This is a genomic window from Symplocastrum torsivum (genome assembly GCF_059505465.1).
In genome coordinates this window covers 26,657-84,327 of the sequence record NZ_JCACKQ010000126.1, presented here as the reverse complement: position 1 = coordinate 84,327, position 57,671 = coordinate 26,657, and the positions used below count along the sequence as shown (strand labels likewise).

Here is a 57,671-nt window from a genome sequence, read left to right as displayed (position 1 = left end):
CTAATGAAGGCTCAGAACTATGGTCGCATCGTCAATGTTTCGACCGAGATGGCATCTTTATCGTCCATACCTAGTGACTTTTATCCACTAGCACCCTCTTACCGCCTCTCCAAGCTAGGTCTAAACGGATTGACAGCGATTCTGGCAAAGGAACTCCAGGGTAGCAATATTCTTGTGAATGCCTATTCTCCAGGATGGTTGAAAACCGACATGGGGGGCGAGAATGCACCATTCACAGCAGAAGAAGGAGCGGAAACAGCCGTTTATCTGGCGACGCTTCCGGATGGTGGTTCTCAAGGACAATTTTTCGCAGAACTGCGGAAATTGGGTGAACCAATACACCTGCCTTGGTAAGCCGCTTGTTGCACTGACAGTTTGGATACATTATGTATCCAGTCTTGAAAGACGCTGTAATCGGTAACCTCGAAAGGGAAAGCTAATATTTAGGGCAATTAGCGCAATTGCTTACCTTTGCTAAAGAGATCGCAAACCTACTCATGACCTCGAAGCACTGTCCCACAAAATACTATGCCATCACAGTTAGAGACTCAGGGGGCAATCCCTCTGTAGATGCCCCCAAAAACTGAGTTATCTGTTTCTCCCTACTTCTCCTACGTTCTTCGCTGACAGCTAATCTCTAAACGTGAGTGCGGTCAGTTAAAATTTCATAGCCGTCAGCCGTTACCAACACCGTATGCTCAAACTGAGCTGACAAAGCATTATCAACAGTCACTGCTGTCCAGCGATCGGATAGTATGCGCGTGAACTTGGAACCTGCATTTACAATTGGCTCGATCGCTAAAGTCATCCCAGCACGAAGCTTGACATTTGCCATCTCGCGAGTACGGAAGTTGAAGACATGAGGTTCTTCGTGCAGGTTTCGTCCAACACCGTGACCTGTAAAGTCTTCAACGACACTAAAACCATTGGCTTTTACATGGTCTTCAATCGCACCAGCAAGATCGAGCAAGTAAGCTCCTTCTTTAACTTGTTCAATCCCTTTATAAAGTGCTTCTTCTGCCACACGGATTAACTTAGCTGCATCAGGTGTCACCTGACCAACCGCGATCGTAATGCAAGAGTCACCGTGAAATCCTTGGTAGTACGCCCCCGTATCAACTTTTACGACATCCCCAGCTCGAATTACTTTCTTGGCGCTAGGAATACCATGTACAACTTCGTTGTTGACGCTGGAACAGATAGAAGATGGGAAGCCATGGTAACCCTTAAAGCTAGGCGTTGCATCCATCTCACGAATGCGCTTTTCGGCATGGGCATCCAAGTCAGCCGTCGTCATCCCCGGCTCAACCATCTCAGAAATTTCTTTGAGTACCGTTGCGACAATCTTTGCCGCTTGCCGCATGATTTCGATTTCACGCTCAGACTTGATTTCAACACCGCGACGTTTTTTCTTAGTACGGGGCGGTTCCGTTGGTTTGAAAAGCAGATTAGTCAAAATGTTCATGCGAATCAATAAATGGCTAAGATATTGGCATCCAAACAGTTAAGTGTTAAAAAGCCCGACTACATTTAATGGGGTCACGACAGCATAGAAATGTTAGACCAGCTTATTTCACTAAACTGTTTGAGAAGGAGCCGATGCCGAATCAGTAGATCAGGTGATTTTACACTTTACATTAGCTTAACATTGCTTGATTTCGAGGGGTAGAGAACAGTAAAGCTTAGGCTCTAAGTGATCCCAGCTTTGATCGTTTTCACCACAGTCTTTGACAAAATTTACCAAACAGGTCGTAAAGCCACCCAGGAGTTGTAAGCAAACAATCCCCATCGGATAACGATTTCTGGCAAGATTAGTACATATCGAGGAGATCATATGGAACTAGCAGTCTCCCTAACCGCTTCTCGCAGCCGCTCCACATCACGCATCGGTGGAACACCAAAGAGCCGCTTGTACTCCCGGTTAAAGTGCGAAGCATCGTCATACCCCACCCGGTAGGCAACACTGGTTGCATCCAGATTTTGCCCCAACATCAGACGGCGAGCCTCCTGGAGCCGCAGTTGCTTCTGGAACTGCAACGGACTCATGGCAGTGACCGATTTGAAGTGATGGTGAAAGCCCGAAACGCTCATGCCAAGCTCTCGCGCAATGCTTTCAATCCTGATCGGCTGGTTAAAGTCTTTGCGAAGTCGATCGACGGCTTTGGCGATGTGGTGGGTGTAGCCACCCAGAACAGCAATCTGACGCAGCCGAGCACCTTGCTCTCCCAGGAGGAGGCGATAAATGATTTCCCGCTTAATCAGGGGTGCGAGAACATGTGCTTCCGCAGGGGAATTTATTAACCTGACGAGCCGCACGACAGCATCTAACAGATCTACATCCAACGGACTCACATCGATCGCTTTTACACTAGCCCCTCGTTGTGCTGAGGGATAGCCTGCCTCAACCATGGCTGAGCCAACTAGGGTAGGGTCAAGATCGAAACGAAGACCCAGGTATGGTTTTTCCTGGGTTGCTTCTAGAATTCGGCTGGCAATCGGCAGTTCGACCGTCCCCAGCAAATAATGCATTGGGTCGTACTGATAGCGATCGCTGCCTAGAAGAACTTCTTTGCTGCCTTGAGCAATTACACAAAAGGCAGGAATAGAGACACTATGAAAGCATTCCGAAGGGGAAGAGGAACGGTAAAAGTGCAATCCTTTCAGCGGCTCTTTCGCTCCATCAGTACGAATCGCTTGGGCAATTCGCTGGGTTAGTTCTTCTCGGTTGGCTTGCGCTCGGTCTGCCTCGCGCTTTGTCTGAAGGTCATTCATCAAGGCTCTACCGGATTTTTCACTCGTTCTTGCAGCGTTCATTTCTTATGCCCGTTCAGATAGATTTCTGGACACATCAAGGTCTAGAAGGGGTTTGGCAGCTAAGCCTGTATAAGAATCTAGCGTGACTTGAATTGAATCTGGTGCAAGGCGTGCAGGATTGTACAACCATCCTAGACAATCATTCTATTGCTTGCCTTTCAGGATTCCTAGAATGAGGTTAAAGCAATGAAACGTGATTCCGGCTTCTTGTAAGCGTCTGGATTTCTCTTCAAGAGAACACTCAAGTTTATTTCGTTAAGCGCTTCTTGCGATTGCACGAGAAGCATCATCAAATCCACGGCAGGCATTGGTCGCTGTGGGAAAGCTTTGCATGGGCGTTGCACAACTATGGAGGAACAGAAATGAAACGGCTAACGATACCTGTCATGGCATTTTCCTTATTGGCTTTGGGGTTCCCGCAGGCAGGGCATACACAAGTCTCATCTGGCGATCGCCCACAGACCGTGAAAATCACGCGGAATGGTTCGCAGCCTTCCACCGAAGGCTCAGCCGAATATTTCACGGGTTCTGTACGCATCAATCCTCTTTTTCCGGTACACGAACCGTCACGCGCATCTGGCGCAAGTGTCACCTTCGAGCCTGGTGCCCGAACCGCATGGCATACCCATCCCCTGGGGCAGACCTTGATTGTGACGGCTGGGTCTGGTTGGGTTCAGCAATGGGGTGAACCAATTCAGGAAATCAGACCTGGTGATGTCGTCTGGATTCCACCCGGTGTGAAACACTGGCACGGAGCTACAGCCACTACAGCCATTACTCATACTGCCATTCACGAGGCGCTCAACGGCAGCCCTGTGGACTGGATGGAACAGGTCAGCGACGAGCAATATGGAGGACGATTTTGATGCTTTCGAGGTGGCTTCCCACTAGAGGAAAAAACGGTCAGAAGCGAATGCTGGTTTTGGTTCTCGCTTTAGCAATGTCCCTGTGTTCCTCAGCCTGCCGTGCCGACAACAGTATCACCAGCAATACTCAATCAGAGATACCAACTGAACTACCAACCAAGCAGGCAAACAGGATGAAGATTAACATCAAGGTCGGAAACGAAGTCGTGACAGCCACGTTGATTGATAGCAAAACCACTCAGGATTTTATTTCCCTGCTGCCATTAACGCTGACGCTGGAAGACCACGCGAACACCGAAAAAGTTAGTGATTTGCCAAGACGATTATCAACAGAGGATGCACCTCCGGGCAGTGATCCTGCGGTTGGAGATATTGCCTATTACGCTCCCTGGGGGAATTTGGCGATGTATTACAACGATTTTGGCTACTCAAACGGACTCATTATCCTCGGAAAAATTGACGGTGACATCGAGGCATTGAATGTGCCTGGTTCTGTAGAAGTGACGATCGAGTTGCGATCGCAGTAAAGCGGATACAGCAAGGAAGCGGCTTGCGACGATGGAAGCGAAGTAAACCCGTTAGGTCAACCCACACTTACAAAGAAAGCCATGAAACACCGTGTTCTAATACCAACTCTCTTGATGAGTGCGATCTGTACAACAGCAGCATTTGCGATCGACCAAACACGCGCCTCGCGTCAAATCTCCCAAGCACCCGTACAGCAGTCCGCTGTGGTCGAGGGGGCAGACAACTTCTACAAGAGCGACCAGGTAACGATGCAGAGAGTGACGTTCAGAAACCAATACAACATGCAGGTTGTTGGGAATCTCTTCATTCCCAAAGCCTTGAATCAGAACGCCAAGCATCCAGCAATTATTGTCGGGCACCCAATGGGCGCAGTCAAAGAACAGAGTTCAAATCTGTATGCCCAAAAGCTGGCTGAGCAGGGATTCGTCACCTTGTCCCTTGATTTATCCTTCTGGGGCGAGAGTGAAGGGCAGCCTCGCAACGTTGTTGCACCGGATATTTATGCTGAAGATTTTAGTGCTGCGGTCGATTTTCTGGGCACCCAGTCCCTCGTTGATAGAGATCGAATTGGCGTTCTGGGGATTTGCGGCAGCGGCAGCTTCGTCATCAGCGCCGCCAAAATTGACCCGCGCATGAAGGCGATCGCGACGGTCAGCATGTATGACATGGGCGCGGCTTACCGTAACGGGCTGAGGCATTCTACGACCCTCGAACAGAGGAAACAAGCCATCGCAGAGGCGGCTGAGCAGCGCTACGTGGAGTTCACAGGCGGCGAGACCAAATACACGGGTGGCACGGTGCATGAGCTTAACGATAACACCCACCCCATTCAGCGCGAGTTTTACGACTTCTACCGCACTCCCAGAGGCGAATACACCCCCGAAGGTTCGTCGCTGAAGCTTACGACGCACCCGACACTGACCAGCATCGTCAAGTCCGGAAACTTCTACCCGTTCAACGACATTGAGACTATTTCGCCTCGTCCCATGCTGTTCATCACGGGTGACAATGCACATTCTAGGGAGTTCAGCGAAGATGCCTACAAGCGCGCAGCCGAGCCAAAGGAACTCTACACCATTCCGAACGCGGGACATGTCGATTTGTACGACCGGGTGAACCTTATCCCGTGGGACAAGCTTGCGTCCTTTTTCAATCAGCATCTCAGTCGGTAAGCGAGCAATTAGCAGGAGAAAATATGTCAACACAATCGAATGAAAACTTTGCCGGCAAAGTCGCTTTCGTCACCGGAGCAGCAAGCGGCATCGGTCGAGCTACGGCGCTGGCGTTTGCCCGTGAGGGTACCAGCGTGGTGGTTGCTGATGTTTCAGAACCGACCAATCAAGAAACGGCACGCATGATCGAGGAACTGGGCGGGCGGGCGTTTGCCGTCAGGTGCGACGTGACGCGAACCGAGGACGTGAAGGCGGCTCTGGAAAAGACCATTGAGGCTTTCGGACGGCTGGACTTTGCCTTCAACAACGCGGGCATCGAGCCGAGGAAGGCGGCTCCGACCGCAGAGTACGAGGAGGAGGAGTGGAACCGGATTATCGACATCAACCTCCGTGGCGTTTTCCTGTGCATGAAGCACGAGATCCCGCTGATTCTCAAGCAGGGACGCGGCGCGATCGTCAACACGTCATCGGGTGCGGGAATCATCGGTATCAAGGGTAGCCCCGCGTACACCGCCGCGAAACACGGTGTGATCGGACTGACCAAGACAGCGGCGCTCGACTATGCGTCGCAGAACATCCGCGTCAATGCCGTCTGTCCCGGCTACATCGACACCCCGATGATGGGTCGCTTCACTGGCGGTACGGACGAAGGGCGCGCGAAGGTGATCGCGGAGGAACCGGTCGGACGGATGGGCACGCCCGAAGAGATCGCTGCAGCCGTCGTCTGGTTGTGCTCGGATGCGGCTGCCTTCATCGTTGGGCACGCCATGGTCATCGACAGCGGTCAAACGGTGCAGTGATCTTCGTCGCCAACACGATCAAACCCTAAACGCACGACAAAGCATTGTCGCCATCGTCACTTTCACCGCCAACGGCGATGACTTACGCTACTCAGGAGGTACTCGACGGCAAGCCCGTGAACTGGATGGAAAAAGTCAGCGATGAGCAGTACCAGACACCAAACGTAAACAACTAGGGACATGTATTTATGTACAACGCCAAAGCTTACTCCGCAGCTAGTGCAACATCACCATTGGCATCCGACATGATTGCGCGGCGCGATCCAACCGAACACGACGTTCAGATCGAAATCCTCTTTTGCGGCATCTGCCACTCCGATCTCCATTCAGTGCGTAACGAGTGGAGCGATTTCATGTCCACAACCTACCCGATCGTGCCCGGTCATGAAATCGTCGGTCGTGTGACTCAAGTCGGTTCAGCAGTGACTCAGTTCAAGTCCGGCGATCTAGTGGGAGTTGGCTGCATGGTCGAGTCGGACGGGGTCTGTCCCCTTTGCAAAGCGGGTCTTGAGCAGTTTTGCCAAAGTGTAATCTTCACCTACAACTCCCCAGACAAATACCTGGGAGGGGTCACTTATGGTGGCTACTCCGATAGCATCGTCGTCGATCAACGCTTCGTGCTGCGCGTTCCCCCGAACCTCAATCTGGCCGGAGTTGCGCCGCTCCTTTGTGCTGGGATCACAACCTACTCGCCTCTGCGCCACTGGGGCGTCACCGAGGGTAAGAAAGTAGGCGTGATCGGTCTTGGCGGATTGGGTCACATGGGCGTGAAGCTTGCTCATGCGATGGGAGCGCACGTCGTCGTCTTTACCACGTCGCCTGACAAGACGGAAGACGCCCTGCGCCTGGGTGCCGACGAAGTCGTTGTCTCCCGCAATGCTGACGAGATGCAGAAGCACGCTGGTAGCTTCGATTTCATCCTCGATACCGTCTCTGCTAAACACGACATTAACGCCTATCTCAACCTGCTGGGCCTGGATGGCAACATCACCCTGGTCGGTGCACCCGAAAAGCCCCTGGATGTCGCAGCATTCAGCCTGATCATGGCGCGCCGCAGTCTCTCCGGCTCAAGCATCGGTGGCATACCTGAAACCCAAGAGATGCTCGACTTTTGCGGTGAACATAACATCACCGCCGATGTTGAAGTCATCCCCATCCAAAAAGTCAACGAAGCTTACGAAAGACTGCTCAAGTCCGATGTGAAATATCGCTTTGTAATTGATATGGCATCTCTGAAATCTGAATAACTGAGGCACCCCCTAGAAGAAGTAACCATGCACAAGCATGACCTTGGCAACAGCAACCGCTACTCGCTCTTGAGGTATGTCAAGCTAAAGCTTACTAAATCAGCCCTTCAACCCGTTTTAAAGGGTTTTAGCTCTAAGCCCAAATTTTAGTTTAGGGCTTAAGTTCGTGACATTCTTTTGAAAACCCCCCTTACTCCTACTTTCTCATTTAATCGCTCTACCTGGCTGCCGATACAGCAGGACCAGCCGTGACCACAATCAGATTATCGGGACGAAGCAATTCCTTCGCCGTCTGATTGACCTGTTCTAAGGTAACGGCTTCAATTCGATTGGCAAACTCGCGTAGTTCTTCCGGTGCCAAACCGTAGACTTGATTCCTCAAAATTGTCTCGGCTAACTCATCAGGGTTAGCCAGGGCAACCGGATACTGGCTAGTGATTGAGCGCTTAGCTGTGTTGACTTCATCACTCGTGAGACCCTTTTGTTGGATTTCTTTGAGTAGAGAGATGGTACTAGCGATCGCTTTTTGGGCATCTTCCGGCGCGGTTTGCATTTGAATTAAAAATGGGCCTGGATTCATTCCTGCCTGGAAGTAGCTATAGATACCGTAAGTCAAGCCTTGGCGATCGCGTATTTCGGTTCCCAAGCGACTCGATAAGGTATCACCACCCAGAATCTGATTGAGTACCAACGCCGCATAGTAACGTGGGTCTTTTCGGTCAATCCCTCGATAACCTAGATAAGTCACTGATTGGACTTTACCAGGAAGCACTGGGTTTAGTTGAACAATTTTTTGTGGCAGTTCTACCTTTGGATAGTTCGCGACAGGAGGTTTACCACCGACTTTCCAACCAGAAAGCTGAGTTTCCAAAAGCGATCGCACACTTGCCGGGTTAAAATCTCCCACCAAAGCCAGCACAGTTGTATCAGGACGGTAATGTGTCTGATAAAAGCGCACCACATCGTCACGAGTAATACTTTTTAAGCTGTCCGCCGTTGGAAAAGCATGGTAGGGATGATTCTCTGGATAAATGGCTTGCTGGAAAGTCCGTCGTCCCAGTTGTGCTGGCGTATCCAACTCAACAGCGAGACTCGTTAACGTTTGTTGGCGAGTCAGTTCCAGCTTGTCTGTCGGAAACGTAGCATTTTGCACTACATCAGCAAACGTCTCAATCAAGATAGGTAAGTCTGGCGCTAAGCTATACCCTCCAATATCCACACCCTCTCGGTATGCAGCAAAGCCTAGACTTGCACCTCGCTCCTCCAACGCTTTCGCAATTGCTAAAGCCTCTCGTGTTTTCGTCCCATTCATCAGATTGCTTGCTGCCAGACTCGCCAACCCAGCTTTAGCCATTGAATCAAACTCTGTACCCCCTCGGATACTGCCACTCAGCGTTACGGTTGGCGTACTAGGGTCAGGAAAAAGCAAGACTTGCAGACCATTCGCTAAACGCAACACCTCTGGTAGCGATTGAGTAGTCGGCGTTGCCGATGAATTGATGGCTGGCAGGTACTGTTCTACAACCGCAGGGTCTACTGGTGGTCCTGCATTGAAGTTCTCAGTGGTTTGAATTGCCCCTACACTCTGCGTATCTGATTGACCATCCAACTGAGTTGGCTCAAAAAAGCCTACCGTTCGGTTCTCACTCTTGAGGTAAGTTTGTGCAACGCGCTGCACATCCTCACTAGTGACGTTCTGAACACCTGCTAAATAGCGGTCTGTAAAGCGATAATCTCCACCTGTTGATTGGTCAGAACCAAGTTGCAGTGCTTGGCTTGTAATATCCCGGTTCCCCAGGATCACATCAGCGGTGAGTTGGCGTTTTGCCCGACTTACTTCTTCTTCTGCAACGCCTGTATCCTGTAACGTTGCAATCTCTGAAGCGAAAACTTGCTCAATTTTGCCGAGTTCTTGACCAGGCGCAGCAATTGCTGCTAGTTCATACCAGCCTGATTCAATCAAGTTAGCGGCATAGCCAGAAAAATCACTCGCTAAACCAGTTTCCACAACAGCTTGATAAAGCCGGGAATTTCGCCCCTCAGTCAGGATGTAGTCCATCACGTCTATTGCTGGCACATCGGGATGGTTAATTGCAGGTAACGGATAGATTTCCTCTAGAAGTGCAGCACTACCCGCTTCCCACAGAACGATTCGGTTGTTGTTGGTTGTTGGTTGTTGGTTGTTGGTTGTTGGTTGATTGTTACTAATCTCTGGTGAGGAGTTAGTGATTTTTGGTACTTTGCCGAAGGTTTCCTTGACTTTTGAGAGGGTTGGTTCAGTTTCAAAATCTCCCACAATCACCAACGTAGCATTGTCGGGGCTATAGAATCTCTGGTAGTAATCCCGCACCTGCTCAACGGTAAACTTCTCCACATCTGCCTTGGTTCCACCTACAGGCAAACCATACGCTTGGTTGGGAAAGGCAGCCCGCATTACGGCGCGGCTGAGTCGGTAACTAGGGCTGTTTTCGTATCCTTGCAACTCAGAAATTACGACTTGCTTTTCACTTTCGAGTTGCTGTGCCTCAATGTTGGAGTTTTGCATCCGGTCTGCTTCTAAAGCCAGCAGTGCTGAGAGTTTTTCCCGCTCAACTGTTCCGAAGTAAGCTGTATTGTCGTAACTGGTAAAGGCGTTGGAGTCGCTGCCTAAGGCACTAAAAAGGCGACCAAATTGAATCGGACGGTCTTTGGTGCCTTTGAAGAGCATATGTTCGAGTTGGTGAGCAATTCCATTCACGCCTTGTGCTTCGTTACGTGACCCAATTCGATACCAAACCTGCACACTGACTACTGGTGCTGTATGTACTTCCTTGGTTAAGACAACTAGACCATTGTCTAGTACTGTTTTTCGTACATTTTCTGTCAGTGCTAGGGGTGCGGCTTCATTGCTTGTGGCTGGAGGTGGGGACTGAGAAACGTCTGTCTGAGTAGAAGAAGCTTTCGTAGCAAATAACACAGCACTCAAGCAGAGGCTGAAAAGCAAAACTAGAAAGCCGCGACGACGCCAAGTTGAGCCGTAATACATAAATTTAGTTAAACAACATCGTCAATAGAATTGAGGATTTATCAAGGTTGAGTGTTAAGTTTTCACCTTGATTGATATGTAGTTAATTTTTCCGGTTCGAGTTATTTGAGTTACAAGCTCAAAATTAAAAATTTTAAACTATTGCGGGCTAAGAACGCGGATAAATTCTAAGGGTAGACCATCGGTGTCGGCAATGAAAGCGACTTCGTAAACCTGGGAACCAATCATCTGTTGGGTCGGTTCTAGAAGAATTTTTAAGGGTTGGAATTCGTCGGGGTTACGGCGTGTTGCTTCGGTAAAGCGTTCTTGTAGACTGGTTAACCACATTGGGAGGTTAGTTGTCGCACTTGTAAGGTCAAATGATAAATGGTAGTACCCAACGTAATGCTCATCTCCAAAGGCATCCGGTGCAAGTTTTGGTTCAGGAATTTGGATAAGTTCAATTCTGCCGCCGAGTCCTTCCATCCAACAGGCAAGGGTAATCCCGGCGGTAAAGCGTTCTGAAATTGTAAATCCTAACTGTTCGTAGAACGCGATCGCTCGATGAATATTCGCAGTACGAATCGAAGCGTGGTGCATTAGCGTTAGTTGTTCGTTGTCTGTTGTCCGTTATTAGTAGCAACATCAAAGACTACCAACCTAGGACAATGCGTTACCTTACTTACTCAAACAGTCGGAAATAAGGATAGCGCACCGGGACACCTGGTTCTTTTTCCAAATCGAAATTAATTACTTCCCAGCAAGGGTCTTGTTCCGGTTCCGGGCTAAATTCCACGGGTAACCCATAAAGTCGAGGTCGTGCTGGTTCTGATTGCCCGCGCCAAGGCGTACTTCGCTCCAAATAAGCACTCACTAACTCTCGATAACGACTGGCAATAATCACCCGCGTTGCTCGATAGCCCTGAGTATAGAGCCGATCTAGCGCTTCATGAATTTCAAAGCGAATTCCGTCAGGATGCGTGTGCTGTCGATACCACTCATCTTTCCACTGACGCCAATGACGCCCAGATTGTAAATGAATCAGTTCACCCGTCTTTGGATCTGCCTCGAAGGCACCATGACGCGGACAGAGATAAGTATCAGTCAACGTCAATGCCGGAATTGACTGACGACAGTGAGGACACTGAATCTCCGGACCAAATACCGGGTACTGCAAGCCAGAATTGATCATCAAGTGCTATTGGCGTCTCTACCGTGTGTGCTAGTACCTTTGGTTTTTATTATAGATTGCCACCGATGACACCCATCTCTTTTTTAGGCATTGGGACACAAGGCTACATAAAAACTTGAAAGCTTAGGAATTAAGCTTTCCTTAAGGTACTGCTAAAGTTAAACATACTGGACACTGGAGTTCAAGCCATACGCTAAGTTCAAGTCGTTACAGTTGGGCAGTGAAGTATTAACTCTAATCGTGAATCATTTCAACTCGCAATTCTCGTCAACTACGTCCTACTGGTCTCCTCCTGACCTTTCTCAGGCTGCCTTTGTCGCCCCAAATGCAGTAGTCATTGGTCAGGTATTACTAGCGGATGGGGCTAGTATTTGGTACGGTGCCGTTGTGCGAGCAGATGTTGAGCGTATCGAGATTGGCAAGTGTACAAACATTCAGGATGGTGCAATTTTGCATGGAGACCCTGGCAAGCCAACGATTCTAGAAGACTATGTTACGGTTGGTCATCGTGCGGTCGTTCATTCAGCTTATATTGAACGCGGAAGTCTCATTGGTATTGGTGCTGTGGTGCTAGATGGTGTCCGAGTTGGTTCAGGCAGTATTGTTGGTGCTGGTGCTGTGGTAAGTAAAGACGTTCCACCTTTATCACTGGTAGTTGGCGTTCCGGCTAAGCAATTACGCGATGTCTCACCTACCGAGGCAGCTGAACTGATTGAACATGCAAAGCGATATGAGAAGCTTGCACTAGTACACGCTGGAAGAAGTACTGACTTGGGGTTTACTTTTACTACACCCCACTAACTGAAGTACCAAACACAAACAAATCCTGTAGCCATCTGAACCAATTTGCCTAAAAATAGAAAAATGAGAAACGTTCAAAAAACTTCAAGCGTTAAGTGAGGATAAAAACATGGAATTTGATTGGCGTATAGTAGCCGTTTTGTCTCCTGTCATCTTGGCAGCTAGCTGGGCATTATTCAATATCGGTGCTGCTGCGCTTAAACAAGTCCAAGGATTTCTCAATCGGTAAGTCCTAGACGGCACTAGGTACAAATGACAAAAAGCCAGCTAACCAATGACCAAAAAAGTTAGCTGGCTTTAGTTATTCGTGTTCTACCCGAAACACATTAGCGTAGAGACTCGCAATGATTTGCTTTCCGGTAACTGTCAACTCTAAGTAGCGTAACGCTGGCTGGATGTAGCCAGAGACAACATTCCAGTAGAAGTTTGGATAGTTCTTACGCAAATCACCACCAGAAGAGTAACCAAACGTCTTGTTCACGCCAGTTTCTTCAAACTCATAGAACAAGGCAGGCAGTTTTTGCAAGTAGCGTGGGTCAGCCAGTTGACCAATTAAGTCAGCCGCCCTTACCAAACCTGGGTAGTTAGCCGTCTCCAAGTACTCTTTATCTGCTGGTACTGGAAAACGAGTCAGCTCAATATTGCGCTTAACCGCTTCTGTATCAATCAGTGTGTGAGTACCAAAGCGCTCATCGATGAAAAGTTTAGCTCGGTCTACATGAAAAGCAGTCAAGCTGGCATCTGTTGAACCAAACGGCAGCGAGATCATCATGTCGTCTAGCCCAGTTGCATACAACTGATCCTCTTCACTGTCACTACGGCAGATTCCCTTGACATAGCCAATGTCGTGGCACAGCCAAGAAATGATTAGGTTTAACCAGTCTTCGCAGGAGACGCTTCCTTCGCGGAAGTACTTACCCCGCAGAACTTCCTGTCCTACTAAAGTTACTAAGATAGTGTGTTCTACGTCGTGATAGAGAGCGTCGCTGTTGGCAATAACTTCCAAAGCCATATTTCCTGCCCAACCAAGGATATCAACATATTCTGATCTGAAGCTGCCGAAAGTTTGGCGATATCCAGCTTGCAGGCGCTCAACACAGTTATTAATTATCACCTCTGTAAGATTAAACATCTTGCTAACCTCTGAAAATTTAAACTAAGTAGGTGAATTAAATTAATGAAGACATCTGTCTAAACTCCTCGTTATTCAAGTCGTTCACCCCAACGAAAACCAACTTAAATTAACTATCATTAGTGTGTGTCAAAAAAACAATAAAGGTAACCAGAAAAACTCATGGTTTTTACATATACTATTTAAGCTGTTTTGTCTACGAAGGCTTGATGAATTATCTAAAGACAAACAAACTCATAAAACCTCAGTAAAGTTCATGAATTTAATGAGTACCTACTTGTTTTACTAGGCGAGAATTACAATAAGAGCAATGTTGCTATTTCCTATCCCAGAGCCTAAAGGTTATTAAGAGATGATTGAGCGTAGCTTAGCGCTTGAAAAGATACAGCTTATGATTAACTCCAGGTGTCTTACTTCTTGCCTCCGTCCACAGCTAAAGAGTTATCTCTTCATTGTTACTGTCATCACTTATTTGACAGGAAGGAACATAATATGTTGTTGATGTAAAATATTTCCTTAGAAGATTTTCATCACTATTTTGTCGATTATGTTTATAGATAAGTTATGTCATTTTTTAGAGATTTGAAACAAACTATGAATGTTGAAGAAGCATTAGAGTTTGCAGACAAATTAATTTATTCTCAAACGGCAAAGCATCTAAATGACCTTGAGCGAGCAATATTTTTAGGGTCATGGCAAGGTCATACTTACGAAAAAATGTACCCACTTAATCCTGAGTATGTAGAAAAAGATGTTGGTTATAAGTTATGGAAAAAGCTCTCAATGGTCTTGGGAGAAAAAGTCACTAAAAAAAATTTCCGAGGGGCATTAGAGCGAGCTTTGAAGCAACAGCAGTCTCAGTTAGGAGAATCACCACCTCAATTAGCTGACTCACCAGAAGAAAGATTCGAGGTTGCGACAAAGAGAGTTTTCATCTCACACCGATCGCATGAGCCAGAACTTAGTCTCGCCGCACACTTATGTAATGCCATCAACGCTTCGGGAAACCAAGCTTATATCGCTAGTGTCGGAGCAATGTCTTCAGAACGTTCTCAACTGGGGAAAGATTGGCTATCTCAGAGTGATTCAGCATTTGAAGAGTGCGACTACTTCTTACTACTACTATCTCCACAAGCTGCCGTGAGTGAAATGGTGCTTGAGGAGTTACGGCGAGCTAAGGAGTTGCGTGATTCTCGCCGAACAAATAAACCTGTTGTGCTGCCCATCCGAGTAAATTGTCCTCTTAATGCCCCATTGAACCACGACCTACGCAGCTACCTCCAAGGGATTAAGCAGCGTGAGTGGACATCAGCGGCTGACACACCAACAATTGTGCAAGATGTTTTAAACCTTTTGTTGAGGAATCGAGAGGACATTGGCAGTAATGAAGAACTTATAACTTCGACAAATACCGATGAACCAGGTAACAGTGAAATCTTCTCCCCCACTTCCTACTCTCCACTTCCTACTCCCTTACCTGTTGCAGAACCGGAGCTGCCGAGTGGTCAAGTGCGTCTAGCATCTGCGTTTTATGTGGAGCGAGTTCCGTTTGAAGCTCAGTGCTACAAAGAGATTTCACAACCTGGCGCACTAATCCGGATTAAAGCACCGAGGCAGATGGGCAAAACGTCCTTGATGGCGAGGATTCTCTATCAGGCAAAAGAGCTAGGCTATCGCACTGTTCCTCTAAGCTTTCAACACGCTGATGCTGCCGTTTTCACAAATCTCAATGAACTCTTGCAGTGGTTCTGCGCCAGGATTACTCGGAAGCTGCGGTTACGCTACCAAGTTGATGAGTATTGGACTGATACTTATGGCAGCAAAGATAACTGCACGATTTACTTTGAAGATTGTCTATTGTCGGAAAGCGAGCAGCCATTGGTGTTGGGCTTAGATGAAGTCGATCGCGTTTTCCAGTATCCCAAAATTGCTGATGATTTTTTTGGTCTATTGCGAGCTTGGTACGAAAACGCTGGCTATGGTGACCAAGACAGTGGCTTATGGGAAAAATTTCGATTGGTGGTGGTACATTCAACAGAGGTTTATATTCCACTCAATGTTAATCAGTCGCCCTTCAATGTAGGGTTGCCAATTGAGTTGCCGGAATTTACTAGTGAGCAAGTACAGGATTTAACCCAGCGGCATGGTTTGGCGTGGAATACCGCTCAGATTGAGCAACTTATGTCCATTGTTGGTGGACATCCCTATCTCGTGCGAGTCGCTCTTTATCACATGGCGACTGGGCAGATTACGCTTGAACAGTTGTTGCAAGTTGCCCCTACAGAAGCGGGACTCTATGGAGATCATCTGCGTAGGCACTTATGGACTCTTCAACAGCATCCAAAGTTAGCCGCTGCCTTTGCGAAGGTAGTCACTACCAGCGAACCTGTGGAATTAGAGTCAGTACAAGCTTTTAAGTTACACAGTATGGGTTTGGTTCAGTTGCAGGGCAACTATGTCACGCCTCGTTTTGACTTATATCGTCAGTATTTTCGCGATCGCTCTTTGGAGGGCGAAAGCGAGGGCATAACTACAACCTCATACGAATGTCACTCTCACAACAGCGAAAAGTAATCATTTGTAGAAAAACCCAGCTTGGGGGGCTGGGGGTGTTAGGTCTTTAATACACAAGGTAATCAAACGCGATCGCTCTTACTCAACTCACTGCTACTACCGCGTTTTCAAATCCAATCGCTGCCTACCCAGTTTCGCCTCCAATTCTCCCTTGATGCGATTGAGAATTGAAGTTTCATCCAGAGAAGAGAGAATACGACTCACAATAGTTTTTGGACTATCTGGCCCCCAAGATGCCCCATTTGCCAAATAAAACTTGGTAACTTGTCCTATGGCATAAGTAGAGACACCTGCAACACCTGCCTGAGTTACTGCTACAGACAGATAAGGCGCTAATGATACCCCCCCCGTTGCTGGTACCGAAAGACCCAACAAACCTTTAAGGGAACCCAATCCAAGCGTTGCCAAAAGTTCACTTGCGCCAATCCCACCCATACTAAGCGCGATTTTTTGCAGTAACCCGATCGCACCCTGCTGGGTCATAGAAATGCCGTAGAGTTTGGATAAGGTGAGAATCATCACCACATCAATTACAGTAGCGGTGAGAATGTCAAGGACGGTAACAGGATTTAGTGCGATCGCAACGGCTTTCGTCATTACCGCCTTCCAGATAATTTGATTTGCACTCTCCTCCCGAATCGTCATTTTCCGTTTGACGAGTTGCTCATTCAGATCACCTGCATACAGCATCGTGTTCAGGGCAACCAACGACTTTCCTTCTCGATGCAAAATATCTAAGATTTTCAGCTTCAAATCCTGAATCTGTGGTGTGCCTGGACGACGCTTTACCCCAACAGTACCATCAGCACGCCGAGTCGCAACCGCCACTAATGGCGAAGCTGCCACCATGACAATCTCCTCTGGTGAAAGCAACTGACGCACCCGCTCATCTCGAATTTTGCAGTAGATTGCCTGTCGATCTGCATCGGGATACTGGTCAATTTTGTTGAACACCAACAACATCGGTTTGCCACTTTCCCGCAGTTTAGAAAGCGCCTCGTACTCCACCTTGGTCATATCACCTGCGATGATAAACAGCAGCAAGTCTGCCTGTTTTGCTACTGCGATCGCTAACGCTTCACGAGTTTCACCGTCTACTTCATCAATTCCTGGCGTATCAATGAGCTGAATTTGGGAATCGCCAATACTCGGTAGTGCGACTCGCAGGATCTCCTGATTTGTGTCTCCCACCGTTTCTTGCGTCAACTGCCAGTTAGCGTTATGACTATCACGGGTGACACCATGCAGCGCCCCCGTTTCAAACACAGGTTGTCCCAATAAGGCATTAAGTACCGATGATTTCCCACGTCCCACCATGCCAAAAGCCGCAATCTGGATACAAGAATGTTCCAGTTTGTCCAGTAGGTTGGTTAAATCATTAATTTGGGACTCTAAACCCGCTTGCTCTTTGGGTGTCAAGTCGAGATTCGTCACCAAGTCCCGTAGTGCGTCTTGTGCCTGCTTGTAGTTCAGTTCCGCCTGAATCTCTTCAACACTCAAGATCGCTCTATCCAACTCCTGATCTGAAGCAAGAGAATCCAGGAAGTCAGGTTCTGGTAATGAATCTGTCAAAATCGTACCTCCTGCCATTGGCTATTTTGAAAGCTTGCTTTGCCGTCAATACTGTATGACTACTATTCTCATGCTAGTCACTGTTGGGCTAAGCGGCTTGTATCAAGAGTGTGGAATCCACCATCCCAAGCGCCAGCATTTGTGATACTTCAGATCTTGCACCTTATCACCCACAGACTGGAAGTCTGGGGCTACACAAACATAGACGCTTTCTTCGGCTTCCCGCAGGGTAGCCTGCCTGGAACAGGCTTCAAAACCCTTAATTTTGCGTTAGTCCGCCTACGCGGACTTTGTTTATATAGCCATAGCCGCGATTGAAATCGCCAGGGCTTGGTGCAAGATCTGAGATGCCATACTCTCTCTCAGGCACTGATAATAGTATTGAGACATAACAGATACACCATTGCTTAAGCGAAGAAGACACTATAAATTGCTTTTTTATTGTTTTCTGGGTCTGAGCCTAGTCATTTTAGGTTCAGGCGCTTTTCTCTACTATCAGTTCTTACAAGCTGCTGGAGAGAGGCATTCAACCAACTATAAAATTTATAGTCAAGCACTTTTTAATCAGCCTAGTTATTATCCTCTAAATCAACCGATTTCATCTCGTCACTATCAACCAGTAGGAACCTGGACGGGACGCTTGATTTTACCAACAAAAGAGCAACGCCAAACGGTTAATGGTGTTCTCTTTGAAGTTCATCATGCGGATACTGCTCATCAGAATTTAGTAGGAACGATAGTGAACTTGAGGTGGAGCAATGATGCAGAGGTGCAAGATTATGTGCAGGCAGTCACCCAAGATGTTCGCTTCAACCAACAAACGCAAGACAGTAAAAACCAAGGAAACTTGCATCCCGATCGCTTAAATAATTGGCTGCAAGTTGACCCCTTGGAATCACTGGCTGGAGCAAGACCTGATGATAATGTGATGGTAATGCTGAAAGCGCCAACTGTTGTACAGGAAACAGGCAGTGAGCGCCCAACATTGCTCCTGAAAAACGAACCGATCCAAATTACAGGTCGTTATTACGGCTTAGTGACGATTACTGAGCCGCAGATTAAGAGTTCTGATACATTTTTAGTGCGTCACTTTAACCCAAATTCAAAGCAATTTGATGGTTCCGAAGAGATGATTCGGATTCCGCAAGTTCCAGCAGATCGGCGTGGAGTATTCCGCTCTAAAAACCAAGGTTTAGAAAAATCACCTTTTAACTCAAGTGGCTGGTATATTTATGGCGCTAAAGATGCCGATGGCATTTTTGTGACACAAGCGATCGCACCTCGCTCCCTATTACAACTCCAGCCCGATGAAATACGCTTGGGAAGAAAAGCGGCAGTTAACTACATTAACAAAAAATACTGGCGAGGCACCCAGGCACAAAAGGGCAAAGCGAAAACCCTTCTCCTCGACCCAACTACGAAACAAAGCAAGCAAGCGCTATCTCAATGGCGAGAAGGAGACCAAGCAATTGTCCTGCATACCTTTGGGGGCATAGGTGGGAAAAAAGCAGAATCGGCTCCCCTTGGTGTAGTCACAGGTCATTTTGCCTATGGACTAGCCAGTGTCGTGCGGGAACCCTTGACCCAAGAATTACGCTTTGACATTGAATATCAACAAGTTTACGCCCATAACCCGGATGGTATTGTTTCTGGGACAATCTCATGGTCAGGTTACATGGGCGATTTGCAACGGGGTTGGTTGGGCAATCGCCCGGTTTCGGATATTCTAATCAAACTGGATGCGGTGACTGAAGATTACAACTTTGACGGCATCATAGTGTCACCTCTAAAAGAATTTACTCGCCAGATGGATATCATGATGGCGCGTTACCGGATTGGAGATGGTACAGGTGTTGCCATCGTGAAACCAGCTACCTCTTGTGTCCAGGATGCTAACCAGGCACTATATGCAACTATTAAGCGAATTGAGGCGGCAATCCAAACTAATCCTGATATTCAAGATTGGCTCCAGCGTTATCCCGATCACTCTCAAACTCGACGTTTTGGGAAGTTGGTGAAGTTAGGGCGATCGCTAGAGCGTCAACTGGTGCCACTGGGGATTGTGCGCTCTGATTGGCGCAAAAATGCTCAACTGCTTGCAGGAACTCAATCAAAAACAAGCTCTGCAAGTAATTTCTTGGCGGCATTGACGACTTGGCGAACGGTACTACCACGACGAGCACACGATGAAATTGCCACAACTTTTCTCAAGAATGGAGCGTCTATGTGGTTAATCCGCACAAATCAGGTAGGTGGATTCGACTCAGATATTGAGCCACTTGCCCCTACTGCATTATTCGGTCATCGTGTTCATTGAGCTTTTATCGTGTTGGTGTCTCCTCTCATTGGGTACAACAGCTAGACGAGAGTGAGTAACATTTGCTATCGAAAAGTCCGCTGCTAATCCTCACAAGGTCAGACTTAAACTTCATCAGGATTGATGCCCAATTGCCGTAGCTTCTGGCCCAGTCGATCGGCGCGTTCTGCACCTGTGGAAATGACTTGTCCATCGCGATCGCACCAGCGCAACCACAGCCTAGTCACTGCCTCTTCAAACTGCCCTTCCCACAGCGTTAGCCCCAAGCCAACGGTTTCCAACCAAACAGACTGCCCCACTTCGACAATCCCCTCGACTGGTGTGAGTTCCACATACCGTCCTGATGTTAGTGTCCAGACTCGTAGCAGCGCCCTATTCATCTCACGCTCACCCTGAATCTGCCGCAGTGGATCGAACACCACATAGTAAGGGACACCAATCTGAGCATAAATGTCTTTCTTGCAAACTTCCTTGCCCTTTTGTTGCGATTTCTGGCTCAGGGTTAACTCATCGCCTTCCTGATTCGACACGATCTCAATGCAGACATCGGGGACTTTGCCAAACTCCCAAACGAAATAGGAGCGATTTCGCCTCTGAGATAAATCCTCGGCACGTTGCACCCCTAAACTGAGCAGAACATCAGGAACAATTGGATCGTCCTTCAACTTGTAGAACAATCCCACATTTGCAGCCGCTAAAAAAGGGGACGGCAGTGCTTTAGAACTATAAACAGGTTCCACCAGTAACCGTTGCTGTTCAGATTGAAAATTATCCATAGGGGTATCGTCCTCGATGACAAGGTGGCTAATGTCAAGCTTGGTGACGATTTCTTCCGAATAGTCTTCTGTATTGAGCAGTTGTTGAGTCATGAGCAGCAATCAGAACCCGACAATTTATTATCGTCTAATTAGCTAGAACCGATGACGGCACAAGAGCGGGAACTGGGGCGATCACTTAAGTCAATTTCGAGCTTGTTTTTGAAAATTATCGATTAAGCAAAACACCAAGTTGAATGTTCAACAGCTTATTAAAGGTAATCCTTCAATTCCAACTTCGAGACGCACGACTTGGGCAGGCGCAATACCTGTTGGTAAGGGTAGGGACATCCCGCCATTGGTGACAACATAAATGCCTGTACGATCGCCTTCCACTCGACCAAACGCCAATGCTGTGCTGCCCGTCATTCCTTGTTCGGCTTGGGCGATCGCACTCACCTTACCATCTGGTGTAATCTTCACCACGCTGTTGTAGATGTGAGTTGTGCCGTAGAGATTGCCAACGCGATCAAAGGCAAAATCATCAATATTGACTTGACTAACAAATATCTCCGGTTCCCCAGGCTGACGGTTAGCCTGAATGGGAATGCGGACAAGCTGCTGTTTTTGTGTATTTGAGGCATAAAGCACATCATCAAAACGCTTCAGACCATTTACCGCAGGAAACTCCTGATCCGGGGAGGTTCGCGCCAGGAGAGGATGTTCTAACCAAATACGAATAGTTTTTTGCCTTGCGTTTAGTTCCCAAATCGCGCCCCTGTAAGAGTCAGCAATTAAGTAGTAATCTCCAGTTAGATGAGTCAATCCATTCAAAAACATCGCCTCTGGGACGGATAGGAGCGTATCTACTACACCTTGAGGAGAAATTTTGAAAATGGTGGAGGTTCCCTGTTCATCCCAGCCTGTTAGTAGTAAATTGCCATCTGGGGTAAAGGCAAGTCCTGTTGCTTTGCCGCTAACCTCGACGTGGATAACTGGTATTTTGTCTGCACCAATACGAATCACCTTGCCCTCAAAGTGATTTGTAATAAACAGTGTGTTGTCAGAGGCGATCGCAATACTTTCCAAAAACGTGTTCATCGGGAAGGCAGCAATCTGCTGACTCGGAACCAAATCGACAGGCGTATTTTCAAAAATTGGAGGCAGTCCGGCTGGAGTCGGCATGAATTTAGCCCTTACCATATATGATGACAACATCTGTAGAATAAGCTTCTAAGCGGCTCCACATCTAGGCAAGCACTAGCGTTGTTGATAAAAATTTTGTGGGATGGGCATCTTGCCCATCCCAACTATGTAACTTAAATGTGGAATAGCTTACCTGTCTGTTTTACCAAGGTTTCAAGTTCGTCTAGCTCAGACATCGAACTTGCAGAACTTGTGAAACTCTCGCTAGCTTGACTGAACTTCTGGGTACCTAGCTGACTCTCATCTCACAAGCTGTGTCAATGCCTTATCTCATGCGATCGCGTTTGGTCTTGGAACCAGAACACACCCTTTTACGTCTACAGCGAAAAAACTAATCCTTAAAACTAGCATTTATTTGCTAAAAATACATCTTATCTTTACAACATTTTGAGCAAATTCTCCTGATCCAAGGCACTAGCACAAGAAGATTGGTTAGTAAAAGAACTGAGAACTCTGATTGAGTCGTGCAGAAATAATTTACCTGTTTAAGGGGACGCGGCAACATGGAGAGTTCTTTTTTACCTTTCCTATCGTTAACTGTCTGCTGAAATCGGTAACGTATTGTCTTGCGATTCCTCTCACGTCCTCAGGCGCTATGAAGTTGCAGGAAAAGGATGAGTAAACAATTATTGAGTGTGGTCATGACCTTACCTATGGTGATTGTCGGGGTAGGTCTACATTTCGCCAATATTCCGCTCAACAATTTAGTAAATCTTCAATTTACTAGACAAAGTGCGAGAATTTCTCAGGTTACACTCGATAGTCAGGCATCTTCACCAATTCTCCAGGCAGCCAGGGATGAACAAAATAAGGAGTGTCAGCTACTAGGCATCTGTGACGATAGTAGTAGCTAGGATGTGATTACTGATGGGGCATCTTTTTTTCTGCATAAGCTTTTTGAGCGGGTTGCTATTTTCTCTTGAGGGTAAAACAGCGAGAGAAGACTGTAACATCTGCCATCAAAAAGTCACATGCAATTAACCGAAATAAAGAAGGAAGATGACTTCTTATGGGACTCGATCTACCAAGATTTTATAAAGCCTGTAATCCTAGTAAGCCTCTCACCGTTGGTGAGCAGGAAGATCGGCAGTACTATATTGATTTTTCTTCGGTTAGAGGAAGTAAAATCATTGAATCATTGAAGCGGACAATCACGCTCATTTCACCGGATGAGCCGACTTGTCAGCTATTTACAGGACATATAGGCTGTGGGAAATCTACCGAGTTGCTCAGGCTAAAAACCGAGTTAGAGCAACAGGGATTCCATGTCGTTTATTTCGAGTCTTCTCAAGACTTAGACATGGCTGACGTTGATATTACCGATATCTTACTCAGCGTTGCGGGTCAAGTTAGTGAAAGTCTCGAAGCGATAAAAATCAAGCTCAAACCGGGCTACTTTGCCAATCTTTTTACCGAGATTGCTGATTTTTTGCAAACGCCAATCGATTTGGAAGCGCAAGCAGAACTATCGGTGGGGATTGGTAAAATTACCGCCAAAACAAAAGAAAGTCCAAAGCTTCGCCGTCGGTTGCGGGAATACCTGGAGCCTCGCACGGGTGGGATTTTGGAATCGATTAATGAAGAACTACTTGAACGTGCAACTACTGAATTAAAGCGGCGGGGTAAAGCAGGATTAGTCGTGATTGTCGATAATCTGGATCGGGTTGATGTACGCCCTCTTCCTTCGGGGCGATCGCAACCAGAATACTTGTTTATTGACCGGGGGGAACAACTACGAAAACTCAATTGTCACGTCGTCTACACGATTCCCCTGGCATTAATTTTCTCAAATGATTGTGAAACGCTCAAAAATCGCTTGGGTGGTGGACTAACTCCCAAAGTTTTACCAATGGTGCCAGTCCGACAACGGGATGGTGAGGAGTTTCAGCAAGGGATGAATCTACTGCGGCAGATGGTGTTGGTGCGAGCCTTCCCCAACGCGCCAATCAACCAACAGCCAGAGTTGATTACACAGGTTTTCGATCATCCAGAAACCTTAAATCGCCTCTGCCGTGTCAGTGGAGGTCATGTGCGGAACTTGTTGGGGCTACTATTTGATTGCCTGAGACAAGAAAGCCCACCTATCCCTCGTGAGTGCTTAGAAAGCGTGATTCGTGAACGCCGGGATTACCTGACTTCATCAATTACCGATGATGAATGGGAGTTGCTGTTTCAGGTCGTACAACATCAAACTGTAAGAGGGGACACGCAATACCAAACCTTGCTACGAAGCATGATTGTTTTTGAATACCGCGACCATCAGGGGTCTTGGTTTGGGATTAATCCGGCTTTAGAAGAGGCGCAAAAATTTCAATTATGGTTGAAACACAGCGATCCGAAGACGTTGCCGTATATAACGAACGATCTTTAAGGGCGCTTGATAGGGCGATCGCACTTTCACTAGGGGAATTTTCTCTAGTGTTAGTGCGTTGCAACTACAAACGTCTGCGCGATCGCATGGTGCGTCGTTTGCGGGAACTTGCGGAAAACCGATACACGATTCGCGAGTTAACGCTACCTGAAACAGTCACAACCCTCTACACCACCATTCAAACCTACGGGCATGGTATGTGCCCGGATAATGAACCTTGTCCCGCCTTGTTCGTCTTAGGCATAGAGTCTGTCGTTGCGCTTGATGATTTACTGACATCCAGCAATCAAGTGCGTGATGAGTTTCGCAAACGGCTACCTTTCCCCTTGGTGTTGTGGGTAAATGACGAGGTACTTGCCTCGATAGTGCGGTTTGCGCCTGACTTCGCGAGTTGGGCGGCAACACCAATTCGCTTTGAAATCGCAACAACTGAGTTAATTGATTTCCTGCGGCAAAAGGCAGATTCGCTGTTCAATACTGTCCTCGGTGCTGAGAGTGGGAGATACGCCCCTTGGCGCGTTTGTACTCACCATTCCACCCTCAATTTGGCAACGGGTTGCCGTTCTCGCTTAGAACTCGATTCTGCCCTCAGGGATTTACAAAGCCGCCAACACGTCATCAATCCTCAACTCGAAGCCAGCCTGCAATTTGTCTTTGGGCAATATGACTATGCCAGTGACTTCATCGATTCTGCTTTTGCTCATTACCAACAAAGCTTAAGATTTTGGCGAGCGAGTAACAATCTAGAGCGGCAAGGAGTTTTGCTGTTCTACATGGGGTTGTGTCATTGTCGCTTTGCTGACTTGCATCGATCACAACGACATCGCAATTTAGAGGAAGCCTGGCCTTATCTCTTGCAATGCGTTGATGTCTTTACTCAGGCAGGGCGTCGAGACTTGGTGGCTCAGTTTATCACTCAACTTGCCGAGGTACTGCAACGATTGGAAGCGTGGGATGCTTTGCAAATCCTCTGTCAAAAGGCTGTCACCTTACATCAACTCTACGGCTCTAAAGTACAACTGGCTCAAGATTACGGCTTTTTAGCAGAGGTGGCACTGTCCTACGCAAGATGGGAAAACGCCCAAGAGCAAGCAGAACTAGCCCTCGAAATTTTAGGGGAGGTTTCCAGCAAGCCTATTGAGCATCAAGGCTTACACCGCTTTTTATTGGCACAGTTGTATCAATTATTTTTGGTGAAATCGCAGCGACAGCTTGATCAATTGTCACAAGCGTCGCACAACCTGGAAACAGCTAGTAATGAACTGCAAAATGCGATCGCTTCAAGTGATCATCGCTACGAACCAGAGCGTTACCTTCACTTATTAGAAGAGTTGCGTACCCTTTACTTTGAGCAAGGACGGTACTTAGAGGCATTCCGGCTTAAGCAAGAACAACGATCAGTAGAGCAGTTGTATGGCTTTCGAGCGTTCATTGGGGCAGCCCGCCTACAACCCCAGCGCCCTGTTACAAACCCAACCTTAGCACCCGTTGAGCAGCAAGAAATTGTCGCGCAGGAAATTGCTGCCTCCGGGCGTCAGCAGGATATTAACCGTTTAATTGAACGGATGAGTCGGGCTGACCACAAACTAACGGTAATTCACGGACATTCCGGTGTTGGTAAAAGTTCAATTGTTTCAGCAGGATTAGTGCCTGCGCTGAAGCATCGATCATTAGGCGATCGCATTGCTTTACCTCTTGTCCTGCAAGTTTACACCGATTGGGTTCGAGAACTTGGCAAAGGTCTAGGTCAAGCGTTAGATGATTATGGTTTGCGAGAAGGCGAAGAACCCATCAAGCTTAGCTTCAATGCCAGTCAAGATAACCCAGAAAAGATTAAAAACCTTCTAGAGCAGTTACGACACAACGCTGAGCGGAACTTATTAACTGTTTTGATTTTTGACCAGTTTGAAGAGTTTTTCTTCACGTCTACCAATCAATCAGAACGATTATTATTTTATGAATTCCTAAGAGATTGCCTCAATCTCTCCTTTGTGAAAGTTATCCTTTCTCTAAGAGAGGATTACCTACATTACCTACTAGAATTTGAACAATTTAACTTTGAAGTCATTGATAACAATATCCTTGACAAAAAAGTTCGTTACTCTTTAGGAAACTTTTCTCTAGAAGATGCCCGTTCAGTCATCCAAAGCTTAACCGAAAGGGCGCATTTCTATTTAGAAGAAGCATTAATCGCTCAATTGGTACAAGATTTAGCAGGAGAACTGGGAACGGTTCGCCCGATTGAGTTGCAGGTTGTGGGAGCGCAACTGCAAGCGGAGAACATCACAACCTTAGCGCAATACAAGCAATCGGGACCCAAGCAAAGACTGGTTGAGCGGTTCTTGGAAAAAGTTATTACCGACTGTGGTCCTGAAAATGAACATGCGGCTTGGCTAGTCTTATACTTACTTACGGATGAAAATGATAACCGTCCTCTGAAAACTCGTGCCGAGTTAGCGGTCGAATCAGCAATAGAATCCCAAAAATTAGATTTAATTTTAGAGATTTTAGAAAAATCAGGTTTAGTCTTTCTCTTGCCAGAAGTTCCCACCAACCGCTATCAATTGGTTCATGACTATCTGGTTGAATTTATTCGCCAGAAAGAGCAATTAAATATTCAGATAGAATTACAGGAACTACGCAAAAAAGACAAACAGAAGCAGGATGAAATTGAGCAACTCCGCGCCAAACTGCGGGAAAAAGAACTCCGTACAAAACTAGCGAAAGCGACAGAACAACAACGTAATACGGAAGATAAGCTCAATCAAGTTCTTACTCAAAGCCTCCGAAAAGCCCGTTTGGTTGGAGTCGCACTAGCAACATTGACAGTGATTGCTGGGGGACTGGGGTTGCGAAGCATGATTAGTGAAACGAATGCTCAATTGAGTGAAATGAGTGCATCCTCAGAAGTGCTAGTTTCTTCTAATCGAAAATTTGACGCACTGCTTAAAAGCTTAGCGGCAGGTAGAGAACTGAAACGCTCTTTAGTGGCGACACCGGAAACCCGAATGCGAGTAGTTACAGCTTTACAACAAGCCGTTTATGGCGTGAGAGAACGCAATCGCCTGGAGGGACACGCGGATTGGGTGAGTAGCGTCAGTTTTAGCCCCAATGGTCGGTTCATCGCTTCGGCAAGTAAAGACCACACGATTAGACTCTGGAAAGCAGATGGAACCTTGCTCAAAGCCCTATCCGCTCATAAAGATTGGGTCAACAGCGTCAGTTTTAGCCCGGATGGCAGGATGTTTGCGTCTGCCAGTCACGACAAAACCGTGAAACTGTGGAAGGTTGACGGCACTTTGATCAAAACCCTAACAGGGCATACAAAAAACGTTCATAGCGTTAGTTTCAGCCCAGATGGTCAGTTGCTTGCTAGTGCAAGTTGGGACAAAACCGTGAAATTGTGGAAGGCTGATGGTACTTTCCTCAAAACACTCAACGGACATAGCGATCGCGTTTTGGGGATAAGCTTCAGCCCAGATGGTCAGATGCTTGCCTCAGTCAGTAAAGATAAAACTATTGCCCTCTGGCGTCGGGATGGTACGTTCCTCAAAACCTGGAAAGCCCATGATGATGCGGTAATGAGTGTAAGTTTCAGCCCGGATGGGCAGACGCTTGCTTCTGCTAGTGCCGACAAAACAGTGAAACTTTGGCGTCGTAATGGGGAAAATGTCGAGACGCGCAATTTCGCAACCCTACGAGGACACATGAATTGGGTTCTCTCTGTTATCTTCAGCCCGGATGGTCAGCAAATTGCTTCTGCCAGTGCCGACAACACAATTAAACTCTGGACTCGTCAGGGCACGGTGGTCGAAACTTTAAAAGGGCATGGAAATTTAGTTCAGAGTTTGAGCTTCAGCCCGGATGGTCACACTCTTGCCAGTGCGAGTGCTGACAATACGATTAAGTTATGGTACTACGACAGTGAGCGGCTTAAAACCCTCAAGGAGCATAGTGCGCCAGTCAGTAGTGTAGTGTTCAGCCCGGATGGTAAGACCCTTGCTACAGCGAGTTGGGACAAAACCGTGAAACTCTGGCATCGAGATGGGGTGAATGTAGAAACGCGAAGTTTTGCTTCTCTCAAAGGGCATAGCGAGTCAGTCAGTAATATTAGTTTCAGCCCTAATGGTAAGACTATCGCTACAGCGAGTTGGGACAAAACCGTTAAACTTTGGAAACCGAATGGCACATTAGTTAGAACATTAAAGGGACATCGCGATCGCGTTACTAGTGTCAGTTTCTCACCCCATGGTCAGATGCTGGCTTCTGCCAGTGCTGACCATACGGTGAACCTCTGGAAAATTGATGGTACTTTGCTGAAAACCTTAAACAGTCACGATGCTGAGGTTTGGGGCGTGACTTTTAGTCCAGATGGTGAGCTAATTGCGTCTGCCAGTGAAGACAAAACGGTGAAACTTTGGAATAGTAACGGTGAGTTGCTCACGACATTACCGGGTCATAATGGGGCGGTAACTTGGGTGAGTTTCTCACCGAATGGCAAGTGGATTGCTTCTGCCGGAAGTGACGGGATGGTAAAACTCTGGAGTCGGGAGGGCAAGTTGATCACTGTCTTGAAGGGGCATAATGGCGCAGTGAATTGGGTGAGTTTTAGCCCAGATAACAAGTTGATTGCCTCTGCTAGTCAAGACCAAACGGTTAAGCTCTGGAATCGGAATGGTAGTTTGATTACGACGTTACAGGGTCACAAGGATGCTGTATTTGCAGTAAACTTTAGTCCTGACGCTAATGGTAAGTTACTAGCCTCGGCGAGTAAAGATGCAACCGTAATGTTATGGAATTTGGATTTGGATGATCTAATTGAGCGCGGTTGTAGTTGGCTGGATGATTATTTCAATAATCGCGATCGCGGGAGTGATTCCCTGCGCGATCGCTTGGCTTCACGCAGACCCTGTAAAGGGATTAGGATTCGGAGTTATTAAAGGAAAAAGGGCGACCCTGTGAGCCGCCCTTTTTTATAGGCTTAGAAGATCGGAAGAAGTCTCAAGTACGGTTATTCCTCTTCAGTATCATTAGCCCCATCGTCCATAAAGTCGTCAAAAACCACGTCTTCATCGTCATCTAGAACTGGCGAGAAGCTAGGCGTGACACCAAAAGCTGCCCGATCTTCCAAATTGTAAGCACGAGCTGTTCGGTCATCCAGCACCAGTGGGTCGTCTTGGTCTAGGTCGCTGGTATCAATGCGATCGCCATAACCATAGACTCCACTTGTTCCACTCGTATAGTCAGGGTCAAGTGTCGCTAGGGTTGGGTCTTCGTAGGCATTGTAGCCAGTTCCGGCAGGAATCAAGCGTCCAATGATTACGTTCTCCTTCAGACCTCGCAGCCAGTCAGATTTCCCTTCAATGGCAGCTTCTGTGAGGACACGGGTTGTTTCCTGGAAGCTAGCCGCAGAGATAAAGCTATCGGTGTTGAGTGAGGCTTTGGTAATCCCCAGCAGTACTGGCGTATATTGTGCGGGGGCACCACCTGTGATTGCCATTGCTTCATTCACCGTCTCAATCTGCCGCAGTTCTACGAGTTCTCCTGGCAGCATCGTTGTATCGCCGCCGTCATCCACCCGTACTTTCGAGGTCATCTGCCGGACAATCACCTCAATGTGCTTGTCGGAAATATCAATCCCCTGAGATTGATACACGGACTGGACCTCATTAACTAGGAAGCGTTGTGCCTGTTGAAGTCCAACTAGTGCTGCCTCGTAGACTCCTTGTTGTTCCAGCATGTAATTGAAGAAAATCTCTAAAATCTCATGCGGGTTAGGGGGTCCATCGGTCAAAGCTTGTCCTGTCAGGACTTTCTGACTATCAGAAACGATCGCATTTTGTCCAGGCCCAATTGGGTAATCGGCAACAACACCATCTGACTCAATTACCTTGATATCAACGGTTTCGTCTTCTTCGTAAACGACCTGAGTTTCACCAGGACGACGAGCGAGGACGCACGCTTCCTTGGGTTTACGAGCCTCTAGGAGTTCCTCAATTCTCGGCAAACCTTGGATAATGTCCCCTGTCTTCGCTCGTTCAAAGACCAGCAACACCAGGTTGTCACCCCGTTGCACCAAGTCGCCATTATCAATCTGCAACACGGCACCAGCAGAAACCCGATAAGGACGAGCAATTCGCAATGTTACTGAATCATCGCTGACCTGTACTACCTGTCCGGATTCTGGAGAAGGTGTTCCATCTGCCAGCAGGTCGGTAGCCACAACCAAGTGACCAACTTTAACCTTAGGTGCGGCGTTAGTCGGGACTGTGATGCGGTCTGCATCGCGGACAATAAGTACCCGGCGAATTGCTTCAGCACCCTCTCGGATACCTCTGACTTCACCCGCTTCCTTACATTGGATCTCAGTTTTTGCTACCACATCTCCGGGTGCAATTTCATCCCCATCGGAAACCAGAAGCTGTGTTGAGGTGCTGCCACCTAATGGGTCAGCCGCTGTGTCGCGACGAATTACCAAAGATTCGAGGATAACGAGTTGTAAGCGCATATCCTCAGAGTCTTCAGCACTGACCAACTCAATGTCTGCGCTTAGCTGAGAGGAACCCGTATGTTCAAGTGCAGAAGACTCCTGAGTCATTTCTAACACCAACTGGGTGCGAAGCAACTCTAGCCCTTCTACAGACTTCACCCGCTCTCCATCTTTGTAAGGAAGCCGCTGAATTGCCCGAAGTTCAATCCCTGTCGCCCCACGAGTCGCTATTGCCTCAGCACTATCGTCTCCTGAGCCTCTACTACTGTTAATTGAAGCTTGCGAGGGTACATCCGGTTCATCTGGCACCGCAAACTCGATCACTGGTCTCAAGATCAGCCCCATCCCTTCGGGGGTTTCTACCGCTTCCCCATAACGGAGTTCTGCGACCTCAAGTCCTGGTACCGCTTCTGTACCGGGATACACCAGTTGACCTTCTGTTGCAAAAGCGGCTGGGATTTCATCAACCAGATGCAGTGAACCTGGCTTGATGACAATTTCACGAAGAATGTCATTTTTCTGTACGACTTCCACAATACCTGCGGATTGACAGAAAATGTCTTTGACAACTTCGGTTCCGGCTTCTACATACTGACCATCTTCAACCAAGAGCAACGAGATATCTTTATTAACCTCGTGGCATTCTTCCGGAATCCACAGCAACGTGCCGCCTTTGACGACTTCGTAACCCTGCTTCGCCTTGCCGCGTTTAGCAACCTCTACCCCGGCATACTTAATGATGCCGCCCGTCTGGGTACGATACTGGTCATCAATGAGTTCGGCAACTACCTGATTGTTCAGCACTTTTGTTCCTGGCGTCGCCTTGAGCAAAAAGCGCTGATTATTGGTGGTGTGGATGACATACTGTTCACGACCACCGCTACTTTCTACCCGCACCATCGCTTGGTCGAGCAGCACAGAGGCGGTGATGATGTCAATCTCCCGCCTGCCTGGGGTAAGGCGGACGACACCCCCATTAACGGTGACTAACTTAGTTTCTGCGAGTACGCTTCCTGGCTGCACGGCATCCCGGTTTTTGACCACGGGTTCTGCACCAGGGGGTAGGTTATAAACTTCTCCCGATAAAATCCAAAGTAAACCACCCCGTTGAGCAATCCGGGTTGTGTTGCCTTGTCGGTCGGTTTTTTCCTCTGGCACCAAGTCAGCAAACAGTACTTCTCCAGCCAAGTCGGAGGAAACGTCTTTCGCTGCTTTTTCGGTGGAGAGGCGAGATTTATCCAATGCCACTTCTGCCAATAGCTGAAGTGCCTTAACTTTTTCCCCATCTGAAACGAGTAGGATAGAACCCGGTGTAACCGGGAACGTTTTTGCCTTTTGGTTGCCACTGCTCGGTTCTAAAATGAGATCACCAGCGACTTCAACCTGCTCACGCTCTTCTCCGTGGCGGGTTCGTACCCCTCTGGTTCGTAGACGCTTCGAGAAGCGTACAACGCCATCAATGGGTGCCTGCACCTGCCGTGCAACTTCACCAGTGAAGACACCACCCGTGTGGAATGTCCGCATGGTTAGCTGAGTTCCCGGTTCACCAATCGACTGAGCGGCAATAATGCCAACAGCTTCTCCCAAATCGACCATGTGCCCGTGAGCTAAGCTCCAACCGTAGCAATACTGACAGACTGACCGTGGGGCTTCACAAGTTAAGGGCGATCGCACGAATACTTCTGTGACTTCAGCTTTGCCAATTTCCCGTGCCAATTCGTCGGAGATATCCTGATTGCGATCGGCAATCACTTCTCCTGTTTTCGGGTGAACGACTTCTTTGGCTAGCACTCGACCTAAGAGACGGTCTTCGAGGGGAATCAAAACGCGATCGCCATCGGTCATCGGTTTAACCGTAACGCCCCGATTCGTACCGCAATCTATCTCCCGCACAATCACGTCCTGGGACACATCCACCAGACGCCGGGTTAAATAACCAGAGTCAGCAGTTCTGAGTGCTGTATCGACCAACCCTTTACGAGCGCCGTAGGACGAGATAATATATTCTGTTACCGTTAAGCCTTCTCGGAAGTTGGTCTTAATCGGCAAGTCAATAATTTCTCCTTGCGGGTTCGCCATCAAGCCCCGCATTCCCACTAACTGTCGTACCTGGGACATATTTCCTCTTGCCCCAGAGGTAGACATCATGTAGACCGAATTCAAGGGGTCAGTTGCCTGGAAGTTACGCACCACTTCATCTTTTAGCGCTTCAGAGGTACTATTCCAAGTATCAATTACCTTTTGAAAGCGCTCGACTTCTGTAATTTCACCTCGTGTATATCGGGCTTCGGTTGCTCGAATTTCCGCTTCAGCGGCTTCTAGCATCTCCCGTTTCACAGGCGGTACTTGCAAATCATCAACACTAATCGAGACACCCGCTTTAGTTGCGTAGCGGAAGCCCAAATCTTTAAGTTGGTCGGCAATCTGGGCACTACGAGCACTGCCATGTTTAGTAAAAGCCCAAGCGACTAGCTTTCTCAGTTGGCCTTTACCAACAACCCGGTTGTAAAAAACTGCGTCTTTTTGATCTACCATCTGCTTTAAAAATTACCAATAGGGTGATTGGGGAGCGAGAAATTGATGCTTGGGTAGTAACGAGTGGTTAAGGTTAGCGGATAAAACGTCTGCTTCCCAATCACATCCAACTCGCTACTAACCCTCTCATCAACTTTTTAGCTCGTCAGCGCATCTTGAATCGCTTTGTTGTAGACAATCCGACCGGGAGTTGTGAGGACGTATTGGGAGAGTAACTCTCCCTCAGCCGTTTCTCTGACTCGCCGTTCTCTGTAGACTTTCATGACAGTACCATCGCCCAGACGTTCAGTTGAGATGACCTCGTTATCTGGCTTTTCTGAATCTACGAGTCCGTCAAAGCGTACCCAGACATAAGCGTGCAAATCTACTTGCTTTTGCTCATAGGCTTTTACCGCATCGTCAAGGTTGGCAAAATAACGCTTCGTTTCTTTTGGATATACAGGGTTTTCGGCTGTCAGGTAATAGCATCCCAAAACCATATCCTGACTAGGGGTAACAATTGGCCGACCTGTTGCGGGTGACAGGATATTGTTGGATGCCAACATTAACAAGCGAGCTTCTGCCTGGGCTTCCAAAGAAAGAGGCACATGCACCGCCATCTGGTCACCGTCAAAGTCAGCGTTGAAGGCAGGGCAGACCAAGGGGTGTAGTTGAATCGCTCGACCTTCTACCAAAATTGGTTCAAACGCTTGAATACCCAAGCGGTGGAGCGTCGGCGCACGATTAAGCATGACTGGGTGACCCGCAATCACTTCCTCTAGAACATCCCACACACTGGGATCGCCTCGCTGAATGAGTTTTTTGGCAGCTTTGATGTTATTGACCAAACCTTGGCGAATCAACCGATGGATGACAAAGGGCTGGAATAACTCGATCGCCATTTCGCGGGGCAAACCGCACTGGTGGATTTTGAGTTTAGGACCAACGACGATGACGGAACGTCCAGAGTAGTCAACCCGTTTACCCAGTAGGTTTTGCCGGAAGCGACCTTGTTTACCCTCAATGATGTCAGAGAGAGATTTGAGGGGTCGATTGTTTGCTCCAACAACCGTGCGTCCACGCCGTCCGTTATCAATTAGGGCATCCACAGCTTCCTGGAGCATCCGCTTCTCGTTACGGACAATGATTTCTGGAGCTAGGATTTCCTGCAAGCGGGCAAGTCGGTTGTTACGGTTGATTACTCGCCGATAGAGGTCGTTGAGGTCTGATGTCGCAAAGCGACCACCATCTAGCTGCACCATTGGGCGCAAGTCGGGTGGGATGACTGGAATTACCGTCAGCACCATCCAATCCGTTTGAGAACCAGTAGCGATGAAGTTGTCAATTACCCGTAGACGTTTAATCAGCTTTGCCCGCTTTTGACCTTTCGCGCTGGCAATTTCTTCTCTAAGTTTTTCGCCTTCGGCATCTAAATTGACATCTTGCAATAGGCGTTGTAGTGCCTCGGCTCCAATCCCTACCTCAACGTTGGTCAGTTGAGAATCTTCGCTGTAGAGTTGTTCTTCAATTTCCAGCCACTGATCTTCGGTGAGTAGCTGTTTGTAGCTCAAGTTCTCAGCGTTACCAGGATTGAGAACAACGTAGGCATTAAAGTAGACAATCTGTTCAACATCTCGCAGGGGCATATCCATCAAAATGCTGAGGTAGCTGGGGATACCCTTGAGATACCAAACGTGAGCAACGGGTGCGGCTAGTTTGATGTATCCCATCCGGTGCCGCCGCACACGGGATTCGGTAACTTCTACACCACAACGTTCACAGACGATGCCGCGATGGCGTACCCGCTTGTATTTACCGCAATGACACTCCCAGTCTTTAGCAGGTCCAAAAATTCGCTCACAGAAAAGCCCATCCATTTCGGGCTTAAGCGTCCGATAGTTAATGGTTTCCGGTTTGGTGACTTCGCCTACTACTTGACCATTGGGGAGAGTTCTTTCTCCCCATTGACGGATGCGTTCTGGAGAAGCGATCGCAATTTTGACGTAGTCAAACCGCTGTTCTAGCTGATGTCTCATCAGTGTTTCGTTGTTTGTTTTTTGTTGTTTGTTTTTTGAAGAACTTGTTGGTTAGTCGTGAACGTTGTTAGTTGCACATCACCGTTGTTCCGGCTAACAACTAACAACGAACAACCCATAACTAATTAGACTTCATCCTCTTCGAGTTCCTCGCGGTTCAAGGATTCATACGTTGGTCGAGTTGGTGTCCGACGGCGGTCTGCATCTGCCATCAAATCAACTTCCACATCACGGCTGGTACCATCTTCAGCGTTTTCTACTTTGTGAACCGCAATGTCTAAGCCTAGAGACTGGAGTTCCCGCATCAAGACCTTGAAGGATTCAGGAGTACCGGGCCGGGGAATCGCTTTGCCTTTGACGATTGCATTTAGTGCTTCATTACGACCCTGCATATCGTCTGACTTCACCGTCAGCAACTCTTGCAGTGTATAAGCGGCACCAAAGGCTTCTAGCGCCCACACTTCCATTTCTCCAAAGCGCTGACCGCCTTGCTGAGCTTTACCACCCAATGGCTGCTGGGTTACGAGTGAGTAGGGGCCTGTTGAGCGAGCGTGAATCTTGTCATCCACCAAGTGAACCAGCTTCAGCATATAAGCCTTACCCACAGTGATCGGTCGGTCAAAGGCTTCGCCTGTACGACCATCGAAGACTGTGATTTTCCCAGGTTGTTCTGGGTCAAATGACCATTCCCTGCCAGTTTCCTCACTGGCTTGCTTCAGCTTGCCGTGTACTGTGCTTCGGGATGACTCTTGCCCATACATTTCGTCAAATGGTGTCAGCTTAAACCGAACGTCTAAGGTTTCACCCGCCCATCCTAGTAAGCATTCAAAGACCTGACCGACATTCATCCGGCTGGGTACGCCTAAGGGGTTGAGTACAATGTCCAATGCTGTCCCATCTGGCAGGTAGGGCATATCTTCTACAGGCAGAATCCGGGAAATAATCCCCTTGTTGCCGTGGCGTCCTGCCATCTTGTCGCCGACTTGAATTTTGCGCTTTTGAGCAACATAGACTCGAACCACCATGTTGGCTCCAGGGGGCAGTTCATCACCTTGCTCACGGGTAAATACCCGGACATCAACAACGCGCCCTTTCTCACCATTCGGTACTCGTAGCGAGTTATCTCGGACATCCCTGGCTTTTTCCCCGAAGATGGCTCGAAGCAGCTTTTCTTCCGGTGGCTGGTCAGATTCACCCTTAGGCGTTACTTTTCCAACCAGGATGTCACCTGCTTCTACCCAAGCACCGATGCGGATAATTCCCGTTTCATCCAGTTGACGTAGGGCATCTTCCCCAACGTTAGGAATTTCACGAGTAATTTCTTCTGGACCCAGTTTGGTTTGCCGCGCCTCAATCTCGTACTTTTCAATGTGAATACTGGTGTAAACATCATCGATCACCAGGCGTTCGCTAATGAGGATAGCGTCTTCGTAGTTGTAGCCTTCCCACGGCATGTAAGCCACCAGGATATTTTGTCCTAGCGCCAGTTCCCCGCCTTCGGTAGCAGAACCGTCAGCGATAACCTGACCTGTAACTACATCATCGCCCTCAAATATCAGAGGTCGCTGATTCAAACAGGTATCTTGGTTGGAGCGCTGATACTTCTGGATCTCGTAAGATATCTCACGACCACTACTGTCCTTGACACGAATCTGGCGAGCATCTACATAGCTGACTTCCCCATCCGTGCGTGACACCACAACCATTCCGGAGTCCCTTGCCGCTTGAGCTTCTAACCCCGTTCCCACTAAGGGACGCTCAGGTCGCAACAGGGGTACAGCTTGTCGCTGCATGTTTGACCCCATCAGGGCACGGTTAGCATCATCGTGTTCTAGGAAGGGAATCAAAGAGGTCGCGACAGAGATAATCTGTACGGGTGACACCGCCACATAGTCCACTTGGTCAGGTGTTGTGGTCGTGAAATCTTGCCGATAACGCACTGGCACAGATTCACCTAAGATATAACCCTCTTCATCCATCGGGATGTCTCCCGGTGCGACTCTTAGGTCATCTTCTTCATCAGCCGTCATGTAGGATGGCGCTCGGTCTTTGAGTACGCGACCATTTTCCACTGGGTAGAACGGTGTTTCGATAAAACCATAGGAATTGACTCGTGCATGAGTTGCTAAAGAGCCAATCAGACCCGCGTTTGGACCTTCTGGTGTTTCAATTGGGCAAATTCGTCCGTAGTGGGAGGGGTGAATATCCCGCACGGCAAAACCAGCCCGTTCTCGTGTCAAACCGCCAGGACCAAGGGCCGACAGACGCCGTTTGTGGGTCAGTTCGGCTAAGGGGTTCGTCTGATCCATGAACTGAGATAGCTGAGACGAACCGAAGAATTCCTTGATGGCAGCAACTAGGGGTTTTGGGTTTACCAAGGAAGCCGGGGTGAGAGTATCAGCATCGGAAACCGTCATCCGCTCCCGGATTATCCGTTCCAAACGATTGAGTCCGACTCTGACTTGGTTTTGCAGCAACTCGCCGACGGAGCGCACTCGACGATTACCTAGGTGGTCAATGTCGTCGGTGTTACCAATGTCAAATTCCAGGTTGATCAGGTAGTCAATCGCCGCCAAGATGTCTTGGGGGGTCAACACCCGTACTGTATCCGGAACGTTCAGGCGTAGCTTCCTGTTGATTTTGTAGCGACCGACTCGACCGAGGTCGTAGCGTTTCGGGTCAAAAAAGCGCGAGTCTAACAACTGCTGACCACCGCTGACTGTGGGTGGCTCTCCGGGACGCAGCTTGCGGTAGAGTTCCATCAGCGCTTCTTCTTCGCTAGGATTGCCTTCTTTATCCAGCGTTTTCTGATAGTAGTCTGGGTGCCGAAGCGCATCGATAATCTCCCCATCTGAGAGTCCCAGCGCTTTCAAGAGTACCTGAGCGGACAATTTGCGGGTTTTGTCGATGCGTACCCACACTAAGTCGTTTTTGTCGGTTTCAAACTTCAGCCATGCTCCTCGGTTAGGAATTAGGGAAGCGCTATAGGTACGGCGTCCGTTTTTATCGGTTTCAGACTTGTAGTAGACTCCAGGACTGCGAACGATTTGGTTCACAATCACGCGCTCAGCACCGTTGATGATGAACGTGCCTCGATCAGTCATCAGGGGCAAGTCGCCGATGAAGACTTCTTGTTCCTTAATTTCGCCAGTTTCTTTGTTAATCAAGCGTGTGGGAACATACATTTGGACGGCATAGGTGCTGTCACGCCGCTTCGCTTCATCTACGTCATATTTAGGCCGCTTGAGCTTGTAGTTTTTGCCCAAGAAATGCAGCTCCATCTTACCGGTGTAGTCGGTAATTGGCGAGAAGCTGTTGAGTTCCTCGATCAACCCCTCTTCCAGGAACCAGCGGAAGCTGGAACGCTGAATTTCTACCAAGTCTGGCAACATGTAGTTGGGGGCAGTGTAGCTCTGAGCGGGGGTGGTGTAAATCTGGTTCATGCGTCTCCTGTTACAGGTGAGTCAGCGTCGGTGATAATCCGAGCCAAGGGTAGTGCCCCGCTTACTGAAGCGGGATTCAATCCCAAAGGATAGGCGATACTGAATATATAGCTCGTTTGCTGCCAGACGATTGACTCTTCAAGAGTCAACAGAGGTCTAGCAACTGAGAATTTCAGTTTTTTGCTTGTATCAGCAACCAAATGATCGGTGGAAATGACTACTGTCTCAAACTATGAGTTCACTATTCAAAGAAAAAAGGATATTAAATGGTAAGTTTTACCAGTAACTAAGGTGATAAGTAAGCCTAGGGTGCGTTTGGAGAGAATGCAGTGGCAGCAATTTGGTAGGCGCAGGTACAGATCTGTTCATAGTAACTCTTCTTAATATTATTATGACGCAGAGAAACTTAATTGGAGCAAGCTGTGTCTTTAGGCACCGGATTTGGTATTGACAACAGGCTCATATGGGCAGGGTAAGACTGAAGAGTTTACAGGCATTCTGCGTAGTCTCTTGTGCAAGGGTTTCTAAAGAGACATTCCGCAGACGAGCGATAGACTCGGCAACATAGCGGACGTAGGCAGGTTCATTTCGTTTACCTCGCTTGGGAATGGGAGCCAAAAACGGGCAATCCGTTTCAATAAGAAGGCGATCGCTCGGCACCATGAGAGCAGAGTTTTGGATGGACGTAGCGTTTTTAAAGGTTACAATACCGCTAAAGCTAATGTAAAAACCCAGATCTAAAAACCATTGGGTTTCTTCTGGTGTACCGCCCCAACAGTGCATTACACCCTTAACTCGTCCGTTGTGTTCCCAAAATGACTGTAACAAGTCTCGCATCGCCACAGCAGCATCACGGCAGTGGATGATGACGGGCAAATCTAGTTCTTTGGCGATCGCTAGTTGCGCTTCAAATACAGCTTTTTGCTCTTGCTGATTTTCCGCTTTGAAGAAATCTAAGCCAGTTTCCCCAATTGCCACCACTCGCTGATCTGAACGCGCTAACGATAAAATCTGGCTTGGCATCTGAGGTGTCCATTTCTGGGCATCTAGAGGATGCAAGCCTACAGCAAATGAAAGCTCAGGAAACTGGTCAGCCAGAGCTTTAATACTATCTATCTCCTCCGGTTCAACACAGGAGTGTACCAATTGCACAACGCCAGCTTCGCGCCAGCGTTGCCGTACCGCTTCCAGATCTGACTGGAAGACATCAAAGTTGATATGGACATGAGTGTCGATCAGCTGCATCGGCACAGTCTGCTGTCTTTAGATTTTAAGGGCTTGTGACGGATAAGCAAGTCGGCGTTTGAGGGTAGATACTCCCTGTTTCCAATTTTGCATCCTCGAAGAGCGATTTTTTTTATAGACGCGATCTGCGCTAGCTCTTTCAGCGCCGCTCCGCTAACGCAGCAGCGCTTCGCTATCGCTTTTTGTAGTCTCGCCCTAACTCTATGATAGCTAGGGCAATAGCTTATGAGGCTGTGGACTCTTCTGCTGATGGATTGAGTTGAGAGTCTACCCGTTTGAGCGACCTTGCCAAATTAGATTTCTTGCGTGCCCCATTATTAGAATGCAGCACTCCCCTCTTTACAGCTTTGTCGATTTTGCTATAGGCATCAGCCATTCGACTTTTTACTTGCTCTAGTGATTCGGGAGTCTTTTGTTGCGCGTACTCGTCTACGGCGGCAAAGTATTTCTTCATCAGCGTTTTCACCGCTGACTTATAGGTTTTGTTGCGAACTCGATTACGTTCGGCGATATTTATACGCTTGAGCGCGGACTTGCTATTAGCCACAGTAGTCTCTAGAAAGCTTGCTTTCGATAAAATACAAAATACCAGACTAACAAATATAGCACCTATTTTGAATTAAAAGGATCACAACCCCAGAAAAATCCAGGTTAAGCTATAGAAGTGAGTCCGGGTACGATGCGCTCTCCTTAGTGGATGAGCTTGTAGACCTGGGACGGGTAATACCTAATGATGGGCACTCTGACTCCATGCTGCGAATCATTACTCAGCAGGCTGAGGCACAAACTGAACTGCGACGAATCTGCGATCGCCTTTCAGGAGCTACCGACGCCAATCGCACTCCTCAAGACCAAATTGTTCATAAAGAATCAACGGTGCGGGAAGTCCTCCAGGCGGTACAGCGCCAAGGAGACAAAGCACTCTTGCACTACACAGAAGAATTTGATCGGCAAATCTTGAGTGCTGAACAACTGCGCGTCAGTGGGTCAGAACTGGATGCGGCATACCAACAGGTGTCCAAGGAATTACTTGACGCCATACAGTTGGCGACGCGACGAATTGAAGCATTTCATCAGCAGCGCATTCCCAAGTCTTGGGTGCAATTTGACGATGATGATGTAGTACTCGGCAAGCGCTATACCCCGGTAGATCGAGCAGGCATTTACGTTCCTGGTGGTAGAGCGTCCTACCCAAGTACCGTCTTAATGAACGCCATCCCCGCGAAAGTCGCCAAGGTTCCTCGGATTGTAATGGTAACGCCACCAGGCCCGGATAAAGCGATTCATCCGGCTGTTTTGGTGGCAGCTCAAGAAGCGGGTATTCAAGAGATTTACCGAGTTGGTGGGGCACAAGCGATCGCGGCTTTAGCGTACGGCACCGAAACAATTCCTAAGGTTGATGTGATAACGGGACCAGGAAATATCTATGTTACCCTTGCTAAAAAACTTGTTTTTGGCACTGTGGGAATCGACTCTCTGGCAGGTCCCTCTGAGGTGCTAGTGATTGCGGATGAATCTGCCAATCCTGTTCATATTGCCGCTGATTTACTGGCGCAGGCAGAACATGACCCAATGGCAGCCGCGATTCTTCTGACACCTGATGCCCAACTCGCAAAAAAAGTGCAAAAAGAAGTCGAATGGCAACTCAAAGACCATCCACGTCGGCTATTGACAGAAAAAGCGATCGCTCACTACGGTCTCATTGTCATTGTTGATTCTCTGGAGGTGGCAGCTGAACTGTCCAACGAATTTGCACCAGAACACTTGGAACTAGAGATTGCTGAACCTTGGGACTTACTCGAAAAAATCCGCCATGCAGGCGCGATATTTTTGGGTCATTCAACCCCCGAAGCTGTAGGAGATTACCTAGCAGGACCGAATCACACTCTACCCACCTCCGGTGCTGCCCGCTATGCCTCACCACTGGGTGTTGAAACCTTCATGAAGCACTCTAGTCTGATTCAGTACTCCTCGACAGCACTCGATAAAGTTTCTGCTGCAATCCAGGCACTGGCACAAGCAGAAGGTTTACCATCTCATGCTGATTCTGTACGCTTGCGGACAGAAGGAGATTTAGAGGATTAAGTCAGTAACTCATCCCACGTAAGCAAGGACGTGGGATGAAAGTGTTATTTGTTGTTGGTTATTGGTGATTTATAGCGGTTCTCGATCACAGGAAGCGCTATAGTTTATCCCTCAATCTGCCCACTGCTTTGCCCTAGGTGGGGAGTACGCCCTAACAGCCCTGTCATCAAGCGTAACGCTAGAGATTTAAAGGGATGAATGTTTTGTAGTATCCATAAGCCAAAGCGGCGAGTCGTTACCACTGGCAACCAGTTATTGGAAAACATTCGGTCAAGAACATCGGTAAAGCCTAGAATTGCCCAGTTCTCTAATTTACGCCAGCGTTCGTAGCGTCTTAATACTTGTACATCTCCAATATCTTCACCTTGCTGAGTAGCTGCTTGCAGGATTTGTGCTAGGGCAGCAGCATCCCGGATGCCCATATTTAACCCTTGTCCGCCAACCGGATGACAACAGTGCGCCGCATCACCAATTAGGGCAAGTCGAGGCTGGGTGTAGCGATCGCTTTGCATCAACTGTACAGGAAAGACAAATCGATCGCTCTCCAGTTCCAGATGCCCTAATAGCCCACCTGTGCGTTGTTCCAGTAACGCTAGAAACTCTGCCTTATCCAGTTCCTTTAGGGCTTTCGCTTCGGCATGAGGGGCTGTCCATACCACTTGACAGCGATTTCCTGGTAGTGGCAACACACCCATTGGACCGCTCGACCAAAAGCGTTCAAAGGCAGTATTGTTATGGGGCTTCTCAGTTTTAATCCTTGCTGTGACGCAAGACTGCCAGTATTGCCAGCCTTTGGTGGTAATGCCTGCACTAGTACGAATTTGCGATCGCACTCCGTCTGCCCCCACAACTAAGCGCGTCCGTAGCTGACGGTAAGTACCAGCCACCTTCACCTTAATCTCTACCCCAGAACCTTGATACTCGACCTCCTCAACCTCAGCAGGGCATAGCCAACTAATATTGGGACACTCTGCCAAAAACTCCTGTAACGCTGTCAGCAAGATGTTGTGTTCTCCCACATAACCCAGAGCATCCGTTCCTAAATCAGCAGGATGGAACTGTACAATACCTGCATGGTCACCATCCGAGAGCCGAATATGGCGATAAGTGGTAATTTGAGGCAGAATCTTATTCCAAACCCCTATTCCCTGAAAAATACGCCCTGATAGGATAGAAAGATTGTAAGCTTGTGGCTTGACTGCTGCTACAGAGGGCAGTTGTGCCTCAATTAACACTACGCTCAACTTAGAGTTTTTCAACGCACAAGCGAGAGTTGCTCCGGCAATGCCGCCACCGACAATTGCCAGATCATAATCAAAGCCCTGTTGGGTGCTTGGGGGAGTTTGAATCAGTTGTTCCAGCGCCATTGTCAATAGATTTATAAAAAACTATAGGAATATTTACTCTCCTTCATTGTGACGCTTACAGCTAGAGCGATCAAGTTGCGTGTTGCTGTAGTCAATTTCCTGTATATGCCGATTGGGGATTTGGGATTGGGATAAATTAAATCGGGCTTCCTCGCCGCGAGAGCGTCAAAAAACCTACACCCGTTAGAATCCCTGGTTCCCTCACTCCTCAGACTCCATGTGGCTGGAGGGTTCATGAGCCACAGTTTCGGTAGCAAGGAGATGGGGCTTACGGTGAAGGCGGATAATCTCGATTGTGCCCTTAATTGTCCCCGCGATCGGGACAGCGACAATCACACCCAACAATCCAGCAATCTGACCACCCATCAGTAAAGCGATAAAAATCCAGATAGGATTGAGTCCTGTAAACTGACCCATTAACTTAGGAGCTAGGAGATTGTCTTTAATCTGCTGCATGAAAATAGCTGTAAGTGCTACCCGAATCCCTAACCAAAAATTTTGGAGCATGACCAACAGGGTAACCAATGCGATGCCTAGGGTTGCGCCAATAAGTGGAATTACTTCAGCTATGCCAATCAGTAAGGCAAACAGTAGAGCAAATGGCACTTCCAAAATTACAAATGCTGGAGTCAGGGTGGCAAACATAAATAACCCCAGCAAGATTTGGCTGATAAAAAAATTCTGAAAATTTAGTCGCAGGGATTCGCCTAAGGGTACACCAATATGAGTAGGAAGTAAGTCTACTAAACCCCGCCAGAGGCTCTCACCATAGAGCAGCATATAAAATGCCAAGACAATAACTAAGACCGTATCTAAGAGTCCTGAGAGCGTTCCGAGGGCTAATCCAAGCACTTGAGTTGCCAGAACCTGCACTTGACTTTCAATGCGGGCATTGAGGCGATCGCTAAAGCCTTTGAGGTCAAGTGGTAAGCGGCGAGCTTTTGTCCAAGTGTCTAATCGATCAAGATTATCATTACTAGCTTCTAGCCAAGCTGGGATATTGTTTAACAGTTGGGTGGTTTGGTCAATCACCACTGGCACTAGAGTCATCCCTAAAATGACCAAAAGCGCCAATGTCAAAAGCAAAACAACAATCACTGCCTGAGTTCGAGTCCGACAAAGCCGCTCTAAAACCCGGACAGGGTAGTTTAGTAAAAAGGCGAGAATTGCTGCGATCGCGAGTACCGTAATTAGATGCTCAAAGTAGCGAAAGATTTGCGACAGAACCCAGAGATTAAGCGCCAAAAGTGGACCACTCAGACCAAGAACCAAGAGGCGTTGAAAGTCGGCAGGAAAGCGCATCGAGAACACCCTGTGGTAGCGGCTCATTGAGGCAGAATCATACAACTAGAGCTTGCAAGTGCAATTGAAAGACAATAACAACGACCAAAGGAAATAAGAGATGGACACAAGCGTAGCCAATTTGCGTCATGAGTATACCTTCCAAGGGTTAAGTGAAATGGATGTACATCCCAATCCATTTGAGCAATTTAAAACCTGGTTTGAGCAAGCGGTAGCTGCTCAGTTGCCAGAACCCAATGCGATGACAATTGCTACTGTTACCGCCGATGGCAAGCCTTCCGCTCGAATCGTGTTATTGAAGGATTATGATGAACGGGGCTTTGTCTTTTATACCAACTACAAAAGTCATAAGGGGCAGCAGTTGGTCGAGAATCCTTGGGGAGCGATCGCATTTTGGTGGGCCGAGTTAGAACGACAGGTACGGATTGAGGGGCGTGTTGAAAAGGTTTCACCCGCTGAATCTGATGCGTATTTTCATAGCCGTCCAATAGGCTCTCAGCTTGGCGCTTGGGCTTCTAATCAAAGTCAAGTCATTGAAAGTCGTGAGGTATTGGAGCAACAGTTACAGAAGCTTAAGGAAGAATACGACAACAAAGAAGTTCCCCGTCCGCCTCATTGGGGAGGTTTTCGGGTAATCCCCAGTGAAATAGAGTTTTGGCAAGGGCGTCCCAGTCGGCTACATGATAGGTTGCTCTACCAGCGTAGTGAAGATGGAAGTTGGAAAATTCAACGCCTATCGCCTTAGGTTTGAGTAAAGTCGAGGAAGCAAGAGCAGGGCTTTGCGTAGCTTCGATTTTCCGAAATCTGGACTGGATAAGGTGATAGGGTAACTTTTATACTTTTTGCAGCTTTCTCCCTCCTCTTCACGATGCCTTCCCAAAACAGACGCAGCTTTAGTCAGCAAATTGTTCGTGTTTGGCAAGAGCAGGTTCATGCTAAATTCCCCTTGCTACTGACAACCATCCCGATTACAGGATTAATTGTTGCTATTTTGTCAGTTTGGGGCTTTCTTGAACTTGCCGATGAAGTGTTGGAGAAGCAAACTAAAGCAATTGATACAAATATTCTGTTAGCGATTAAGCCCATGCATACACCGTTACTCGATTATGTGATGCATGGGTTCTCGTTTGTGGGGGGCACAGTGGTTGTTACTTTGGTGTGCCTGGGTTTAGGAGTAACGTTTTGGAGGCGACGGCGTAAGGCAGAATTTAAGGCGTTAGCGATCGCAGCCATTGGTGCAGTCAGCTTAAATCTTCTGATTAAATTCATGTTTAATCGCGATCGCCCTGAATTATGGGAACTGGTTGAGGGGAAAACCCACACCTCTAGTTTTCCTAGTGGTCATGCGATGATGTCACTGGTCATTTATGGATTGGTGGGTTATTTGCTAGCCGTTCGCTTTCCTCTCTGGCGGTGGTGGATTGCGATCGGAACGATTCTGCTTGTTGCAATCATTGGCTTCAGTCGGCTTTATTTAGGTATTCACTGGCCCACGGATGTGGTGGCAGGCTACGCAGCAGGACTGATTTGGCTTGCCACGGCTATCCTCTATTTGGAAGTACACAAGGACAATTACCCAGTATCCTGCTACAGCAACGTTGAGTGGTGAAGAGGTAGTGCCTGGGTTTACATTGGTTCTAAAAATGGTACTGTAAAGGTGAGTTCTTTCTACAATTTCACTCAACCTTGTACAGGCGCAAACCTTCTCTCGCATCTACATTAAACTTCAACCCCACTTCCATTCCACTGGTTATTTTCACTGTCTCCTGATCAACGTCATTAATCCGAATACTCTCAATCGTAGCGAACTGGCAATACGCCTCACCAACTAAAAAAAGGCTTCCTCTGACTGACAAAGTAGTTTCCTCAACGTTTGCTACCGCAGCCCTGGGTTTTTTAAACCACTGTGTAATTCGCCCAATCTCTCTAACCTGCCCTATTGATTTCTGCCGCTCAATAACCTGATAAGTTACCAACTCAGCCAGCGCTTGACACAAAGTCTCGATAAATTCACATAATTCCAGCAGCGCGTTTGAACCCAGAAAGTTGTCTATAACAGTGCCGTGGGCTGCTTCATTCCGATAGGTAATCAGTTCATTGAGTTCTCCTTCGGCAGTGTTTTCACTCACCCGAACCTCCAAGAAATGCTTTACGGCTCTATGCTTCTCCACCCAGCCCCAAGCATTTTGAATTCCAGCGTCAGCTAACAATTTTTCCAGCACTCCTTTCCATAAATTCTGCTCGTGCAAGAGAAACGCATCGGGCAGCAGCGCGTATTCCTCTTCACCAGTCACCCCACGAAATAAACCTTGAACAACCTGGTCAATGGAAAGGTGTTCAAACCTGTTCTTCTTTAGGTCACACAGTAAACGGCCCACGCCTGTCCGGTGAGTATTCTGGATTGTTTCTTCAAGATCTACATAACGTGGAAATATACTCGGCAGAAGCCGTACCCAATCGGTGATTAAGTTCTCAACAAAACGTTCATAGATGGCGTACAAATGTGTAACCACTGCACAGTGATCGTACACTCGCCACTCCGTTACCCCTGGGACGCCCTTCATGAGTACGGTCAGTTCTGTGTCCTCGTCCGATTGCTGTCTTGTTACAGAACCCTTTCCAAACACGATTTCTCTAAGCCTCTCATTAGTCTGGATGAGCGCCCGGACAGTGGAAGTCTTTACCTTGACTGTATTGAGAAGCTCCTGAAACATCGCTATTTATTCTCCGATGACTTGCGAAAGCATGTCATCGAATAGTCTTAGTCGCTCCTGGATATCAGCCTTAGTCCTTCCCGCACCTATCAATAGTTTTGATTCATCCTTTCTAAAAAGCTCTTTTGTCTTTTCAATCACTTTTAACTTCTGCTTAACTAACACATTTGCGTTGGGTAAATTCCTGCTCAAGCCCACCATAACGGCATCATAATAAGCTTTATGAGCGCGATTCTTCCATGTGTTAGATTCTGGATCAAAGGGCTTGAATAAAGTCTTTCCGTAAATGGTATCAGCTAGAGCGAGTGTTTCTAAAAAAAGGTTTTTGAGGAACTTGATATCTTCATCGGAGAACTTCAGACTTCTTATCATATAGAGGTTAAAAAATCTCTCCAGTCCACTCTGAAAGTTATCGGCGTGCCGCAGAGCGAAGAAACGAAGAATCAATTCCGCATCTTCCATCTTTTGATACAACTTGTTTTTAGCCAGTTTATTCGATACTGCCTCTGTTTTTTCATAAGCTTCTATAGGGATGCCCCAAGCCGCAGTAAATATAGGATGACGCGCCAGTTCGAGCAATAGTGAGTTGAACTTTCCCTGATACAAACAATTGCGTACCTCTTGCGAACTTAAATCCACCCCTCCATTATTAAGGCGCTCGAAGGTAAGCTGCTTTAGGAGTAGCGCTTCTTCAGGATTAGATGCCGACTCTGTGATAAGTACTATAGATGAGATGGATCGACGATCAATCCCTGCCCGAATTTTCCCAGGAAGCTCAGCGTAGTTACGTCCATTCAGTTCTGGCCAAAGTTCGAGTCCAGTCAGCTTGAGCCGATTTTCGTAAAAAGCCTGAATAGCGCTGATTCTCTGTTGACCATCCATCACCTCATACGAGTTAAACTTCGTCTCGTAAAGAACAATTGGAGGGACAGGAATGTTTATGAGAAAAGACTCGATTAGTCGTGATTGCATTTTTGAATCCCAACGCGCCCTTCTTTGATAAAAGGGTCGTAAATCCATATAGTCAGGCTTTTTTAATGCTTCCACAAAGTTAGGAAGCTTTTCACGATTGATTTCGGTGAGTATTCTTTGTTCTCCTTTCTCGTATTTGGCGTTTATCTCACCATCAGACATTTCGCTGCGGTTTTTGGAGGGTGATACCTCCCACATTTTTTCTTCAGTTGGCGCTAACGGCATCTTCTACATTCTCCAGAGAATAACATTAAAAATATTTATAAGATTTAAAAAATAGCTGTGTTCATCGAATAAAGATATCACCCCGGCTATCATGTATGGAATTTTTTAACCGTTCTAAAAGAATACTAAGATTTCAAATAAGAAATACTATTAATGTGTGCTGCTAAGCTTTTTTTCCCGATTACCCACTTACTCCTCCACTACCTCCAACAAATCTTCAATCAACACATCAAACGTCCGAGCCAACTTTCGTAGGGCAGCTAAGTCAGCCATCACCATTCCTTGGGACACGGCATAAGTTTTGATTGTGCTATATGACACTCCTGAGCGTTCAGAAAGCTCCTTCAGTGTCCAGCCTTCTCTAGCGGCAAACTCTCTAATCCGCAACCTTATCAATTCTGTTCTTGACATAGAGTTTAAATTTAAACTAGAATGCCTTGTCAATTAAAAAGCGATCGCTTCCGGTCTCGCAAACTTAAAGCGATCGCTAATTGCACAAAAACCCCAATCAAGGGGAAGTATCTACTATGGTATCAACACTAGAGCCTAGAGCAAGGGCTGTTCATCCTTTATTTAGCTCGTTTTGTCACAAAAGAAGCGATTCTCTACTCCTCAATCTCAATACCGAAGAACGAAAAACGAAATTGGCTCGGTAAGTCTGACATTAGCGATTTAGCGGTTAATAACTGCTAATCTGTCCAGCCTGAACTGTAAGAATTTGAGAAGAGTTCAGCCACTGGGAGTCAAAAGCACCCAAGTGTGTTGTCGTAATCAAGGTCTGAAATCGGTCTTGAATAGTATCAAGTAGCTGATTTTGACGACTTAGGTCGAGTTCTGCTAAGACATCATCAAGTAGCAGCAGTGGCGGTTCACCCACGACTTCTTCAATTAGCTGAAGTTCTGCCAACTTCAAGGCGAGTACAAGTGTCCGTTGCTGACCTTGTGAACCATAAGACCTTGCCGGAGTTTCGTTGATGATAAACTCAACTTCATCTCGGTGAGGGCCAACCAGAGTTGTACCGTGAGTATGTTCAGGAATTCGGCGTTGTTTGATTTTGTCTAAAAAAGCTTGCTGCACTCCCTCTGAATCGCCTTTTTCAATGCTGACATTGGGAGCATAGGTTACTTCTAGTAACTCAGTTGCTCCGCTAATACTGGTGTGCCATGTGGTGGCGAGTGGGGCAAGTCGTTCCAGAACTCTTGCTCGCCGCCGCGTCACTCGTGAGCCAGTGGTTGCGAGTTGGGCATCCCACAGCGCTAGTTCGTCAATAGAGTCTCTGGTTGATAACTCATCAATTTTGCCTTCTAACTCTTGCTTGCGGAGTTTTTTGAGGAGGGCGTTACGCTGTCGCAGCACTTGGTTATATTGCTGCAAGATGTAGGCGTAGATAGGTTCTAGTTGAGTGAGTATCAAATCCAACCAATTGCGACGCCGTTCTGGTGCGCCCCGCACAAGTTCCAAATCTAGGCTTGAGAACTGCACGGCATTGAGGATGCCCAAAAAGTCTAGCTGGCGACGTAAGGATTCTTGATTGAGAGCAACAGTACGCCGTCCTTGAGTACGAAGAGTTAAAGCTAGCTCCACTGGGCCATAGGCACGTTCTAGATTAGCCTGAATTTGACCAACAGCCGCGTCTTCCAAAACGAGATCGCGATCGCGTACTGAACGATGACTCTTGAGAGTTGAGAGTAACTCCACTGCCTCCAGCAGATTCGACTTCCCCTGAGCATTATTCCCCACCAAAATTGTCTTCGGGGCATCGAAATCGACTACACAATCCCGATAATTGCGAAATTGTCTGAGGTGCAGAGTTTTTAGATACATTTTGGCATTGGTTATTGGTCAATCGTTATTGGTTGTTTGTTATTGGTTATTGGTCAAACAACTAATAACAAACAACGAACCACTAACCACTAACAACTGACTTAAGAGCGACGAGAGTAGTAAAAACGGAAAAACAGCTTCTCTAGCTCCACCCAAACCAACAGTAAGCTGCTAAAGGCAAAGCAGATACCAAGTTCCTGCAAGCTCAAGAAGTGAGTGCCAAAGAAATCTCGTAAGAACGGAACGTAAACCAGGGCTAACTGCAACGCTGTCGTTACAAGCACAGCCCAGAGCAAATAGGGGTTAGTAAAGGGATTGAGTTCTATCACCAACCGATTGTTAGAGCGAACCGCCAAAGCGTGACCCATTTGGGCAAGACAGAGAGTGGTAAACACCATCGTTTTCCAAGTATCTGGACCTCCTGGCCCGTTATAACCAGGTGCATGGGTATAGTTATAAGCCCATACCATCAAGGCAATGCTGATAATCGCAAAAACAATACCGATGCGAACCATGTAAGAGCCTAGTCCTCTAGCAAAGATACTTTCGCGAGGACTAAAAGGAGGACGTTTCATCACATCCGGTTCCGCCGGTTCTACCGCCAGGGCGAGGGCAGGTAAACCATCAGTGACGAGGTTCATCCAAAGGATTTGTAACGGGGTAAGGGGAACACCACCGAGTCCAAGCAGTGGTGCCGCAGCAATCGTTAAAACTTCCCCAATATTGCTACCCAGGATGTATTTGATAAAGCGGCGGATGTTCATGTAAACAACCCGACCTTCTTCTGTTGCCGCAACAATCGTGGCAAAGTTGTCATCGAGGAGTACCATGTCGCTAGCTTCTTTACTCACGTCAGTGCCAGTAATCCCCATAGCGATACCAATGTCTGCTTGCTTAAGCGCAGGAGCATCGTTCACACCATCGCCTGTCATCGCGGTGAATTTACCACGACTCTGAAGGGCTTGGACAATCCGTAGCTTGTGTTCTGGAGAAACACGGGCATAAATACTGACATTTTCGACTTGTTGCTCTAGTTCCTCCTGGCTAAGGCGTTGTAATTCCGGACCTGCCAAAACGCGATCGCCTACTTTCGCAATCCCTAAATCATGCGCGATCGCTTGTGCTGTTAGCTGGTGGTCACCCGTAATCATCACTGCCCGAATGCCGGCTTCACGACATTTTGCCACCGCGTCCCGCACTTCTGGACGTGGCGCATCCAACATTCCCACCAGTCCCAGCCAGATTAACTCTCGCTCTGTCGCTTCATCTGAGCCTTCCGGCGGCTTGGTATCCAAAGGTTTATAGGCAAAGCCCAACACCCGCAAACCTGCACCTGCCATCTGGTTATTCTGCTCCAATATCAAAGAGCGCTCTTCGTTGCTAAGTGCTTGGGTAGCGTCGCCTTGCTGGTAGGTGGTACAACGCTCCAAAATCAGTTCAGGTGAACCCTTGGTAAACATGATGAAGGGTGAATTTTGCGCGGGACGGGCGACGTTTTGAGTACTTCCTTCACAAATCACACTCATCCGCTTACGTTCTGAGGAAAAGGGAAACTCCTCAACCCGTTTGAGTTGGCGGTTCAATGGTTCCTTTTCCAAACCCGCTTTCCCTGCTAAGGAAAGCAACGCGCCTTCAGTCGGGTCACCTAAAATTGCCCACTCGCTCTCAAAGCTTTTTGTCGCCTTACCTTTGCCATTCTCCTGCCGTTGGGGTTCTTCACGTTGCAATAGGGCATCATTGCACAGCACACAGGCAAGCAGCAGCGTTTGTAGTTCTGGATTCTGCTCAGGTGTAGTGGGCTGATTGTTGATTCTAAACTCCCCTTGGGGGGCGTAACCTTCACCTGTGACGCTGAACGTCTGTCTCCCGGTGGCAACTTTCTGCACCACCATTTTGTTTTGTGTCAGTGTGCCAGTTTTATCTGAGCAAATCGTCGTGACACTTCCCAAAGTTTCCACAGCCGGCAGTTTGCGGATTAGGGCATGGCGACGCACCATCCGCTGCGTTCCTAGTGCAAGGGTGACTGTAATGACTGCTGGTAGACCTTCTGGAACAACCGCGACGGCCATCGACAGAGAAACTTCCACCAACTCTTGCAAGACACCCCAATCGAGTCTATTCGACTTGAAGTAAGAGGCTGCCATGCCACCCACGATGACTATTGCTACTAGAATAAGTGAGCCAGTGACGAGAACATTACCCAGTTGAGTCATCCGCCGCTGCAAGGGGGTTGGTTCACTTTCCACAGATTGCAGCATTTCGGCAATTTTGCCTAATTCTGTCCGCATCCCTGTGCCTGTGACGAGTACAGTACCTCGTCCCTGGACAACTTCAGTTCCCTGATAGACCAAGTTAATGCGATCGCCTAACGGTGTTTCTTCATTCAGGTGTATGTCTACCTTCTTGTTTACCGCTTGGGCTTCTCCTGTGAGTGCCGCCTCTCGTATCTGAAGATTTGATTCCTCAATTAGACGCCCATCGGCTGACACCTGAACCCCTGCTTCCAGAAGCATGATATCTCCTGGCACCAGTTCCTTTCCATCTATTTCAAAGGTTCTGCCGTCCCGAATCACTCTAACCTTGGGGGAAGAAAGGCTTTTAAGTGCCGCTAGCGCTTGTTCTGCACGGCTTTCCTGGAGATAACCTAGGACACCGTTGAGGATAACAATCAACAAAATGGCGATCGTATCTTTGAAGGGAATACCCTCAAATGACCCTTGTCGCAGTGCCAACAGGTCTAGAAGTCCTGAGATGAGGGCTACCGCAATCAGCATCAATAACATGATGTTTTTGAACTGATCAAGGAGAATTTCCCAAGAACTACGGCCTGCGGCTTCTTCTAGCTCATTGGAACCATATTGCTGCAATCGCTCTTGTACTTGTTGAGAAGTCAGACCGGTTTCTGGGTTGCTGCCGAACTCTGACAGCGTCTTCTCAGCGTCTAGGGTATACCAGGGAGTTGCCAGATCAGGTAAGGAATTTGAACGTGTCGATGGAGTCACGGGAATGTTTTCTTAAACACGATACGAAATCAATCATATTCTTAAACCCAAAGCCTCGACAAAGACTAGTTCTTTCCCGGTTCCTCTCTGCGCTTAGTTTATCAAGCGTCGGGTTGTATATTTTTTAACGGAGGAAGCACCGGGAAATCTGGCACAAATACTTCCAACGCTTTGGGAACAACGTGGAATTTCGCTGGAGTGTATGTGACAATTTCACCATCAGCATTGATCGGCTGAGGTTTACGAGTATAAATTTCAAATTCTTTGCCCTGAAGAGTACGTACACCCTGTAAATTAGCCTGTCGTCCTCTCCACATGGCTGGTAATAACACAAAAATCTGCCACCAGTGATGATACTCCAAACTATATAAATCCAAGCGTTCATCGTTAATGGCCGCATCATCAGCCACTGCCATGCCACCGCCATAGTAGCGCCCGTTACCAACGGCAATTTGTACAGTTTTTACAGAAATTGACTCTCCACGCAGACGAATCTGAGCCCGAAAGGGTCGAGCTTTCCAAATCACTCGAATCGCCGTCACCGCATACGCCAAGACTCCCCAAACACGCTTGGCTTCTTTGTTCAGTTGCCTTGTAATTTGTACACTCAACCCAAGACTCGCGACATTAAAGAAATGTTTATCGTTAACCTTTCCTAAATCAATCCGCTGGCTTTGACCTGCCGCAATTACCTGGCAAGCTTTGGGTATTGATTGGGGAATCCTCAGAGTACGGGCGAGGTCATTAGCCGTTCCTAATGGCAAAATTCCTAAGGGGAGTTGAGTATCGACTAAGCCCTCTATAGCGGCATTTAAGGTGCCATCGCCACCACCGATGATTACTATGTCAACGCGATCGCGATAACTCCGGATAATGTCTGATAGCTGCTGGGTTTGATCGGTTGGCTCTTCAAAAAGTTCAAAGCCCAGCGATTGCAACTGCGTCACCACTTGGGAAAGAGTGTCGTGTCCTCGCCGAGAGTGATGATTTACCAGCAACAGCACTCGTTGCTTCATGCTGCCCCTCATCTTTGTTAAAAGTACTGTAATAATCCCACAAAATATTGGAAAAACAACTGCAATAGCTATAGATACTTAGCTCGACTTTGATGCTTTACCGAGAGAAAAACAGGCTGAGGTAAGAATACTTCCTAGAGCTTTGTTTAGTGAAAAAATTTTTGATGAAGACTGGCTCAATGTTACAAAAATTAAGGCTTGCAACCGTAAACGGATGATATTAGGCGCGAGAACAATAAGGCGATTGCTAATCGCACTACCCCTCTTTACTGCCCTTAGTGTTACACCAATCGCTGCTACACCCATCGTCCCAGCGGCAGATGGTACAGGTACTCTCATCACGCCTGAGGGCAACCGTTTTGACATCACTGGTGGTACAACGTCGGCTGATGGCACGAACCTCTTCCACAGCTTCACGCAGTTTGGTCTAGATTCTCATCAAATCGCTAACTTTCTTTCCAACCCAGCCGTTGTAAATATTCTGGGACGTGTTACAGGAGGAGAGGCTTCAGTAATCGAGGGTTTGCTGCAAGTCAGTGGCGGCAATTCCAATTTATTTCTAATGAATCCAGCCGGGATAGTTTTTGGCGCAAATGCCCAACTCAATGTCCCTGCTGACTTTACCGCTACGACTGCTACAGGTATCGGGTTTAGTGATAATAGCTGGTTTCAGGCAGTGGGTTTTAATAACTATGCCTCACTTATCGGCACACCTAATACCTTTAACTTTGGGACAACAGGAACACCAGGGGCAATTTTAAACACGGGTAATCTCGCGGTAGGAGAAGGGCAAAATCTCTCGTTACTGGGCGGTACTGTTATTAGTACAGGACAGCTGACAGCACCGAACGGGAACATCATTGTCACCGCCGTGCCAGGGCAAAATCTCGTGCGTCTTTCTCAACCAGGACATCTGCTGAGTTTAGACATTCAACCCAATAACCTCATCACGGCTGACCCAAACTCACCAGGGGGCAACTCAGGGGAGATTGTCCCTACTCCTGCCTCCTTAGCAGAGTTATTGACGGGTGGTAACACAGGTCATGCTACAGGTGTTGTGGTAAACGGCAATCAGGTTGCTCTAACAAGTTCGGGATTAGAGATTGAGAACGGTGATGTAGTGGCAAAGGGTGTAACGGTAGGAAATGCATTTCTTTGGGCAAATCATGACCTGACATTGGTAGAGAGTCAGCTACAAACGACTAGTAACTTGAATTTACTGGCACAGAACATCGTGCGAGTGCGCGATAGTGTCGCGAATTCTTTCCTCGCCCAAGCCGGGGGAAATCTTTACATTCAGGGCAATCAGGGAATTGATATTCTCGCACTGAATCATCTTTACCAGACGCCATTTACCAGTGGCGGGAATCTCAGTTTAGTAAGCGATCGCATTATCTCCGGTGATGCTCATTTTTCAAGTGGTGGAAGTTTCTCAATTCTCAACTTGGCAGGACAAGGCGGCAATTTTGTTAGTCTCTACGACCCAATTATCACAGCGATCGGGGATGTCAGGTTTGGTGATTACACAGGTGCTTCCCTAAAGGTAGAAGCAACAGGCAGCATTACAGGTGGAAACATCACAATCACGCAAGCCGATACCGCTTTAACAGGACTAGACCCGGATATTGCTATTTTGGCGGGTAGTCCTTCGCTGATATTGAGGGCAGGATTGGACTTTGACGAACTGCAAAATCCTACCAATGTTCCACCCGATTTTGTCACGCCAGAAGGAACGTTTACCTCGGTTGGAGAAGCGTCAGGTGGAAGAATTACGGTAGGGAATATAACCACAGCAGGTGGACCAATAATTTTGGCGGCTCCCTTGTCGATTAATCTTACTGGAGAAGCGATCGCCTCAAATGGTGGCAATATCACTTTCGATGGCCCAGTCATCCTTTACAGCGAGGAGACTACTATCAACTCAGCAGGGGGCAACATCGCGTTTAATAGCACCGTGGATGCGGCTCACACCTACGAATATGTGGCTGACCCCTTGAATTGGATCGATGCACTAAATGCCGCTCAAGAAAGAACATTTAAAGGTCAACAAGGTTATCTGGTGACGATTACCTCAGAAGCAGAAAATGCCAAAGTTTTTACACTAGTGCAAGAAGGCAGAAGATAGGAGGCTCTTATGCAGAAGCAATATTGCTTTTACAGTAAGCCTTTTAGCCAATGTCCAACTGGATAGTTATTTCCGCCGCGCTGCACTAGGGATTCCGGGTGGTCTTGGTGCTTGGATTGGTGCGAGTGACGAAGCAGAAGAAGGCACTTGGCGATGGGTAACCGGACCAGAGGCAGGAACGGTATTTTGGGAGGATGGAACCAAAATTGGCTACACCAACTGGGGGAATGGTCAACCAGGCAACGACGAGCCACCAGTCGGAGATCTAGGAGGCGAAGATTACGCGGAATACGTTCAGATAGACACACAAACATGGAATGACTTAGCCTCTACCCTCCGCCAGCAGGGTTATGTAGTTGAGTACAACGCGGGAACAGCAATTCTGAACCTAGAAGCGGGTGCGGGCAATATCAACTTTAGTGATGCTGTCGGTGGAAACACCAGTTTAGGTGGCTTGACGATTACTAACGCGAACAATGTGACAGCCACCTCGCCCATCGCTGCTGACAGCCTTACCCAATTAGCTGGGACAGGTATCACCACTCTACAGAACATTCAGACGACGGCTGCTAGCGGAGTCAACCTCACAACAACAACTATCCAGTTGGAAGGTGGAATTACATCGAATGGTGGTTTGGTAAATCTGACCGCAAGCAACGATATTACTACTAGTGATATTGCTTCATCTGGTGGTTCTGTGAATCTGATCGCGAACAATGACATTACTACTAGTAATATCACTTCAGTGGGTGGAGGAATTAGCCTCACGAGTACAAGCGGTGGTGCGATTAATACGAGTACTGGGACACTTGACTCTAGCTCGATTAACGGTAACGGCGGTGCGATCGCTTTTGACTCAGACGGCAATATTACAGTCGGGAATCTGAACTCTTCTTCTGGTACAGGTAACGGCGGTGCGATCGCTTTTGACTCAGACGGCAATATTACAGTCGGGAATC

General features: G+C 47.7%; 43 protein-coding genes (1 of these 43 cut by a window edge). 19 read left to right on the top strand and 24 right to left on the bottom strand.

Features of this window, described 5'->3' with window-relative positions; genetic code table 11:
• Positions 1–354, top strand: the 3' end of a protein-coding gene (locus AC5JL3_RS31695; protein ID WP_496078241.1) for an SDR family oxidoreductase. The gene continues 399 nt to the left of window position 1, outside the view; only the last 354 of its 753 coding nucleotides appear in the window; the start codon falls outside the window, past its left edge; its stop codon occupies positions 352–354.
• 283 nt (positions 355–637) lie between these two features.
• Here AC5JL3_RS31695 and map read toward each other — a convergent pair whose 3' ends face one another.
• Positions 638–1,465, bottom strand: a complete 828-nt coding sequence (gene map, locus AC5JL3_RS31690; RefSeq protein WP_496078240.1) for a type I methionyl aminopeptidase — start codon at positions 1,463–1,465, stop codon at positions 638–640.
• A 365-nt stretch (positions 1,466–1,830) separates the two neighbouring features.
• Positions 1,831–2,814 carry an AraC family transcriptional regulator gene (locus AC5JL3_RS31685; RefSeq protein WP_496078239.1) on the bottom strand — a complete coding sequence of 328 codons (984 nt, stop codon included), beginning with the start codon at positions 2,812–2,814 and terminating at the stop codon, positions 1,831–1,833.
• A gap of 362 nt (positions 2,815–3,176) precedes the next feature.
• Here AC5JL3_RS31685 and AC5JL3_RS31680 point away from each other — a divergent pair, with 362 nt between their 5' ends.
• The 6 genes from AC5JL3_RS31680 to AC5JL3_RS31655 all read left to right on the top strand — a co-directional run bounded on the left by AC5JL3_RS31680 (position 3,177) and on the right by AC5JL3_RS31655 (position 7,427).
• Positions 3,177–3,680 (top strand): (R)-mandelonitrile lyase, encoded by a 504-nt coding sequence (locus AC5JL3_RS31680; RefSeq protein WP_496078238.1) that lies wholly within the window; start codon positions 3,177–3,179, stop codon positions 3,678–3,680.
• Positions 3,680–4,207: a cyclophilin-like fold protein gene (locus tag AC5JL3_RS31675; protein WP_496078237.1), complete on the top strand. Its 528-nt coding sequence runs from the start codon at positions 3,680–3,682 to the stop codon at positions 4,205–4,207. Before AC5JL3_RS31680 ends, AC5JL3_RS31675 begins: the two co-directional genes overlap by 1 nt.
• Positions 4,208–4,288: 81 nt before the next feature.
• Complete coding sequence (locus AC5JL3_RS31670; RefSeq protein WP_496078236.1) at positions 4,289–5,380, top strand: alpha/beta hydrolase; 1,092 nt, start codon at positions 4,289–4,291, stop codon at positions 5,378–5,380.
• A 23-nt stretch (positions 5,381–5,403) separates the two neighbouring features.
• Positions 5,404–6,180 carry an SDR family oxidoreductase gene (locus AC5JL3_RS31665; protein WP_496078235.1) on the top strand — a complete coding sequence of 259 codons (777 nt, stop codon included), beginning with the start codon at positions 5,404–5,406 and terminating at the stop codon, positions 6,178–6,180.
• 44 nt (positions 6,181–6,224) lie between these two features.
• A complete protein-coding gene (locus tag AC5JL3_RS31660; protein ID WP_496078234.1) occupies positions 6,225–6,356 on the top strand; it encodes a hypothetical protein in 132 nt (43 codons plus the stop codon).
• Positions 6,357–6,368: 12 nt separating this feature from the next.
• A complete protein-coding gene (locus tag AC5JL3_RS31655) occupies positions 6,369–7,427 on the top strand; it encodes an NAD(P)-dependent alcohol dehydrogenase (RefSeq protein ID WP_496078233.1) in 1,059 nt (352 codons plus the stop codon).
• Positions 7,428–7,644: 217 nt separating this feature from the next.
• On the opposite strand, the gene AC5JL3_RS31650 is transcribed toward AC5JL3_RS31655, so the two are convergent.
• The 3 genes from AC5JL3_RS31650 to AC5JL3_RS31640 all read right to left on the bottom strand — a co-directional run bounded on the left by AC5JL3_RS31650 (position 7,645) and on the right by AC5JL3_RS31640 (position 11,623).
• Positions 7,645–10,452: a M16 family metallopeptidase gene (locus AC5JL3_RS31650; protein ID WP_496078232.1), complete on the bottom strand. Its 2,808-nt coding sequence runs from the start codon at positions 10,450–10,452 to the stop codon at positions 7,645–7,647.
• Positions 10,453–10,590: 138 nt separating this feature from the next.
• The gene (locus AC5JL3_RS31645; RefSeq protein WP_496078231.1) at positions 10,591–11,031 is read right to left on the bottom strand and encodes a VOC family protein; all 441 of its coding nucleotides are present in this window, start codon (positions 11,029–11,031) and stop codon (positions 10,591–10,593) included.
• 82 nt (positions 11,032–11,113) lie between these two features.
• Positions 11,114–11,623: a TIGR02652 family protein gene (locus AC5JL3_RS31640; RefSeq protein ID WP_192218638.1), complete on the bottom strand. Its 510-nt coding sequence runs from the start codon at positions 11,621–11,623 to the stop codon at positions 11,114–11,116.
• A 240-nt stretch (positions 11,624–11,863) separates the two neighbouring features.
• Here AC5JL3_RS31640 and AC5JL3_RS31635 point away from each other — a divergent pair, with 240 nt between their 5' ends.
• Both AC5JL3_RS31635 and AC5JL3_RS31630 read left to right on the top strand, forming a co-directional pair.
• Positions 11,864–12,424, top strand: a complete 561-nt coding sequence (locus AC5JL3_RS31635) for a gamma carbonic anhydrase family protein (protein ID WP_496078230.1) — start codon at positions 11,864–11,866, stop codon at positions 12,422–12,424.
• 109 nt (positions 12,425–12,533) lie between these two features.
• Complete coding sequence (locus AC5JL3_RS31630) at positions 12,534–12,653, top strand: photosystem II protein Y (protein ID WP_192218636.1); 120 nt, start codon at positions 12,534–12,536, stop codon at positions 12,651–12,653.
• A 72-nt stretch (positions 12,654–12,725) separates the two neighbouring features.
• Here the strand turns inward: AC5JL3_RS31630 and AC5JL3_RS31625 are convergent, their stop codons facing one another.
• A complete protein-coding gene (locus AC5JL3_RS31625) occupies positions 12,726–13,556 on the bottom strand; it encodes an Npun_R2479 family HD domain-containing metalloprotein (RefSeq protein ID WP_496078229.1) in 831 nt (276 codons plus the stop codon).
• Positions 13,557–14,150: 594 nt separating this feature from the next.
• Here AC5JL3_RS31625 and AC5JL3_RS31620 point away from each other — a divergent pair.
• Positions 14,151–16,130 (top strand): AAA-like domain-containing protein, encoded by a 1,980-nt coding sequence (locus tag AC5JL3_RS31620; protein ID WP_496078228.1) that lies wholly within the window; start codon positions 14,151–14,153, stop codon positions 16,128–16,130.
• A gap of 96 nt (positions 16,131–16,226) precedes the next feature.
• Here AC5JL3_RS31620 and AC5JL3_RS31615 read toward each other — a convergent pair whose 3' ends face one another.
• Complete coding sequence (locus AC5JL3_RS31615; protein WP_496078227.1) at positions 16,227–17,702, bottom strand: GTP-binding protein; 1,476 nt, start codon at positions 17,700–17,702, stop codon at positions 16,227–16,229.
• Between the two features lie 430 nt (positions 17,703–18,132).
• Between AC5JL3_RS31615 and AC5JL3_RS31610 the strand changes: the two genes are divergently transcribed.
• Positions 18,133–20,019, top strand: a complete 1,887-nt coding sequence (locus AC5JL3_RS31610) for an abortive infection protein (RefSeq protein WP_496078226.1) — start codon at positions 18,133–18,135, stop codon at positions 20,017–20,019.
• A 104-nt stretch (positions 20,020–20,123) separates the two neighbouring features.
• Here AC5JL3_RS31610 and AC5JL3_RS31605 read toward each other — a convergent pair whose 3' ends face one another.
• Positions 20,124–20,888, bottom strand: coding sequence for a Uma2 family endonuclease (locus tag AC5JL3_RS31605; RefSeq protein WP_496078225.1), 765 nt, complete (start codon positions 20,886–20,888; stop codon positions 20,124–20,126).
• Positions 20,889–21,035: 147 nt separating this feature from the next.
• Entirely contained in the window at positions 21,036–21,959 is a 924-nt protein-coding gene (locus AC5JL3_RS31600; RefSeq protein ID WP_496078224.1) for an SMP-30/gluconolactonase/LRE family protein, read from the bottom strand.
• A 635-nt stretch (positions 21,960–22,594) separates the two neighbouring features.
• Here AC5JL3_RS31600 and AC5JL3_RS31595 point away from each other — a divergent pair.
• The 3 genes from AC5JL3_RS31595 to AC5JL3_RS31585 all read left to right on the top strand — a co-directional run bounded on the left by AC5JL3_RS31595 (position 22,595) and on the right by AC5JL3_RS31585 (position 29,291).
• Positions 22,595–22,834, top strand: coding sequence for a hypothetical protein (locus tag AC5JL3_RS31595; protein WP_496078223.1), 240 nt, complete (start codon positions 22,595–22,597; stop codon positions 22,832–22,834).
• 155 nt (positions 22,835–22,989) lie between these two features.
• Complete coding sequence (locus AC5JL3_RS31590) at positions 22,990–24,351, top strand: P-loop NTPase fold protein (RefSeq protein ID WP_496078222.1); 1,362 nt, start codon at positions 22,990–22,992, stop codon at positions 24,349–24,351.
• A complete protein-coding gene (locus tag AC5JL3_RS31585) occupies positions 24,297–29,291 on the top strand; it encodes a WD40 domain-containing protein (RefSeq protein ID WP_496078221.1) in 4,995 nt (1,664 codons plus the stop codon). Before AC5JL3_RS31590 ends, AC5JL3_RS31585 begins: the two co-directional genes overlap by 55 nt.
• A gap of 71 nt (positions 29,292–29,362) precedes the next feature.
• Here the strand turns inward: AC5JL3_RS31585 and AC5JL3_RS31580 are convergent, their stop codons facing one another.
• The 6 genes from AC5JL3_RS31580 to rpsT form a co-directional block, all read right to left on the bottom strand.
• Positions 29,363–33,376: a DNA-directed RNA polymerase subunit beta' gene (locus tag AC5JL3_RS31580; RefSeq protein WP_496078220.1), complete on the bottom strand. Its 4,014-nt coding sequence runs from the start codon at positions 33,374–33,376 to the stop codon at positions 29,363–29,365.
• Between the two features lie 137 nt (positions 33,377–33,513).
• Positions 33,514–35,391, bottom strand: coding sequence for a DNA-directed RNA polymerase subunit gamma (locus tag AC5JL3_RS31575; protein WP_496078219.1), 1,878 nt, complete (start codon positions 35,389–35,391; stop codon positions 33,514–33,516).
• A 125-nt stretch (positions 35,392–35,516) separates the two neighbouring features.
• Positions 35,517–38,834, bottom strand: a complete 3,318-nt coding sequence (gene rpoB, locus AC5JL3_RS31570) for a DNA-directed RNA polymerase subunit beta (RefSeq protein WP_496078218.1) — start codon at positions 38,832–38,834, stop codon at positions 35,517–35,519.
• Positions 38,831–38,983, bottom strand: a complete 153-nt coding sequence (locus AC5JL3_RS31565; RefSeq protein ID WP_496078217.1) for a hypothetical protein — start codon at positions 38,981–38,983, stop codon at positions 38,831–38,833. Before AC5JL3_RS31565 ends, rpoB begins: the two co-directional genes overlap by 4 nt.
• A 310-nt stretch (positions 38,984–39,293) precedes the next feature.
• The gene (locus AC5JL3_RS31560) at positions 39,294–40,079 is read right to left on the bottom strand and encodes a TatD family hydrolase (protein WP_496078216.1); all 786 of its coding nucleotides are present in this window, start codon (positions 40,077–40,079) and stop codon (positions 39,294–39,296) included.
• A gap of 223 nt (positions 40,080–40,302) precedes the next feature.
• Positions 40,303–40,626, bottom strand: a complete 324-nt coding sequence (gene rpsT, locus AC5JL3_RS31555; protein ID WP_496078215.1) for a 30S ribosomal protein S20 — start codon at positions 40,624–40,626, stop codon at positions 40,303–40,305.
• 203 nt (positions 40,627–40,829) lie between these two features.
• On the opposite strand from rpsT, the gene hisD reads away from it, so the two are divergent.
• Positions 40,830–42,164, top strand: coding sequence for a histidinol dehydrogenase (gene hisD, locus AC5JL3_RS31550; RefSeq protein WP_496078214.1), 1,335 nt, complete (start codon positions 40,830–40,832; stop codon positions 42,162–42,164).
• 104 nt (positions 42,165–42,268) lie between these two features.
• Here the strand turns inward: hisD and AC5JL3_RS31545 are convergent, their stop codons facing one another.
• Together AC5JL3_RS31545 and AC5JL3_RS31540 are read right to left on the bottom strand one after the other, a co-directional pair.
• On the bottom strand, positions 42,269–43,531 hold the full coding sequence (locus tag AC5JL3_RS31545) for an FAD-dependent hydroxylase (RefSeq protein WP_496078213.1): 1,263 nt from the start codon (positions 43,529–43,531) through the stop codon (positions 42,269–42,271).
• A 201-nt stretch (positions 43,532–43,732) separates the two neighbouring features.
• Entirely contained in the window at positions 43,733–44,860 is a 1,128-nt protein-coding gene (locus AC5JL3_RS31540; protein ID WP_496078212.1) for an AI-2E family transporter, read from the bottom strand.
• A 73-nt stretch (positions 44,861–44,933) separates the two neighbouring features.
• Between AC5JL3_RS31540 and pdxH the strand changes: the two genes are divergently transcribed.
• Together pdxH and AC5JL3_RS31530 are read left to right on the top strand one after the other, a co-directional pair.
• Positions 44,934–45,578: a pyridoxamine 5'-phosphate oxidase gene (gene pdxH / locus AC5JL3_RS31535; protein ID WP_496078211.1), complete on the top strand. Its 645-nt coding sequence runs from the start codon at positions 44,934–44,936 to the stop codon at positions 45,576–45,578.
• 123 nt (positions 45,579–45,701) lie between these two features.
• Complete coding sequence (locus AC5JL3_RS31530; RefSeq protein WP_496078210.1) at positions 45,702–46,442, top strand: phosphatase PAP2 family protein; 741 nt, start codon at positions 45,702–45,704, stop codon at positions 46,440–46,442.
• A 67-nt stretch (positions 46,443–46,509) separates the two neighbouring features.
• On the opposite strand, the gene AC5JL3_RS31525 is transcribed toward AC5JL3_RS31530, so the two are convergent.
• The 6 genes from AC5JL3_RS31525 to AC5JL3_RS31500 all read right to left on the bottom strand — a co-directional run bounded on the left by AC5JL3_RS31525 (position 46,510) and on the right by AC5JL3_RS31500 (position 54,587).
• Entirely contained in the window at positions 46,510–47,547 is a 1,038-nt protein-coding gene (locus AC5JL3_RS31525; protein WP_496078209.1) for an MAE_28990/MAE_18760 family HEPN-like nuclease, read from the bottom strand.
• 6 nt (positions 47,548–47,553) lie between these two features.
• A complete protein-coding gene (locus tag AC5JL3_RS31520; RefSeq protein ID WP_496078208.1) occupies positions 47,554–48,744 on the bottom strand; it encodes a GmrSD restriction endonuclease domain-containing protein in 1,191 nt (396 codons plus the stop codon).
• A gap of 189 nt (positions 48,745–48,933) precedes the next feature.
• Positions 48,934–49,155, bottom strand: coding sequence for a helix-turn-helix domain-containing protein (locus tag AC5JL3_RS31515; protein WP_496078207.1), 222 nt, complete (start codon positions 49,153–49,155; stop codon positions 48,934–48,936).
• A gap of 268 nt (positions 49,156–49,423) precedes the next feature.
• Positions 49,424–50,569, bottom strand: a complete 1,146-nt coding sequence (recF, locus tag AC5JL3_RS31510; protein WP_192218050.1) for a DNA replication/repair protein RecF — start codon at positions 50,567–50,569, stop codon at positions 49,424–49,426.
• A gap of 101 nt (positions 50,570–50,670) precedes the next feature.
• Positions 50,671–53,571 (bottom strand): cation-translocating P-type ATPase, encoded by a 2,901-nt coding sequence (locus tag AC5JL3_RS31505; protein ID WP_496078206.1) that lies wholly within the window; start codon positions 53,569–53,571, stop codon positions 50,671–50,673.
• Between the two features lie 101 nt (positions 53,572–53,672).
• Positions 53,673–54,587: a lipid kinase gene (locus AC5JL3_RS31500; protein ID WP_496078205.1), complete on the bottom strand. Its 915-nt coding sequence runs from the start codon at positions 54,585–54,587 to the stop codon at positions 53,673–53,675.
• A 214-nt stretch (positions 54,588–54,801) separates the two neighbouring features.
• On the opposite strand from AC5JL3_RS31500, the gene AC5JL3_RS31495 reads away from it, so the two are divergent.
• Positions 54,802–56,712 (top strand): two-partner secretion domain-containing protein, encoded by a 1,911-nt coding sequence (locus AC5JL3_RS31495; protein WP_496078320.1) that lies wholly within the window; start codon positions 54,802–54,804, stop codon positions 56,710–56,712.
• Between the two features lie 66 nt (positions 56,713–56,778).
• Here AC5JL3_RS31495 and AC5JL3_RS31490 read toward each other — a convergent pair whose 3' ends face one another.
• Positions 56,779–56,916 (bottom strand): hypothetical protein, encoded by a 138-nt coding sequence (locus tag AC5JL3_RS31490; protein WP_496078204.1) that lies wholly within the window; start codon positions 56,914–56,916, stop codon positions 56,779–56,781.
• A gap of 250 nt (positions 56,917–57,166) precedes the next feature.
• Between AC5JL3_RS31490 and AC5JL3_RS31485 the strand changes: the two genes are divergently transcribed.
• Positions 57,167–57,671, top strand: a 505-nt coding sequence (locus AC5JL3_RS31485) for a hypothetical protein (RefSeq protein ID WP_496078203.1), incomplete at its 3' end; no start/stop codon positions are given.

Bases quoted from the DNA above. Each gene is read 5' to 3' on its own strand.
- map (WP_496078240.1), bottom strand. From the start codon at position 1,465: ATGAACATTTTGACTAATCTGCTTTTCAAACCAACGGAACCGCCCCGT.
- AC5JL3_RS31685 (WP_496078239.1), bottom strand. From the start codon at position 2,814: ATGAACGCTGCAAGAACGAGTGAAAAATCCGGTAGAGCCTTGATGAAT.
- AC5JL3_RS31680 (WP_496078238.1), top strand. From the start codon at position 3,177: ATGAAACGGCTAACGATACCTGTCATGGCATTTTCCTTATTGGCTTTG.
- AC5JL3_RS31675 (WP_496078237.1), top strand. From the start codon at position 3,680: ATGCTTTCGAGGTGGCTTCCCACTAGAGGAAAAAACGGTCAGAAGCGA.
- AC5JL3_RS31670 (WP_496078236.1), top strand. From the start codon at position 4,289: ATGAAACACCGTGTTCTAATACCAACTCTCTTGATGAGTGCGATCTGT.
- AC5JL3_RS31665 (WP_496078235.1), top strand. From the start codon at position 5,404: ATGTCAACACAATCGAATGAAAACTTTGCCGGCAAAGTCGCTTTCGTC.
- AC5JL3_RS31655 (WP_496078233.1), top strand. From the start codon at position 6,369: ATGTACAACGCCAAAGCTTACTCCGCAGCTAGTGCAACATCACCATTG.
- AC5JL3_RS31650 (WP_496078232.1), bottom strand. From the start codon at position 10,452: ATGTATTACGGCTCAACTTGGCGTCGTCGCGGCTTTCTAGTTTTGCTT.
- AC5JL3_RS31645 (WP_496078231.1), bottom strand. From the start codon at position 11,031: ATGCACCACGCTTCGATTCGTACTGCGAATATTCATCGAGCGATCGCG.
- AC5JL3_RS31640 (WP_192218638.1), bottom strand. From the start codon at position 11,623: ATGATCAATTCTGGCTTGCAGTACCCGGTATTTGGTCCGGAGATTCAG.
- AC5JL3_RS31630 (WP_192218636.1), top strand. From the start codon at position 12,534: ATGGAATTTGATTGGCGTATAGTAGCCGTTTTGTCTCCTGTCATCTTG.
- AC5JL3_RS31625 (WP_496078229.1), bottom strand. From the start codon at position 13,556: ATGTTTAATCTTACAGAGGTGATAATTAATAACTGTGTTGAGCGCCTG.
- AC5JL3_RS31620 (WP_496078228.1), top strand. From the start codon at position 14,151: ATGAATGTTGAAGAAGCATTAGAGTTTGCAGACAAATTAATTTATTCT.
- AC5JL3_RS31605 (WP_496078225.1), bottom strand. From the start codon at position 20,888: ATGACTCAACAACTGCTCAATACAGAAGACTATTCGGAAGAAATCGTC.
- AC5JL3_RS31600 (WP_496078224.1), bottom strand. From the start codon at position 21,959: ATGCCGACTCCAGCCGGACTGCCTCCAATTTTTGAAAATACGCCTGTC.
- AC5JL3_RS31595 (WP_496078223.1), top strand. From the start codon at position 22,595: ATGAGTAAACAATTATTGAGTGTGGTCATGACCTTACCTATGGTGATT.
- AC5JL3_RS31590 (WP_496078222.1), top strand. From the start codon at position 22,990: ATGGGACTCGATCTACCAAGATTTTATAAAGCCTGTAATCCTAGTAAG.
- AC5JL3_RS31585 (WP_496078221.1), top strand. From the start codon at position 24,297: ATGGTTGAAACACAGCGATCCGAAGACGTTGCCGTATATAACGAACGA.
- AC5JL3_RS31580 (WP_496078220.1), bottom strand. From the start codon at position 33,376: ATGGTAGATCAAAAAGACGCAGTTTTTTACAACCGGGTTGTTGGTAAA.
- AC5JL3_RS31575 (WP_496078219.1), bottom strand. From the start codon at position 35,391: ATGAGACATCAGCTAGAACAGCGGTTTGACTACGTCAAAATTGCGATC.
- rpoB (WP_496078218.1), bottom strand. From the start codon at position 38,834: ATGAACCAGATTTACACCACCCCCGCTCAGAGCTACACTGCCCCCAAC.
- AC5JL3_RS31560 (WP_496078216.1), bottom strand. From the start codon at position 40,079: ATGCAGCTGATCGACACTCATGTCCATATCAACTTTGATGTCTTCCAG.
- hisD (WP_496078214.1), top strand. From the start codon at position 40,830: ATGCTGCGAATCATTACTCAGCAGGCTGAGGCACAAACTGAACTGCGA.
- AC5JL3_RS31545 (WP_496078213.1), bottom strand. From the start codon at position 43,531: ATGGCGCTGGAACAACTGATTCAAACTCCCCCAAGCACCCAACAGGGC.
- AC5JL3_RS31540 (WP_496078212.1), bottom strand. From the start codon at position 44,860: ATGAGCCGCTACCACAGGGTGTTCTCGATGCGCTTTCCTGCCGACTTT.
- pdxH (WP_496078211.1), top strand. From the start codon at position 44,934: ATGGACACAAGCGTAGCCAATTTGCGTCATGAGTATACCTTCCAAGGG.
- AC5JL3_RS31530 (WP_496078210.1), top strand. From the start codon at position 45,702: ATGCCTTCCCAAAACAGACGCAGCTTTAGTCAGCAAATTGTTCGTGTT.
- AC5JL3_RS31525 (WP_496078209.1), bottom strand. From the start codon at position 47,547: ATGTTTCAGGAGCTTCTCAATACAGTCAAGGTAAAGACTTCCACTGTC.
- AC5JL3_RS31520 (WP_496078208.1), bottom strand. From the start codon at position 48,744: ATGCCGTTAGCGCCAACTGAAGAAAAAATGTGGGAGGTATCACCCTCC.
- AC5JL3_RS31515 (WP_496078207.1), bottom strand. From the start codon at position 49,155: ATGTCAAGAACAGAATTGATAAGGTTGCGGATTAGAGAGTTTGCCGCT.
- recF (WP_192218050.1), bottom strand. From the start codon at position 50,569: ATGTATCTAAAAACTCTGCACCTCAGACAATTTCGCAATTATCGGGAT.
- AC5JL3_RS31500 (WP_496078205.1), bottom strand. From the start codon at position 54,587: ATGAAGCAACGAGTGCTGTTGCTGGTAAATCATCACTCTCGGCGAGGA.
- AC5JL3_RS31495 (WP_496078320.1), top strand. From the start codon at position 54,802: ATGATATTAGGCGCGAGAACAATAAGGCGATTGCTAATCGCACTACCC.